Source organism: Pseudomonas sp. GLN_2 (genome assembly GCF_043106005.1).
Taxonomy (GTDB): Bacteria; Pseudomonadota; Gammaproteobacteria; order Pseudomonadales; family Pseudomonadaceae; genus Aquipseudomonas; species Aquipseudomonas alloputida.
Genome location: NZ_JBICMC010000026.1, coordinates 55,380 through 111,790 on the forward strand (window position 1 = coordinate 55,380; position 56,411 = coordinate 111,790).

The window sequence follows — 56,411 nt, forward strand, 5'->3', positions numbered from 1 at the left end:
CCCAGATCGGCCGCTGGCGTTTGCGATCGATAATCGGCTCTGGAATACGGAAGCGGTTGGGCTTGAGCTTCTCACCCTGCTCAAAACGCTGGAACACCATGCGCGTGCGCGGCCAGGCGTGCAGCACCGGCAGGTAGGTGCACTTGCCGCGACGCTGGGCTTCGCGCATCAGCAGGCGAGGGTCGATTTCACCGTCGTTGGGCAGGTACAGGGCGATGTGGCGGGCGCGGCGGAACAAGGGGTGTTGCGCCAGTTGGCGGTACAGGCCGAGGGTGGCCTGGCGTTGCTGGGCAGGGGTAAGGGCGCGGCGGGCATTGCGAAGCAGGCGACGAAGCTGTGGGCGGGTGAGCGGCACGTTTTCGGTCATGGCACGGGCAATCCCAGATGTGCTGGCTTGGTACGAACAGTGCCTGCGCGGTGAATCGTCGTACAAAGCTTGAATAAAGTCGGCCAAAACGAATTGCCCGCCTTGGGGGCGGGCAAGAAAATTCAGGCTCCCCGATAAGACCGCTATCGGTGTAGCCCTTGAACCCGAAAGTTCAAGGTGGAGATTGCAGGGGGCGTTAAGGCTTTCCGTCGGGCGGACATGCACACCGGCCCCAGCGTGCAACCCCCGTGGTTGTGCGTATCGGCTCAGGGACATAACCGACTGGCGCATCCCCCAGGGAGTGGCGCCAGTATACCAATCTCAGCCGATTTTGGTATCCGTGTCGTCGGACAAAGCCTTATCTACCCGATCCAGCAGGTCGCGCACCTGTTCGCGGTTTGTGCCGCTGACCGGCGCATCGTTGCGGTCTTCCTGGCGGTGCAGCATTTCGTGGGTAATGTTCAACGCCGCCATCACCGCGATGCGGTCGGCACCGATCACCTTGCCGCTGCTGCGGATCTCGCGCATCTTGCCGTCCAGGTAGCGCGCAGCGCTGACCAGGTTGTTGCGCTCTTCCGGCGGGCAGATGATCGAGTATTCCTTGTCGAGGATCTGCACGGTGACGCTATTGCTTGAACTCATGAGTCTTGCTCCAGAGCCTTGAGGCGTAAAATCATCGACTCGACTTTGCGCTTGGCGATCTCGTTCTTTTCGATAAGGTGGGCGCGCTCTTCGCGCCAGGATTTTTCCTGAGCTACTAGGAGTGCATTTTGCCGTTTTAGTTGCTCGACGCGTTCGATCAGCAACTCGAATCGGCTCATCAGTGCCTGCAGGTCGTTCTCTTGCGTGGGTTGCACTCGATTCGCTCCGTCGTTGAGTCACCTGGCGATGATGCCTCTCCCTGGGCGGCAACGGCCAGTGCCGATGGTCTTGGCGCGCCTGCCGGTGCTAGGATACAAGGTCTTCATTCTAGACATTGCGCCGTCTGGCGCCTAGCTGCCCATGCCCAATACTCAATCGCCCTACAACGCTTTCGCCATGCTGCTCTCGAGCAATGGCCATCCTGTCACCCCGGCCGAACTGCACGGCCTGCTGATTGGCCGCAGCTGCGCCGGCGCCGGCTTCGATGCCGATGCCTGGTTGGCCGATGCCGCCCAACTGCTGGAAATCGAGCCTGGTGACAGTGTCCGCAACGCCTTGGTCGGCTTGCAGGAAATGGTCAAGGGCGAGCTGACCAGCGACGACATGGCGATCGTCCTGCTGCTGCCTACCGATGATGCTGCACTGAGCGACCGCGCCACCGCGCTGGGCCAGTGGTGCCAAGGCTTCGTGACCGGTTTCGGCCTGAACGCTGGCGGTAAGGACTTGTCCGATGAGGCCAAGGAAGTGCTGCAGGACCTGGTGGCCATTTCGCAGGTCCAGGAAGCGCTCGAAGAGTCCGAAGACGGCGAGAGCGACTACATGGAAGTCATGGAATACCTGCGTGTAGCGCCCCTGCTGCTGTTCTCCGAACTGGCCAAGCCGGCCGCACCCGCACCCAAGCCCTCGCTGCACTGATCAACCAGGGGTAGTCTGCCCATGAGCCACATTCCCAAGGCCGAGTATGCCCGTCGGCGCAAGGCGCTGATGGCGCAGATGGTCCCCAACAGCATTGCCATTCTGCCCGCCGCTGCGGTTGCCATCCGCAACCGCGACGTCGAGCACGTGTACCGCCAGGACAGCGACTTCCAGTACCTCAGCGGCTTCCCGGAGCCCGAGGCGGTGATTGCTTTGATTCCAGGGCGCGAGCATGGCGAATACGTGCTGTTCTGCCGTGAACGCAACCCCGAGCGCGAGCTGTGGGACGGCCTGCGGGCCGGCCAGGAAGGGGCGGTGCGCGATTTCGGCGCTGACGATGCCTTTCCCATCACGGATATCGACGAAATCCTGCCTGGCCTGATCGAAGGCCGCGAGCGGGTCTACAGCGCCATGGGCAGCAACCCGGAGTTCGACCGCCGGCTGATGGACTGGATCAACGTGATCCGCTCCAAGGCACGCCTGGGCGCCCAGCCACCGAACGAGTTCGTTGCGCTGGATCATCTGCTGCATGATATGCGCCTGTATAAATCGGCGGCGGAAGTGAAGGTGATGCGTGCTGCTGCAGACATTTCTGCGCGTGCCCATGTGCGGGCCATGCAGGCCTGCCGCGCCGGGCTGCACGAGTACAGCCTGGAAGCCGAGCTGGACTACGAATTCCGCAAGGGCGGGGCGAAGATGCCGGCCTACGGCTCGATCGTTGCGGCCGGGCGCAATGGCTGCATCCTGCACTATCAACAGAACGATGCGCCGCTCAAGGATGGCGACCTGGTGCTGATCGACGCCGGCTGCGAAATCGACTGCTATGCCAGCGACATCACCCGCACCTTCCCGGTCAGTGGGCGGTTTTCGCCCGAGCAGAAGGCCATCTACGAGCTGGTGCTAAAGGCGCAGGCGGCGGCGTTTGCCGAAATAGCCCCCGGCAAGCACTGGAACCACGCCCATGAGGCGACCGTGCGGGTCATCACCACGGGCCTGGTGGAGCTGGGCTTGCTCGAAGGTGATGTGCAGGCGCTGATCGACAGCGAAGCGTATCGCGCCTTCTACATGCACCGCGCCGGGCACTGGCTGGGCATGGATGTGCATGACGTGGGCGAGTACAAGGTGGGCGGCGAGTGGCGGGTACTGGAACCCGGCATGGCGCTGACCGTGGAGCCGGGTATCTACATTGGCGCCGACAATCAGGCCGTGGCCAAAAAGTGGCGCGGCATTGGGGTAAGGATCGAGGACGACGTGGTAGTGACCAGGCAAGGTTGTGAAATCCTGACTTCGGGCGTGCCGCGTACTGTCGCCGAGATCGAGGCGCTGATGCAGGCTGCCCGCAAGGCCGTGGCATGAGCCGGGTAAACCTGGCGATCATCGGCGGTGGCCTGGTTGGCGCAAGCCTGGCGCTGGCCCTGCAGGCCGGCGCCAAGGCACGCGGCTGGAAGATCCTGCTGATCGAGCCGTTCGCCCCCGGCGACAGCTACCAGCCCAGCTACGATGCGCGCTCGTCGGCATTGTCCTTCGGCACCCAGCAGATTTATCAGCAACTGGGCCTGTGGCAGGTCATCGGCCGCCGCGCCGAGCCTATTCGCCAGATTCACGTGTCCGACCGTGGTCGCTTTGGCGCCACCCGCCTGGATGCCCTGGAAGAGGGCGTACCGGCGCTGGGTTACGTGGTGGAAAACGCCTGGCTCGGCCAGTGCCTGTGGCAAGGGCTGGACAGCGAGGTGGTGAGCTGGCGCTGCCCGGCCGAAGTGACCTCGATGCAGGCCATCGAACGCGGTTACCGCCTGCTGCTGAACGACGACACCCAGCTGGAATGTGACCTGGCGGTACTGGCCGATGGTGGCCGCTCTGGCCTGCGCGAGCAGTTGGGTATCCATGTACGCCACACGCCTTACCAGCAGAGCGCGTTGATCGCCAACATTACCCCGGGTGAGGCCCACGGCGGCCAGGCTTTCGAGCGCTTCACCGAAGAGGGCCCCATGGCCTTGCTGCCGTTGCCGGAAAACCGCTGCGCACTGGTGTGGACCCGCCAGGGCATGGATGCGCGGCGCCTGGCCGACATCGACGAGCGCAGCTTCCTGCGCGAACTGCAGGGGGTGTTCGGCTACCGCTTGGGCGCGCTGCGCCAGGTAGGCGCACGGCACCTCTACCCGCTGTCCTTGATCGAGGCCCAGGAGCAGGTGCGGCCGCACCTGGTGGTGCTGGGCAACGCAGCACACAGCCTGCACCCCATCGCGGGCCAGGGTTTCAATCTGTCGTTGCGTGATGTGCAGGCTCTGGCCGAAGCGCTGCTGGCGGGCCCACAGCAGCCTGGCGACCTGACCACGCTGCAGGCCTATCACCAGCGCCAGCGCCTGGACCAGGCGATGACCATCGGCTTCTCCGACCAGGTCACCCGCCTGTTCGGCAGCAATCAGCCGTTGCTGACGGCCGGGCGCAACCTTGGCCTGCTCGGGCTCGACCTGCTGCCACCGGCAAAAAGCTGGTTCGCCCGCCAGGCCATGGGCCTGGGCACCCGTCCTGATCCGCGGGGCCAGGCATGAGCAACCCGCGTAAACTGGCGCGTCGGGCGCGCATGCTGCGCTGGATGCTGAACCTCTACCCACCATACCTGGGTGCCGGTATCCGTGTGCAGCACATCAGCCCGGACCTGCGTAGCGTCAAGGTGGCGATGAAACTGACTCGCTGGAACCGCAATTACGTCGGTACCCAGTTCGGTGGCAGCCTGTATGCCATGGTCGATCCGTTCTACATGCTGCTGTTGATCGAGCAGCTGGGGCGTGACTACATCGTCTGGGACAAGGCCGCCAGCATCGATTTCATCTCGCCGGGCAAAGGCCCTGTGTATGCCGAATTCCACGTCGATGATGCGCTGCTGCAGGAAATCCGCCAGCAGGCCGCCACCGGCAAGAAATGCCTGCCGCGTTTGCAGGTCGATATCCGCGATGGCGCCGGCGAGTTGGTGGCGCGGGTCGATAAAACCCTATACGTGCGGCTCAAGCCGCAAGCGAGGCTGGCGTAAGGCATGGACATGCGCGCAGATCTGTTGATTGTGGGTGCCGGTATGGTCGGCAGCGCCCTGGCCTTGGCGTTGCGCCACAGTGGCCTGCAAATTTTGTTGCTCGACGGTGGCCCGCTGACGGTCGTACCTTTCGATGCCCAGGCCCCGTTCGAGCCGCGTGTCAGCGCGCTATCGGCGGCCAGCCAGCGCATCCTCGAGCGCCTTGGCGCTTGGGACGGCATTGCCCAGCGACGCGCCACGCCGTATTCCGACATGCATGTGTGGGATGGCAGCGGCACCGGTCAGATTCACTTCTCGGCGGCCAGTGTGCATGCCCAGGTGCTCGGCCATATCGTCGAGAACCGGGTGGTGCAGGACGGCCTGCTGGAGCGCCTGCACGACAGCGACATCGGCCTGCTGGCCAATGCGCGGCTGGAGCAATTACGCCGCTCTGGCGATGAGTGGCTGCTGACGTTGGCCGATGGCCGGCAACTGCGTGCACCGTTGGTGATCGCCGCCGACGGTGCCAATTCGGCGGTGCGGCGTCTGGCCGGCTGCGAAACCCGCGAATGGGACTACCTGCACCATGCCATTGTCACCAGCGTGCGTTGCAGCGCCGGGCACCAGGCCACGGCCTGGCAGCGCTTCACTGACGAAGGGCCATTGGCCTTTTTGCCCTTGAGCCGCGATGGCCAGCAAGACTGGTGCTCAATCGTATGGTCGACCACTCCGGAGCATGCCGAGCAGCTGATGGCGATGGATGAAGCGGCCTTCCTGCAAGCCCTCGGGCGTGCCTTCGAGGGCCGCCTGGGCGACGTGTTGCAGGCCGACCCAAGGGTATGCGTGCCGCTGCGTCAGCGCCACGCCAAGCGCTATGTGGGTGAAGGCCTGGCATTGATTGGCGATGCCGCGCACACCATCCACCCGCTGGCCGGGCAGGGTGTGAACCTCGGCTTCCTCGACGCGGCGGTGCTGGCCGAGGTGCTGGTCAATGCTTGCGAGCGCGGCGAGAGACTGGCCGATGTGAAGGTGCTGAGCCGTTACGAGCGCCGGCGCATGCCACACAACCTGGCGTTGATGGCGGCGATGGAGGGCTTCGAGAGGTTGTTCCAGGCCGATCCGCTGCCGTTGCGCTGGTTGCGCAACAGCGGGTTGAAACTGGTGGAGCAGATGCCGGAGGCCAAGGCGCTGTTTGTGCGCCAGGCGTTGGGTTTGAGTGGTGACCTGCCGGATCTGGCCAAGGCTTGAGAGTGGCGGGGCCGCTTTGCGGCCCTTTCGCGACACAAGGCCCACACAGTGTGGCGCAATCACCTGTGGCAGTCCTTTGCAACATCCGGTAACGGCTAGGTAGGTGAGCCAGAAAATGGGATTCACTACCATTCGCACCTCTCATACGATCGAGGAGTGCATTTCATGTTGCCACGCAAGCCCCTACTGGCCGCCTTGGCCCTGACCCTGTTCGGCGGCACTGCCCAGGCAGCGGACGAAGTGGTGGTGTACTCCTCGCGCATCGACGAGCTGATCAAGCCGGTGTTCGATGCCTATACCGCCAAGACCGGGGTCAAGATCAAGTTCATCACCGACAAGGAAGCCCCGCTGATGCAGCGCATCAAGGCCGAGGGCGACAACGGCGTGGCCGACCTGCTGCTGACCGTCGATGCAGGCAACCTGTGGCAGGCCGAGCAGATGGGCATCCTGCAGCCGATCGAGTCCGACGTCATCGACCAGAACATCCCGTCGCAGTACCGCGCCTCGTCCCATGACTGGACCGGCCTGAGCCTGCGTGCCCGCACCATCATCTACTCCACCGAGCGGGTCAAGCCCGAGGAGTTGAGCACTTACGAAGCCCTGGCTGACAAACAGTGGGAAGGCCGTCTGTGCCTGCGTACGGCCAAGAAGGTGTACAACCAGTCGCTGACCGCCACCCTGATCGAAACCCACGGTGAGGCCAAGACCGAGCAAATCGTCAAAGGGTGGGTCAACAACCTGTCTACCGATGTGTTCTCCGACGACAACGCAGTGATCCAGGCCATCGAGGCCGGGCAGTGTGATGTGGGCGTGGTCAACACCTACTACTACGGCCGTCTGCACAAGCAGAACCCGAACTTGCCGGTGAAGATCTTCTGGCCCAACCAGGGCGACCGTGGTGTGCACGTGAACCTGTCGGGCATTGGCCTGACCAAGCATGCGCCACACCCGGAGGCCGCGAAGAAACTGGTGGAATGGATGACCGGCGAAGAAGCGCAAAAGCTGTTTGCTGATATCAACCAGGAGTTCCCGGCCAACCCGAAGGTGAAGCCATCGGAGGAAGTGGCGGCGTGGGGCAGCTTCAAGGCCGACAGCATTCCGGTGGAAATTGCCGGCAAGCGCCAGGCTGAAGCCATTCGCTTGATGGATCGGGCTGGCTACAACTAAGCGCCAGGCCTTATCCTCTTTGGGCCCGTTAGGGCCCTTTCGCGGGTAAACCCGCTCCTACGGGATCTGCACTGCCTTGCGCGGTCCCCGTAGGAGCGGGTTTACCCGCGAACGACCGCAAAGCGGTCGCAAATCAGCCACAGAGACATTCAATTTGCCCCACACCCCTCAACGCCGCTGGTACCTCCCGGTCTCCCTGATCGCCGCCTTGGTGCTGCTGCCCCTGAGCGTGCTGCTGTTGTCCTGGCAATCCATCGACCTGCAGATCTGGTCCCACCTGCTCGACACCCAGATGGGGCGCCTGCTCGGCAATACCCTGACCCTGGTGGTGGGCGTGGGCATTGGTGTCACCGTGCTGGGTGTCAGCCTGGCCTGGCTCACCAGCCTCTGCGACTTCCCCGGTCGACGCTGGCTGGACTGGGCGCTGATGCTACCGTTCGCCATCCCGGCCTACGTGCTGGCGTTCGTCTTCGTCGGCCTGCTGGACTTTGCCGGCCCGGTGCAAAGCGCCCTGCGCGAGGTGTTCGGGCCAATGCGCCTGCCTCGTGTGCGTTCCACTGGTGGGGTAATCACCGTCCTGGTGCTGGTCTTCTATCCCTATGTCTACTTGTTGGCGCGCACGGCTTTCCTGGCTCAGGGCAAGGGCCTGATGGAGGCGGCGCGGGTACTTGGGTTATCGCCCCTGCAGGCTTTCTGGCGGGTGGCCTTACCCATGGCTCGGCCGGCGATCGGTGCCGGTATCGCCCTGGCGCTGATGGAAACGCTGGCCGACTTCGGTGCAGTGGCCGTATTCAACTTCGACACTTTCACCACGGCTATCTACAAGACCTGGTACGGCTTCTTCAGCTTGTCCAGTGCGGCCCAGCTGGCCAGCCTGCTGCTGCTGGCGGTGATGCTGGTGCTGTACGGTGAGCGCCGCGCCCGCGGTGCCAGCCGGAGCGGCAACGAACGGCCGCGCGCGCAGGCGCTGTATCACCTGCGCGGCCTCAAGGCGCTGTTGGCCAGTGGCTGGTGCCTGCTGGTGTTTGCCTGCGCTTTCGTCATCCCGCTGCTGCAGTTGGTGGTGTGGTTCTGGCAGCGCGGTCGGCATGACCTGGATGAGCGTTATGTCGGCCTGGTGCTGCACACCCTGTACCTGGGCAGCATGGCGGCGCTGGTCACGGTGTGCGTGGCGCTGCTGCTGGCCTTCGCCCGGCGCCAGGCACCGACGGGCGGAATCCGCGCCGGGGTTGGCCTGGCCAATCTGGGGTATGCCCTGCCCGGTTCGGTGTTGGCGGTATCGATCATGCTGGCCTTCAGTTACCTCGACAACCACCTGGTCATCCCGCTGTCCAGCTGGATGGGCGGCGCCGGCAAGCCGCTGCTGCTAGGCAGCCTCTCGGCGTTACTGCTGGCCTACCTGGTGCGCTTCATCGCGGTGGCCTACGGGCCGCTGGAGAGCAGCCTGGAGCGCATCCGCCCGTCACTCCCTGAAGCCTCGCGCAGCCTGGGTGTTGGCGGCGCAAGATTGTTTTTCAAGGTGTATCTGCCGCTGCTGGTACCGGGGGCACTTAGCGCCGCGCTGCTGGTGTTCGTCGATGTGCTCAAGGAAATGCCCGCCACCTTGCTGATGCGGCCGTTCGGCTGGGACACCCTCGCCGTGCGGGTGTTCGAGATGACCAGCGAAGGCGAGTGGGCACGCGCCTCGCTGCCGGCACTGACCTTGGTATTGGTGGGGCTGCTGCCGGTCATCGGCCTGATTCGCCGTTCGGCACGTCGACCCGGTCACAGTCACTGAGGATGTCAGTTTGCGACCTTGCGGCTACAATGCGCGGCATTCGCGCGGCGGGTGTGAGTAACAAGAAAAGCTGACGACCCAACGTCATCGACCGCCGCCGCTTCGCCACGCCCGGAAGGAGAAACCCATGGGACAGCGCACGCTTTTGTATGACCTGCACCTGGCGCTAGGCGCCAAGACGGTCGATTTCGGTGGCTGGGACATGCCCCTGCACTATGGCTCGCAGGTCGAGGAGCACCACCAGGTGCGCAGCGATTGCGGCGTCTTCGATGTCTCCCATATGACCGTGATCGATGTCGACGGCACTGATGCCACTGTTTGGCTGCAGCGCTTGCTGGCCAACGATGTGGCCCGCCTCGACGACACCGGCAAGGCGCTGTATAGCCCACTGCTGAACGAACAGGGCGGTGTAATCGATGATCTGATCGTCTACCGCACGGAAACCGGCTATCGCCTGGTCAACAACGCCGCCACCCGTGCCAAGGTGCTCGATTGGCTGCAATCGCAGCGTGCCGGGTTTTCCGTGGACTTCCAGGTCCGCCCTGATCTGGCCATCCTTGCCATCCAGGGGCCGCGGGCCCGCGAAAAGGTCGCGGCCCTGCTCAGCCCCGCGCGCGCTGCACTCATCCGCGAACTGCGCCCGTTCGAGGGCGTTGCTGACGGCGACTGGTTCATTGCCCGCACCGGCTATACCGGTGAGGACGGCTTGGAGATCATCTTCCCGGGCGATCAGGCGGTGGCCTTCTTCAACGACCTGGTCGGCGCCGGTATCGCCCCAAGCGGCCTGGGCGCCCGCGATACCCTGCGCCTGGAAGCCGGCATGAACCTGTACGGCCAGGACATCGACGAAAACCACACCCCGCTCACCTCCAACCTGGGCTGGAGCATCGCCTGGGAACCGGCCGAGCGCGACTTCATCGGCCGTGTCGGCCTGCTTGCTGAAATCGAGCACGGCGTGCAGGAAAAACTGGTGGGTCTGGTGCTGGAAGAGCGCGGTGTACTGCGCGCCCATCAGGTCGTGCGTGTAGCCGGCATTGGCGAAGGGGAGATCACCAGTGGTAGTTTCTCGCCTACGCTGAGCAAGTCCATTGCGTTGGCGCGCGTGCCTATGGCTACCGGTGATCGGGCCGAGGTGGAAATTCGCGGCAAGTGGTACCCGGTGCGGGTGGTCAAACCGACCTTCGTGCGCCACGGCAAGATCCTGATCTGAACAATTTATAACCGGCGGGCGTACCGCTGAGCCAATCGAGGAATTCAAGACATGAGCAATATCCCCGCCGACCTGCGTTTTGCCGAAAGCCATGAGTGGGCTCGCCTGGAAGCCGACGGCAGTGTGACCGTGGGTATCAGCGATCACGCCCAGCAAGCCTTGGGTGATGTGGTGTTCGTCGAGCTGGCTGAAGTCGGCAAGGTGTTTGGCGCTGGCGACGCTGCGGGTGTGGTGGAGTCGGTCAAGGCCGCTTCGGACATCTATGCCCCGGTCGGTGGCGAAGTGATTGCGGTCAACGAAGAGCTGGCCGATAGCCCGGAGCAGCTCAACGAAGAGCCTTACAGTTCGTGGATCTTCAAATTGAAGCCAAGCAACCCGGACGAGCTGGACACGTTGCTGGATGCTGATGGCTACAAGGCCCTGATTGGCGAGTAAGACCGCGTCGCTTGCTTCGCGGCTAAAGCCGCTCCTACACAGGTACAGCGCTGCATTCGAGACGGGTGCAGCCCCTGCAGGAGCGGCTTTAGCCGCGTAGAGGCCGGGCCTGCAAACAAGTTTCCCCGCACAATCGGCAATCCCTTCCTAGACTTGTAAGTCTCCATGAGGCCTGGTCTAGGAAGAGAGCGTCGTCATGTCCCAGTCGCCATCCCTGCATCAACTGCAAGAGCTCAACCCATTTCTGCGCCGTCACCTGGGCCCCGATGCCACAGAGCAGCAGGCCATGCTCAACGCGCTGGGTATCGCCAGCCGCAACGAGCTGATCGAGCAGACCGTTCCCCCCGACATCCGCCTCAATCGCCCCCTCGACCTCCCAGCGGCACTGGACGAGCAAGCCGCCCTGGCCAAGCTGGCCGGTTATGCCGAACAGAACCAGGTCTGGACCAGCCTCATCGGCATGGGCTACCACGGCACCATCACCCCCACGGTCATCCTGCGCAACGTGCTGGAAAACCCCGGTTGGTACACCGCCTACACACCCTACCAACCCGAAATTGCCCAAGGCCGGCTGGAGGCGCTGCTGAACTTCCAGCAAATGGTCATCGACCTCACCGGCCTGCCTCTGGCCAATGCCTCGCTGCTTGATGAAGCCACCGCTGCCGCCGAAGCCATGGCCCTGGCCAAGCGGGTGGCACGCAACAAGAGCAACGCCTTCTTCGCCGACGAGCACTGCCACCCGCAGACCCTTTCGGTACTCAAGACCCGCGCCGAGGGGTTCGGCTTCGAGCTGATCGTCGATACTGTGGATAACCTTGCCAAACACTCGGTGTTCGGCGCTTTGCTGCAGTACCCCGACACCCACGGCGAAGTGCGCGATTTGCGCCCGCTGATCGACCAGTTGCACGGCCAACAGGCCTTGGCCTGCGTAGCCGCTGACCTGCTGAGCCTGGTGGTGCTGGCACCGCCCGGAGAGCTGGGCGCCGATGTGGTGCTGGGTTCGACCCAGCGCTTTGGTGTGCCGATGGGCTACGGCGGGCCTCACGCGGCCTATTTCGCCTGTCGCGACGACTACAAGCGGGCCATGCCGGGGCGCATCATCGGCGTATCGCGCGATGCCCGTGGCAACACTGCATTACGGATGGCCCTGCAAACCCGCGAGCAGCATATTCGCCGCGAAAAGGCCAACTCCAACATCTGCACGGCCCAGGTGCTGTTGGCCAACATTGCCGGCTTCTACGCGGTGTACCACGGCCCGGAAGGCCTGCAACGCATCGCGCAGCGTGTGCACCGGCTGACCTTCATCCTGGCTGCCGGCCTTGAGGCCAAAGGCATCAAACGCATCAATCAGCACTTCTTCGACACCCTTACCCTGAATGTTGGTGGTGCCCAGGCTGCCATCATTGAAAGCGCCGAGGCCGCGCACATCAATTTGCGCATTCTCGGTCGCGGGCACCTGGGCGTGAGCCTGGACGAAACCTGCAACGAACAGACGGTGCTGCGCCTGCTCGACATCTTCCTGGGGGTGGATCATGGCCTGGAAATCACCGCCCTCGACCAGCTGGCCCTGCCTGAAGGCATCCCCGCCAGCCTGGTGCGACGCACGCCATTCCTCGCCCACCCCGTGTTCAACCTGCATCACAGCGAAACAGAGATGCTGCGCTACCTCAAGCAGCTAGAGAACAAGGACCTGGCGCTGAACCAGTCGATGATTCCGCTGGGCTCGTGCACCATGAAGCTCAACGCCACCAGTGAGATGATCCCCATCACCTGGCCCGGTTTTGCCCAGCTGCACCCGTTCGCTCCGGCGGCCCAGGCGGCAGGCTACAAGGCGATGATCGACGAACTGGAAAGCTGGCTGTGCGCGATCACCGGTTTCGATGCGATCTGCATGCAGCCCAACTCCGGTGCTCAGGGTGAATACGCCGGCCTGATGGCCATTACGCGCTATCACCGCAGCCGCCATCAGCCGATGCGCACCTTGTGCCTGATCCCTTCGTCGGCCCACGGCACCAACCCGGCGTCGGCACAGATGGCCGGCATGGACGTGGTGATCGTCGATTGCGACAACGATGGCAACGTCGACCTGGCTGACCTCAAAGCCAAGGCACACGCGGCCGGGGAGCGTCTGTCGTGCCTGATGATCACCTACCCCTCGACCCACGGTGTGTACGAAGAGGGGATACGCGAGATTTGCGATGTGGTGCACCAGCACGGCGGCCAGGTTTACATGGACGGTGCCAACCTCAATGCCCAGGTGGGCCTGGCGCGCCCCGCAGACATTGGTGCCGATGTTTCACACATGAACCTGCACAAGACGTTCTGCATTCCCCACGGCGGTGGCGGCCCGGGTATGGGGCCGATCGGTATCCGCGCGCACCTCAAGCCGTTCGTCGCCAGCCACCCGGTGGTGCCGGTGCCTGGGCTGGACCCGAACAACAGCGCGGTCAGCGCCGCGCCCTGGGGCAGCGCAAGCATCTTGCCGATCAGCTGGATGTATATCGCCATGATGGGCCCGCAGCTGGCCGACGCCAGCGAGGTGGCCATCCTTTCGGCCAACTATCTGGCCAGCCAGTTGGGCGCGGCGTTCCCGGTGCTCTACCGCGGCCGCAACCAGCGCGTGGCGCATGAATGCATCCTCGACCTGCGGCCGTTGAAAGCGCTGACAGGCATCAGCGAAGAGGATGTGGCCAAGCGCCTGATGGACTATGGCTTCCACGCACCGACCATGTCGTTCCCGGTGCCGGGCACGCTGATGGTTGAGCCGACCGAGAGTGAGTCGAAGGCCGAGCTGGACCGGTTCGTCGAGGCGATGCTGGCGATTCGGGCGGAAATTGACGAAGTACAGCAGGGCAACTGGCCTGCGGAGAACAACCCGCTGAAGCATGCACCGCATACCTTGGCTGATGTGCTGGGGGGGTGGGACAGGCCGTATAGCCTGGAGCAGGCCGTGGCCCCCAGTGCTCACGTGCGCCAGCACAAATACTGGCCGGCGGTGAACCGGGTAGACAACGTGTATGGGGACAGGAACCTGTTCTGTGCGTGTGTGCCGGTGGAGGCTTATCGCTGAGGTTGGTGTTGGATGCTTCGCGGGTGCCTGTAGGAGCGGGTTTACCCGCGAAGCAGGCGACGCGGTTACTCGGCTACTGCATTTTTGGCCAGGATGGCATTGGCCAACTCCATGTCGGAAGCCTGCATCCCTGGGTTCTCTGCCCGTGCCTCGCGCATGGCCGCTTCCAGGAACGGCCCGCGGATCGCGCCTTCGCTGGCGACGAAGCTGCTGGCGTCATCCTGCGCGGCCACTACCAGCTTGTGATCCCGCGAGGTCAGGTAGCTCGATGCCGTGGTCGCACCGGAAGTCATCACGTTACGCCAGAAGGTATCGGCCATGGCCGAGCCAATAGGCAGCGAAAGCAAGGTAGCGGCGGCAATGGCGGTTTTGAGACGCATGTTGAAACACCTCGAAGGGTGATGGTTGAAGATGCGCGCTTGGATCTTTTCGGGCGAGGCAAGTTCCTTGAATACAAAGGACTTTTCGTCAGTTGCAGACACGCAGCACTTCCTCGGCACGGGTCTGCCCAGCGGCCACCTTGGCCTCGCCGCAACGGCGCAGGTCAACCAGGCCATCGGCCAGTGCCTGGCGCCGCAAACGGGTCAGGTCGGCATCAGGGCCGATCAATGCGCGCAAGGTGTCGCTGGGCTCGAGCAGTTCGAACAATCCCGTGCGCCCCTGAAAACCGGTGCCGCGGCAGGCTCGGCAGGTGGCTGATGAACCTGCCTGGCAGTCGGTGCAGACGGTTCGCACCAGGCGCTGGGCCATCACCCCGATAAGCGTCGCCTTGATCAGGTAGTCGGCCACACCCAGCTCTTGCAAGCGGGTAATTGCTGCACAGGCGTCGTTGGTATGCAGGGTCGACAGTACCAGGTGCCCGGTCAGCGCTGCCTGAACTGCCACCAGGGCGGTTTCGCGGTCGCGAATTTCGCCGATCATGATGATATCGGGATCTTGGCGCAGCATGGCCCTGACCGCGTTGGCAAACCCTAGGTCCAGCGCGGGCTGTACCTGCAGCTGGTTGAAGGCTGGCTCCAGGCGCTCGATCGGGTCTTCGATGGTGCACAGGTTGACCTGTGGGGTGGCCAACAGTTTGAGGCTGGTGTACAGCGTGCTGGTTTTGCCGGAGCCGGTGGGGCCGGTGACCAGGATGATGCCTTGGCGCTGACGTAGCAGGCGCTGCCATTGGGCCAGTTGCTGGCCGTGCAGGCCAAGGCGTTCGAAGCCCTCTTGCAACTGGTGCGGGTCGAACAGGCGCAGCACCAGTTTCTCGCCAAACGGGGTGGGCAGGGTCGAAAGCCGCAGCTCCACCTCGCCACCACCGGGCAGGCGGCTTTGCAGCCGGCCGTCCTGCGGCCGGCGCTTCTCGGCAACGTCCATGCGGCCCAGGTGTTTCAGGCGGCTGACGAGGGCCAGGGTGACCCCGGCGGGGAAGGCATAGACGGTGTGCAGCAGGCCATCGATGCGGTAGCGCAACTGGCCCTGTTCGCGGCGTGGTTCCAGGTGGATATCGCTGGCGCGTTGCTCAATGGCGTACTGCAGCAGCCAGTCGACGATATGCACAATGTGTGCGTCGTCTGCGCTGGCCTCGGCCTGGCGTTTACCCAGCTCCAGCAATTGCTCAAGTTCCCCCAGGCTGGCCGACTGCTGGTATTGCGCGCCTTTTACCGACTGGGCCAGGCGGTGAAACGACTGCGCTGACTGACGGATCTGCTGCGGGCTGGCCAGTACGCGACGGATCGATCGGCCGAGGCTACGGGCCAGGTCGGCCTGCCAGTCATCCTGGAAAGGCTGGGCACTGGCGACGGTGACGCTTGCGGCATCGGCCGCGACGATGAGAATGCCGTGGCGCTGGGCGAAGGCTGGGGAGATCAGGCCGGTGACCTGGGGCAGGTCGAGTTGCATAGGGTCGATGCGCAGGTAGGGTTGGCCGACCTTGTCGGCCAGCCATTGGCAAAGGTACTCCAGGTCCAGAGGCTGGCCAGGGTGCTGGCGGCTTTCCAGGCTGCTGGCGGCGATGTGTTCCAGCGGGTGGCTAGCGGGGTGGGCGGCGGCGTGTTCGAGTACTTGCAGGGTATCGCTGGCGTGCAGGTGCTGGTCAGCGAGCAGGGCCTGGAGCACGCGCTTGAGGTCGAGTGCCAGGTTGTCGGGGGTGTGCATGGTTGGCGTCCGTGCCTGATCGGATAGTGTTGATCAAGGCTAGCCGGGCGGCGGGTGGCTATTGGAGGTGAAAGGTTTCGGGATTTTGCTGCGCCTGTTCCGGACGCTTCGCGGGTGAACCCGCTCCTACAGGGATCGCACGGGCCTTGAGTGCTATGCGGTACAGGCCCGCCAGAGAGGGGGTTCAGACCACTGCCAACGCCACTCGCTGCAAGTTGGTCAGGCTCACCTCACCCACACACACCAGGTTACGCAGTTTCTGTGCAATGACCTCGGCCCGGTGCCAGCTCAACCCGCCAATGCCGATTTCGATATCCAGCCAGTCATCCTGCTGGCTGACCTGCACGCTATGCGGGGTCAGGAACTGCAAGGCGAACAGGTTGAGCACCCGGCACAGGCTATCGGGCTCGGCCTCGGTCTGCAGGCGATAGTGCACGGTGCTGTGGGCGTTGGTGGCGGCCCAGGCGTCGGTACGGGGCTGTGCGTTCATGCTGGTCTCCGCAAATGAGGGAGAAATTCTTGCACGTTGGTGGCGGTATTTTTTCGCTATGATTGGGTGATTTCGCCTTATTGGTGAATTCTTTTATTCAATAAAATCTGATGTGGAGAATAAACAATGCACAGCGAGCTGGACGCCTACGACCGTCGCATTCTCGAACTGCTGCAGGAGGACGCTTCGCTGTCCAGTGCACAGATCGCCGAGCGCGTCGGGCTGTCGCAATCGCCGTGCTGGCGGCGCATTCAGCGCTTGAAGGAAGAGGGGGTGATTCGTGGGCAGGTGACTTTGCTGGACCGCAAGAAGGTCGGCCTGAACACGCAGATTTTCGCCGAAGTGAAGCTGAACGCCCACGGGCGCTCTAATTTCACCGAGTTCACCGAGGCGATCCGCGGGTTCCCTGAGGTGCTGGAGTGTTATGTGCTGATGGGGGCTGTGGACTTTCTGCTGCGAATCGTCACGTCGGACATCGAGGCCTACGAGCGGTTCTTCTTCGAAAAACTGTCGAACGTGCCGGGGATTCAGGAGGTGAATTCGATTGTGGCGCTTTCCGAGATCAAGTCCACTACTAGCCTGCCGCTATCGCGTTGAGGCCATTCGCGGGTAAACCCGCTCCTACGACTGGCCCCACGCCTGGCGCGGATCCTACGTAGGAGCGGGTTTACCCGCGAAGCAGGCGACGCGGTATCACGCCTTGAGCAGGTGCTTCCAGCCGCGGCTCTGGTCCACCGCCCGAGCCTGTTCGATACGCGCTTCCAGCACTTCATCGCTGATAGGCTGCTCGGCCAGCTCGTGCAGCTTTTTCAGGTCGCCGTACAAGCGGTCCATTTGCGGCGCTTCCAGCACCTGGCGGGCGTGGTGCAGCCAGGCCAGAAGTTGCTCGATACGTGGCAGCTGCTCAGCCAGGTCTTCCGGGCGCTGGGTGTACAGCGGCAGCTTCAGCGCGCGGCCTTCCTCGCCCAGCAGGTGACCCAGCCAACTGGCCAACTGCGCCTTGCCCTGGCGTTCGCCGCGGCCCTTGCGCTCTGCGGTCCAGGTCCGGGCCATCAGCCAGCGTGAGGTTTCCAGCGAGAACTGGCCCCAGCGTACGTCTTCCAGTTCTTCGGCGAACTGCTCGGGCGCGGCGCGACGGATGTCTTCGTCATCGTTGCCGGCCTGAACCAGCGGGCGCCAGTCTTCAAGCAAGGCATCAAGGCTGGCGCGCAGGTCGCGGGTGGTGGCACGCGGTGCTGCCTGGCCCAGGCTGGCGGTGAGCGCGCGCAGCTCGCTCAGGCACTCGACCCAGTCCTGGAGCAGGCGCCAGTGGCCGTTGTGGCGGTACTGCTCGGCCAGGCGCTGGCTGCTGCCCAGCAGTTGCCAGGCCAGGGCGGCATAGGCGTCGTCCAAGGCCATTTCGGCTTCCAGCGCGGTGTGCGGCAGGTCCAGCTCGTAGCTGTCCGGCTCCAACAAGCGGTAACCGCGCTCAGCCTTGCTGATGTCGCACGGCATCAGTGGCAGGCTGGCGGCCAGTTCTGCAGCCAGTTCCAGCAGTGCTTGCGGTTCACCTTCACGCAGCTCCAGCTCCAGCTCGCAGATCTCTTCCTTGCGCTTGCCGGCGATCACGAAGCCTTGGTCCAGCGCGGCCTCGATCACCACCTTGCTCTTGCCACGGCCCCAGGCGATTTCAGCGTATTCACGGCTGAAGTCGGTGGTGAACAGCGGCTTGATGGTTTTCTTGTCCAGGTTGGCCAGTTGCTCTGGCCAGCAGGTGGCGTCCAGCTTCTTCAGGTCGAGCTTGACCTTGTCCAGGTTCCATTCGTACTCGTTGCGCTCGGACAGGCCAGCCACGCTCTGACCGCGGCACTTGAGAGTTTGGATGACAGCGTCGCCATCGCGGCGCAGGCGCAGGGCGACACGGGCGGCGGACAGCTCACGCTCGGGGGTGTCGAAGTACTGGTTGAGCAGTTCACGGGTCTGCCAGCCGGACTTGTTGCGCTTTTTCAGCAGAGGGTGCTCGCGCAGTGCGGCAAGGGTCTCGCGGCTGGCGCGGAGCTTCAGTTCGGTTTCTTTGTGCATCACAGACTCGAAAGAGGGGGGCGTGGTTGGCAGAGAGTCTACAGCAGTCAGCCCTCAACGGTTTATTCCAGACAGCGGATAGTCCTATGATGGGCAACGTTTCCGAGGAGTACGCGCATGCCGTTGCCGACGCTGAAAGACCAGTTTGCCGCCTTGATCGCCGCGCCTTCGGTCAGCTGTACCCAACCTGCGCTGGACCAGTCCAACCGCCAGGTTATCGACCTGTTGGCCGGTTGGCTCGGCGACCTGGGTTTCAAGTGCGATATCCAGCAGGTCAGCCCCGGCAAGTTCAACCTGCTGGCCAGCCGTGGCACCGGCCCGGGAGGGCTGGTGCTGGCCGGGCACAGCGATACCGTGCCCTATGACGAACAGCTGTGGGCCAGCGACCCGCTGAAGCTGACCGAGACCGATGGCCGTTGGGTCGGCCTGGGCAGCTGCGACATGAAGGGCTTCTTCGCCCTGGTCATCGAAGCGGTCATCCCGCTGCTGGAGCACGACTTCAAGGAGCCGCTGCTGATCCTTGCCACCTGCGATGAAGAAAGCTCCATGTCCGGCGCCCGTGCCCTGGCCGAGGCCGGCCAGCCACTGGGGCGTGCAGCGGTCATCGGTGAGCCTACCGGGCTGCGGCCGATCCGCATGCACAAGGGCATCCTCATGGACCGCATCGACATCCTCGGGCGCAGTGGCCATTCGTCGGATCCAAGCCTGGGCCGCAGCGCCATGGAAGCCATGCATGCGGTCATGGGCGAGCTGATGGGCCTGCGCCAGCACTGGCAAAACACCTATAGCAACCCCCAATTCACCGTGCCGACCCCGACCATGAACTTCGGCTGCATCCACGGCGGTGACAATCCCAACCGCATCTGCGGCGAGTGCGCCCTGGAGTTCGACCTGCGGCCGCTGCCGGGCATGGACGTGGACCAGCTGCGCGCGGCCATTCGCGAAAAGCTGGTACCCGTGGCCGAGCGCCATGAGGTGCGCATCGACTATGCACCGCTGTTCCCGGAGGTGCCGCCGTTCGAGCAGGCTGCCGATGTCGAACTGGTACAGGTCGCGGAGCGCCTGACCGGCCATCGCGCTGAAGCGGTGGCGTTCGGCACCGAAGCACCTTATCTTCAGCAACTGGGCTGCCAGACCATCGTGCTGGGCCCTGGCGACATTGCCTGCGCCCACCAGCCCGGCGAATACCTTGAAATGTCACGAATCGAGCCTACCGTGCGTCTATTGCGTGACCTGATCCGGCACTATTGCCTGCACTAAACGTCAATCGAACTGATTCGTTCCTGCCTAGAGGAGACCGCGCGTGACCGCAAGCCTGTTCCGACGATGATCCTGAACGCCCCCTGCATCGCCGTTCTCCGTCCACTTATCCACAGGCCCTGTCATGCCCGATTACGTCAACTGGCTGCGTCATGCATCCCCTTATATCAATGCCCATCGCGACTGCACCTTTGTGGTCATGCTCCCTGGCGATGGGGTGGAACACCCTAATTTCGGCAACATCGTCCACGACCTGGTGCTGCTGCACAGCCTGGGCGTGCGCCTGGTGCTGGTGCATGGCTCGCGCCCGCAGATCGAAAGCCGGCTGGCCGATCGCGGCCTGACGCCGCACTATCACCGGGGCATGCGTATTACTGATGCGGCCACCCTGGACTGCGTGATCGATGCCGTCGGCGCCCTGCGCCTGGCCATTGAAGCGCGGCTGTCGATGGACATCGCCGCTTCGCCGATGCAGGGCTCGCGCCTGCGCGTGGCCTCCGGCAACCTGGTCACTGCGCGGCCGATCGGCGTGCTTGAAGGCGTGGACTACCACCACACTGGCGAAGTGCGCCGCGTCGACCGCAAGGGCATCAGCCGCCTGCTCGACGAGCGTTCCATCGTGCTGTTGTCGCCCTTGGGCTACTCGCCTACCGGGGAAATCTTCAACCTGGCCTGCGAAGACGTGGCTACCCGTGCGGCCATCGAACTGGGCGCCGACAAGTTGCTGCTGTTCGGCGCCGAGCCGGGCCTGTTGGACGCTGACGGTAGGCTGGTGCGCGAACTGCGCCCGCAGCAGGTTGCTCCGCATCTGCAGCGTCTAGGCAGCGATTACCAGGGCGAACTGCTGGATGCTGCGGCCGAGGCTTGCAAAGGCGGTGTGGCGCGCAGCCATATCGTCAGCTATGCCGAGGACGGCGCGCTGCTCACCGAGCTGTTCACCCGGGGCGGTGGCGGTACGCTGGTGTCGCAGGAGCAGTTCGAAGTGGTACGCGAGGCGACCATCGAGGACGTCGGTGGCCTGCTGGAGTTGATCAGCCCGCTGGAAGAGCAGGGCATCCTGGTGCGCCGCTCGCGCGAAGTGCTGGAGCGAGAGATCGAGCAGTTCAGCGTGGTCGAGCGCGAGGGCATGATCATCGCCTGTGCGGCGCTGTACCCGATTGCCGATTCCGAGGCCGGGGAGCTGGCTTGCCTGGCGGTGAACCCGGAGTACCGCCATGGCGGACGTGGCGATGAGCTGCTGGAACGCATCGAGAGCCGGGCACGGCAGATGGGCTTGAGTACTTTGTTCGTGCTGACTACGCGCACTGCGCACTGGTTTCGCGAGCGCGGCTTTGCGCCCAGTGGCGTGGAGCGGCTGCCGGCGGCGCGGGCTTCGCTGTACAACTACCAGCGCAATTCGAAGATTTTCGAGAAGCCCCTGTAAGCCTGTACCGCAGCCCATGTGGGAGCGGCCTTGCGTCGCGAAAGGGCCGCAAAGCGGCCCCGACAATATCAGCTTGATGCGCAAATACTGGGGGCACTTCGCCCCTATCGCGACGCCGCTCCCACAATGGGGGCGGCGTTTTCGTTTACACGGTATGCAGGTACCAGTTGTACTCGAGGTCGGAGATCGAGTGCTCGAACTCTTCCAGCTCGCTTTCCTTGCACGCGACAAAGATGTCGATGTACTTCGGATCGATGTACTTGTTCAGGATTTCGCTGTCGTCCAGCTCGCGCAGGGCATCGCGCAGGTTGTTCGGCAGGCTCTGCTCCAGCTGCTCGTACGAGTTGCCTTCGATCGGCTCGCCCGGTTCGATCTTGTTGGTCAGGCCGTGGTGCACGCCCGCCAGCACCGCAGCCATCATCAGGTACGGGTTGGCGTCGGCACCGGCCACGCGGTGCTCGATGCGCACGGCGTCCGGCGAGCCGGTCGGTACGCGCAGGGCCACGGTGCGGTTGTCCAGGCCCCAGCTTGGCGCGTTCGGTACGTAGAACTGCGCGCCGAAGCGGCGGTACGAGTTGACGTTCGGGCAGAGGAACGCCATGGACGCGGGCAGGGTCTCGAGCACACCGCCGACAGCGTGACGTAGCGCGGCGTTCTGCTCGGGATCCTCGCTGGTGAAGATGTTGTTGCCATCTTTGTCCAGCACGGAAATGTGTACATGCAGGCCGTTACCTGCCTGCCCCGGGTAGGGCTTGGCCATGAAAGTGGTATCCATTTCATGGTCGTAGGCGATGTTTTTGATCAACCGCTTGAGCAGTACTGCGTAATCGCAGGCCTTTAGCGGGTCGGGCACGTGGTGCAGGTTGACTTCGAACTGCGCCGGGGCGCTTTCCTTGACGATGGCGTCGGCCGGGATGCCTTGCTCCTTCGCGCCTTCGAGGATGTCCTGCAGGCAGTCGGCATACTCGTCGAGGTCGTCGATCAGGTACACCTGGGTCGACTGCGGGCGCTTGCCCGAGATTGGCGAGCGCGGCGGCTGCGGGCGGCCATTCACGTTCTCCTGGTCGATCAGGTAGAACTCCAGCTCGAATGCGGCGCAGATGGTCAGGCCCATATCGGTGAACTTGCTCACCACCTGACGCAGCACTTCACGCGGGTCGGCGAAGAACGGCTCGCCTTCCAGCTCGTGCATGGTCATCAGCAGCTGGGCGGTAGGGCGTTTTTGCCACGGCTCATTACAGAGCGTGTCGGGGATTGGATAGCAGATGCGGTCAGCATCGCCGATGTCCAGGCCCAGCCCGGTGCTTTCGACGGTGGAACCGTTGATGTCCAGGGCAAAGAGGGAGGCCGGCAGATTGATGCCTTTCTCGTAAACCTTGTGGAGGCTGGTGCGCTCTATGCGCTTGCCACGCACCACACCATTCATATCTGCAATCAGAAGGTCAACGTAGAGAACCTCAGGATGTTCCTTAAGGAACGCGTTCGCTTCGTTAAGCTGAACGGCACGCGGGGGTACCGACATGATGCAACACCTTTGTTGTTAAAAATATCAATCAAGGGGGGCTTGCTGGACCAGTCAACCGAAAAGCCATACTGATGTCAAGCCAACCCCATGACGCCCTGAAATGGCACATCTACGGCAGATTTGCTGCATATCGGGGCAGGCCATTATCCGCTATTTCTGCCTGAAAGGGTGATCTCAAACGTGCCGTGTTTTATTTTTTACGGAAGTGTTGTGTAAAAAAATGAACAAGGCTAAGCTCGGTCACAACCCAGAACACAATAATACGAGGGTCACATGGTCCGCTTGCCGCGACCTGAAAGTACTGCGTGCGCAGTGCAATCGGGTACTTCCGTCGTTTTTGCAAGCTTCGTCAATGGCGTGGTCGCCCTGGCCGCAATAATTGACGTTTGGCGTTCCCGGACCCGTCCTCGTAGCGGCTTGCCGCCCTTCGCTTCGTCTTCCTGCCTTTTGAACTCATTACGGACACAGCTGATTTCAGTGTATCCACTGTGGCTCTGCGCGTGGGTTTTTGCTTTAGCAATCGACTCCATCCAGAATCAAGTCGCGGACCACCTTACCTCCTGAGGTATTTATGAGTAACAACCTCGACCAGCTCACCGATTGGTTGAAAGAGCACAAGATCACCGAAGTCGAATGCATGATCAGCGACCTCACCGGCATCACGCGCGGCAAGATTTCGCCAACCAACAAATTCATCGCTGAAAAAGGCATGCGGCTGCCCGAAAGCGTGCTGCTGCAGACCGTGACCGGCGATTACGTCGACGACGACATCTATTACGAACTGCTCGACCCTGCAGACATCGACATGATCTGCCGCCCTGACGAGAACGCCGTGTTCCTCGTGCCGTGGGCCATCGAGCCAACCGCACAGGTCATCCACGACACCTACGACAAGAAGGGCAACCCGGTCGAACTGTCGCCGCGCAACGTGCTGAAGAAAGTGCTCAAGCTATACGCTGACAAGGGCTGGCAGCCGATCGTCGCACCGGAGATGGAGTTCTACCTGACCAAGCGCAGCGAAGACCCGGACTTCCCGCTGCAGCCCCCGGTAGGCCGTTCCGGTCGCCCGGAAACCGGCCGTCAGTCGTTCTCGATCGAAGCTGCCAACGAATTCGACCCGCTGTTCGAAGACGTCTACGACTGGTGCGAGCTGCAGCAGCTGGACCTCGACACGCTGATCCACGAAGACGGCACGGCGCAGATGGAAATCAACTTCCGTCACGGCGACGCTCTGCACCTGGCCGACCAGATCCTGGTGTTCAAGCGCACCATGCGCGAGGCGGCGCTCAAGCACAACGTGGCTGCCACTTTCATGGCCAAACCGATGACCGGCGAGCCGGGCAGTGCCATGCACCTGCACCAGAGTGTGGTCGACGTGGCCACCGGCAAGAACATCTTCAGCAATGAAGACGGCAGCATGAGCGAGCTGTTCCTCAACCACATTGGTGGCCTGCAGAAGTTCATCCCCGAGGCGCTGCCGCTGTTCGCGCCCAACGTCAACTCGTTCCGCCGCTTCCTGCCCGACACTTCGGCGCCGGTGAACGTGGAGTGGGGCGAAGAAAACCGCACCGTCGGCCTGCGTGTACCGGATGCCGGCCCGCAAAGCCGGCGCGTCGAAAACCGCCTGCCGGGCGCCGACGCCAACCCATACCTGGCCATCGCCGCCAGCCTGCTGTGTGGCTACATCGGCATGGTCGAAGGCATCGAGGCCAGCGCGCCAGTGCAGGGCCGTGGTTACGAACGCCGCAACCTGCGCCTGCCCCTGACCATCGAAGATGCCTTGGAACGCATGGAAAACAGCCGTGCGCTGGTGCAGTACCTGGGCAAGAAATTCATTACCGGGTATGTCGCGACCAAGCGCGCCGAGCACGAAAACTTCAAACGTGTCATCAGTTCGTGGGAGCGTGAGTTCCTGCTGTTCGCTGTCTGATCAACCCTGGTGCCGCAGGAGCGCGGCGGTCCAATAACGGAGAAGCACATGAGCGTCAACAACCCGCAAACCCGTGAATGGCAAACCCTGAGCGGGGAGCATCACCTCGCACCTTTCAGTGACTACAAGCAACTGAAGGAGAAGGGGCCGCGCATCATCACCAAGGCCCAGGGTGTGCATTTGTGGGATAGCGAGGGGCACAAGATTCTCGACGGCATGGCCGGTCTGTGGTGTGTGGCGGTCGGCTACGGCCGTGAAGAGCTGGTGCAGGCGGCGGAAAAACAGATGCGCGAGCTGCCGTACTACAACCTGTTCTTCCAGACCGCTCACCCGCCTGCGCTCGAGCTGGCCAAGGCGATCACCGACGTGGCGCCGAAAGGTATGACCCATGTGTTCTTCACCGGCTCCGGCTCCGAAGGCAACGACACTGTGCTGCGCATGGTGCGCCACTACTGGGCGCTGAAGGGCAAACCGCACAAGCAGACCATCATCGGCCGCATCAACGGTTACCACGGCTCCACCTTCGCCGGTGCATGCCTGGGCGGCATGAGCGGCATGCACGAGCAGGGTGGCCTGCCGATCCCGGGCATCGTGCACATCCCTCAGCCGTACTGGTTCGGCGAGGGTGGCGACATGACCCCTGACGAATTCGGTGTCTGGGCCGCCGAGCAGTTGGAGAAGAAGATCCTCGAAGTCGGCGAAGACAACGTCGCTGCCTTCATCGCCGAGCCGATCCAGGGCGCAGGTGGCGTGATCATTCCGCCGCAAACCTACTGGCCGAAGGTGAAGGAGATCCTCGCCAGGTACGACATTCTGTTCGTCGCCGACGAGGTGATCTGCGGCTTCGGCCGTACCGGCGAGTGGTTTGGCTCTGATTACTACGACCTCAAGCCTGACCTGATGACCATCGCGAAAGGCCTGACCTCCGGTTACATCCCCATGGGCGGTGTGATTGTGCGTGACACCGTGGCCAAGGTGATCAGCGAAGGCGGCGACTTCAACCACGGTTTCACCTACTCCGGTCACCCGGTGGCGGCCGCGGTGGGCCTGGAAAACCTGCGCATCCTGCGTGACGAGAAAATTGTCGAGAAGGCGCGCACGGAAGCGGCACCGTATTTGCAAAAGCGTTTGCGTGAGCTGCAGGACCATCCACTGGTGGGTGAAGTGCGCGGCCTGGGCATGCTGGGTGCGATCGAGCTGGTCAAGGACAAGGCCACCCGCAGCCGTTACGAGGGCAAGGGCGTGGGCATGATCTGTCGCACCTTCTGCTTCGAGAACGGCCTGATCATGCGTGCGGTGGGTGACACCATGATCATCGCGCCGCCGCTGGTAATCAGCCATGCGGAGATCGACGAACTGGTGGAAAAGGCGCGCAAGTGCCTGGACCTGACCCTTGAGGCGATTCGATAAGCGTTTGCTAGGCTAGCGTTGTGACATTAAGTCGTTACATGGCCCTGCTTTCCTTGATACAGGGCCTTGTAACTTGCCAGACTAGCGACTGTTTCAGTCGCCGCGCGCTCTGCACCGTGGGTTCTGGCTGCTGGACAGTTGCTAAATAAAAATTCTGGAGCATTACGCATGAATAAAATGGGCAAGACGTTGCTGGCCGCCGCCCTGATGGGTGCCATGGCCTCCGCTGTTCAGGCTGAAGACAAAGTGTTGAACGTCTATAACTGGTCGGACTACATCGCTCCGGACACCATCGCCAAGTTCGAGAAGCAGACGGGGATCAAGGTCAAGTACGACGTCTTCGACAGCAACGAAACCCTGGAAGCCAAGCTGCTGGCAGGCAAGTCGGGCTACGACATCGTCGTGCCTTCGAACAATTTCCTGGCCAAGCAGATCAAGGCGGGTGTGTACGAGGAGCTGGACCGGTCCAAGCTGCCGAACTGGAAGAACCTCGACCCCGACCTGCTCAAGGCCGTTGGCGATGCCAGCGACAAGGACAACAAGCATGCCTTCCCTTATATGTGGGGCTCGATCGGCATCGGCTACAACCCGGAGAAGGTCAAGGCTGCGCTGGGCGTGGACAAGATCGATTCGTGGGACGTGGTGTTCAAGCCTGAGAATATCGCCAAGCTCAAGAGCTGCGGCGTGAGCTTCCTCGACGCCCCGACCGAAATGCTCCCGGCTGCGCTGCACTACCTCGGCAAGCCGACCGACAGCACCAAGAAAGAAGACCTGAAGGCCGCCGAGGACCTGTTCCTCAAGATCCGTCCTTCGATCACCTATTTCCACTCGTCCAAGTACATCGGCGACATGGCCAACGGCAACATCTGTGTAGCCGTCGGTTACTCGGGTGACCTGGAGCAGTCCAAGGCCCGTGCCCATGAAGCGGGCGACAAGGTCAAAGTGGACTACGTCATTCCGAAGGAAGGTGCCGGTACGTTCTACGACATGGTCGCCATCCCGAAAGATGCCGAGCATAAAGACGCGGCCTACGAGTTCATGAACTTCCTGATGCAGCCGGAAATCATGGCTGAAATCACCAACGCCGTGCGCTTCCCGAACGGTAACGCTGCTGCCACCCCGTTCGTGGACAAAGACATCACCAGCGACCCAAGCATCTACCCGCCTGCCGAAGTGAAGAAGCAGCTGTACGCGATCGCTGCGCCTGACGCTTCTGTGCAGCGAGTGATCACCCGCAGCTGGACGAAGATCAAGTCGGGCAAGTAAGCCCGATGCGACACCTCTGGGCCGGGTTTGCCGGCCCAGAGCCATTGAAAGGTAATTGATGATTGCGGCATCGAAGCTGCGAAGTTAAGTTGCGCGCCGGTTTTGCGTGTGCGGCAGCATTGTCGCTACCCAGGCACTGATTGTGAGGACCCCCACTTGTCTATTTCTGTATTCCGCAAGGCCTTGATGGCCGGCGCGGGCCTGACGCTGGCATGCAGCGTCCAAGCGGCGCCGACGGTGCACTTCTATAACTGGTCCGACTACATCGGCCCCACCACACTCGCGGACTTCGAGAAAGCTACGGGCATCAAGCCTGTGCAAGACGTGTTCGACTCCAACGAAACCCTGGAAGGCAAGCTGCTGGCCGGTAACACCGGCTATGACGTGGTGGTGCCGTCCAACCATTTCCTGGGCAAGCAGATCAAGGCGGGCGCCTTCCAGAAGCTCGACAAGAACCTGCTGCCCAACTATGCCAACCTCGACCCGGCGTTGATGAAGCGCCTGGAAAAGAACGACCCGGGCAACCAGTACGCGGTGCCTTACCTGTGGGGCACCAACGGCATCGGTTACAACGTCGACAAGGTCAAGGCCGCGCTGGGCGTGGACACCATCGACTCCTGGGCCGTGCTGTTCGAGCCCGAAAACATGAAGAAGCTCTCCAAGTGCGGTGTGGCCTTCCTCGACTCGGCGGATGAAATGCTGCCTGCGGTGCTCAACTACATGGGCCTCAACCCCAACAGCACCGACCCCAAGGATTACGCCAAGGCCGAGCAGAAGCTGCTGGCGGTGCGCCCGTACGTGACCTACTTCCACTCGTCCAAGTACATCACCGACCTGGCCAACGGCGACATCTGCGTCGCGGCAGGTTTTTCGGGTGATGTGTTCCAGGCCAAGGCCCGCGCTGAAGAAGCGAAGAAGGGCGTGAACCTGGCCTACGCCATTCCCAAGGAAGGCGGCAACCTCTGGTTCGACGTGCTGGCGATCCCCAAGGACGCCAAGAACGTCAAAGAGGCGCATGCCTTCATCAACTATTTGCTGAAACCTGAGGTTATCGCCCAGGTCAGTGATTACGTCGGTTACGCCAACCCGAACCCCAAGGCTGGCGCCCTGATGGACCAGGCCGTAAGGACTGACGCCGCGGTTTACCCACCGCAGGAAGTGCTGGACAAGATGTTCGTGAACTCAGAGTTGCCACCCAAGGTGCAACGGCTGATGACCCGCAGCTGGACCAAGGTCAAGTCGGGCAAGTAAAAATCCAGACCCGCGACGGCACCGTAGAACAGGCCACGCGGGCACAAAAATCTTGTTGGGAGTTTCACTCATGGCAGTTGCCTCCGGTGCCTATAAAAAAGCCCTCGAGGGTGGCCAGCAACCCAAGCAGGTGCTGGTCAAGATCGACCGGGTCACGAAAAAGTTCGACGAAACGGTAGCCGTGGACGATGTGTCCCTGGAAATCCGCAAGGGCGAGATCTTCGCCCTGCTGGGCGGCTCCGGTTCCGGCAAGTCCACCTTGCTGCGCATGCTGGCCGGCTTCGAGCGCCCGTCCGAAGGGCGGATCTTCCTCGATGGCGTCGACATCACCGACATGCCGCCGTACGAGCGGCCGATCAACATGATGTTCCAGTCCTACGCGCTGTTCCCGCACATGACCGTGGCGCAGAACATCGCCTTCGGCCTGCAGCAGGACAAGATGCCCAAGGCCGAGATCGATGCCCGCGTGGCCGAGATGCTCAAGCTGGTGCACATGACCCAGTACGCCAAGCGCAAGCCGCACCAGTTGTCGGGCGGCCAGCGTCAGCGTGTGGCGTTGGCCCGCTCACTGGCCAAGCGCCCCAAACTGCTGCTGCTCGACGAGCCGATGGGTGCGCTGGACAAGAAACTGCGTTCGCAGATGCAGCTGGAGCTGGTCGAGATCATCGAGCGCGTGGGTGTAACCTGCGTGATGGTGACCCACGATCAGGAAGAGGCCATGACCATGGCCCAGCGCATCGCCATCATGCACCTGGGCTGGATCGCCCAGATCGGCTCGCCAGTGGACATCTACGAGACACCTACCAGCCGCCTGGTGTGCGAGTTCATCGGTAACGTCAACCTGTTCGAAGGTGACGTGGTCGACGACGCCGAAGGCTACGCGATCATTGCCAGCCCCGAGCTGGAGCGCAAGATCTACGTGGGCCACGGCATCACCACCTCGGTGGAAGACAAGCACATCACCTACGCCCTGCGCCCGGAAAAGATGCTGGTCACCACCCAGCAGCCAACCTGCGAGCACAACTGGTCGCGCGGCAAGATCCACGACATCGCCTACCTCGGGGGCCACTCGGTGTTCTATGTGGAGCTGCCGAGCGGCAAGGTCGTGCAGTCGTTCGTCGCCAACGCCGAGCGCCAAGGTACCCGTCCGACCTGGGGCGATGAAGTGTACGTATGGTGGGAAGACGACAGCGGCGTGGTACTGCGGTCATGAAACTGCGCAAGCTCAAGCGAGCCTTCCAGCGTCTGGTCCCGGAGGGGCGGCACTTGGTGATCGGCGTGCCGTTCATCTGGCTGTTCCTGTTCTTCATGCTGCCGTTCTTCATCGTCCTGAAGATCAGTTTTGCCGAAGCTGACGTGGCAATCCCGCCGTATACCGAGATCTATACCTACGTCGAAGACAAGATCCAGCTGGTCCTCAACCTGGCCAACTACGGGCTGTTGACCGAGGATGAGCTGTACCTCTCGGCCTACCTGGGTTCGTTGAAGATGGCGTTCTTCAGCACCCTGCTGTGCCTGCTGATCGGCTTCCCGATGGCCTACGCCATTGCCAACGCCAAGAAGGAGACCCAGACGGTCCTGCTGTTGCTGATCATGATGCCAACCTGGACCGCGATCCTGATCCGCGTCTATGCCTGGATGGGTATCCTCAGCAACAACGGCCTGCTCAACGGTTTCCTCCTGTGGACCGGGTTGATCGACCAGCCGTTGCAGATCCTCAACACCAACCTGGCGGTCTACATCGGCGTGGTCTATTCGTACCTGCCGTTCATGATCCTGCCGCTGTTCGCCAACCTGGTGAAGCATGATCCGAGCCTGCTCGAAGCTGCATCCGACCTGGGTTCGAGCACCTTCAACAGCTTCTGGAAGATCACGGTACCGCTGTCGAAAAACGGCATCATCGCCGGCTGCATGCTGGTGTTCATCCCGGTGGTGGGCGAGTTCGTGATCCCGGAACTGCTGGGTGGCCCGGAAACCCTGATGATCGGTAAAGTGCTGTGGCAGGAGTTCTTCAACAACCGTGACTGGCCGGTGGCATCCGCCCTGGCAGTGGTGATGCTGGCGATCCTGATCGTGCCGATCCTGCTGTTCAACCGTAGCCAGGCCAAAGAGATGGAGGGCCGCGCATGAAACGCTTCAGTTTCTCCAAGCTGATGCTGGTGCTCGGCTTGCTGTTCATCTACCTGCCGATGTTGATCCTGGTGATCTACTCGTTCAACGCCTCCAAGCTGGTGACGGTGTGGGGCGGCTGGTCGATCAAATGGTACGTCGGCCTGCTCGACAACACCCAGCTGATGGGTTCGGTGATGCGCTCGCTGGAAATCGCCTGCTACACGGCGGTGGCGGCAGTGGCGCTGGGTACCCTGGCGGCCTTCGTGCTGACCCGCGTCACCCGCTTCAAGGGCCGCACGCTGTTCGGTGGCCTGGTCACCGCGCCGCTGGTAATGCCCGAAGTGATCACCGGTCTGTCGCTGTTGCTGCTGTTCGTGGCCATGGCGCAGATGATCGGCTGGCCGCAGGAGCGGGGTATCGTCACCATCTGGATCGCCCATACAACGTTCTGTGCGGCGTATGTGGCGGTGGTGGTGTCGGCTCGCCTGCGTGAGCTGGACCTGTCGATCGAGGAAGCGGCGATGGACCTGGGTGCCAAGCCGTGGAAGGTGTTCTTCCTGATCACCATCCCGATGATCGCGCCATCGCTGGCGGCGGGCGGCATGATGTCGTTTGCCCTGTCGCTGGACGACCTGGTACTGGCCAGCTTCGTCTCCGGGCCTGGCTCGACCACCTTGCCGATGGAAGTGTTCTCGGCGGTGCGCCTGGGTGTGAAACCGGAGATCAACGCCGTGGCCAGCCTGATCTTGCTGTCGGTATCGCTGGTGACCTTCTTCGTCTGGTACTTCAGCCGCCAGGCCGAAGAGCGTCGTCGCAAGGCGATTCAGCAGGCGATCGAAGAGGGTGCTGCAGCCAACGCTTCGCAGCCGCAAGTCAAGCGCCCGGCGCCGGTGGCTGCGTCGGCCTGACCTGGCCCTTTCGCGGGCACGCCCGCTCCCACAGTAGTAGTGCACAACCTTCACAATGTGCACGATCGCTGTGGAAGCGGGTCCACTCACGAATGCCCTCAGCACACATTCAAAGCCAGACTGCATCCCAGTGTGGATAGTCCCTGACACTTCTTGCCAAGCCGGCCCGCAACGGGTTGGCAACTATGTATCTGGCGACATGCACCATGCTTTCCTCCCTTCTCAGTGCCCGGTCCTGATATCCAGGCTGCCATACCGGATGATGCTCAACCCCTGCCTGATGTAACGCGAGACTGGACCTGGACTTGAACCTGCGCATCAAGGTATCCAGCGTTGCTCCTTTCAATTCGATCAGCAATGCAGATGGTCGGGCATCAACACCCAGGCCAGTGAACGGCAGGCTTGGTCGTGATCGGATTGCCGCAATTGATGAATGACCAAGCGGGCATGGTGGAATTCATCGAATAGCGGCTTGCGCTGATGGGTAACGGTGGTCAGCAGATAGAGTCTGCCGATCTCTGAATAGCGACCACGACGAAGCAGATGGGATTGAGCCCTGGGCATCAGGTTCTTCCTCGCGAACAGATGACCTCCCAAAGGTAGTAACTGTGATGCCTGCGCAATGAAGTGGATGGTTTCTGGATATGGCAGAGGTTATATGTACCTGTACCGGCCCATTCGCGGGTGAACCCGCTCCCACAGGTACTGCACAGAATTCAGCATAGGCACGATCTCTGTGGGAGCGGGTTCACCCGCGAAGAGGCCCGCACCGGCTGTGAAAATGCCGGAATGATCCCCGTCAGTGATGTTTATCGAACCCTGAACTACGCTCACAGTCGCATCCCACAAATCATCTGTGCACAAGCAAGGAGCCAGCATGGCGTTGATGCGTCCGCTGTCGGTCATCTGTCTGGGGTTGTTGTACATGCTCACCGGCTGTAGCAAGGAAGAGGTGCCCAAGACGCTGCCTCGGGTGGGGGTGCAGCAGGTACAACCCACCGATTTCGCTGCCAGGGTCACCCTGACCGGCGACGTACAGGCACGGGTGCAGACCGATTTGTCATTCCGCGTCGGCGGCAAGATCATTTCGCGTAGCGTCGACGTAGGCGATCACGTCAAGGCCAACCAGGTGCTGGCCCGGCTGGACCCGAAAGACCTGCAGAACAATGTCGACTCGGCCAAGGCCGAAGTATTCGCCGCGCAGGCGCGCGTTACCCAGACCAGTGCGGCCTTCGTGCGCCAGCAAAAACTGCTGCCCAAGGGCTACACCAGCCAGAGCGAATACGATGCTGCCGAAGCCGCGCTGCGCAGCAACCAGAGCGCACTCAAGGCCGCCCAGGCGCAACTGGCCAATGCCAACGAGCAACTCAGCTACACCGCACTGGTCTCCGAGGCCGCCGGGGTCATCACCGAGCGCCAGGCCGAGGTTGGCCAAGTGGTCCAGGCGACCATGCCGATCTTCAGCCTGGCCGTCGATGGCGACCGCGATGCGGTGTTCAACGTCTACGAATCGCTGCTGGTGGCGCCGCCCAGCGATGCCGGGGTAGTCGTGAGCCTGCTGGACGATCCCAAGGTCCAGGCCCGTGGCTTCGTGCGTGAAATCACCCCCACCGTGTCGGCGCAAAGCGGCACCGTGCAGGTCAAGGTGGGGCTCAAGGACGTGCCGCCCGGGATGCAATTGGGGGCACCGGTTACTGCCACCACCAACGCCCAGGGCCGGCCCAGCATCGAGCTGCCATGGTCGGCGCTGACCAAGGCCTTGCATGAGCCTGCCGTGTGGGTGGTGGGCGAGGGCGACAAGGTGGAACTGCGCAAGGTCGAAATCCGCCGTTACCTCACCGGCAAGATCGTGGTCGCCAGCGGCCTGAAAGGCGGCGAGACCGTAGTGGTCAACGGCGGCCAGTTGCTGCACCCCGGCATGCAGGTACAGAAGGTCGACGCCAAGGGCCCAGGGGGTGAGCTATGAAGCGTCTGTTGCTGATGCTCTCGGCCGCTGTGCTGCTGGTCGGTTGCAGTAGCGAAGAAGAGGCACCAGAGGCGATCCGGCCTGTGCTGTCGGTCAAGGTCGAACCCCAGGTGCAGTCGCAGCTGGGCCGCTTCGCCGGCAGTATCCAGGCGCGCTTCGAAAGCACCTTGGGCTTCCGGGTTTCCGGGCGCATTGCCCGGCGCTGGCTGGACGTGGGCGCCCAGGTGAAGCCGGGCGACACCTTGGCCACCCTGGACCCGACCGACCAGCAGAACCAGCTGCGCGCCGCCGAAGGCGATCTGGCCAAGGTGCAGGCACAGTGGATCAACGCCCAGGCCGATGCCCGTCGCCAGCAGCAGTTGTATGACCGTGGGGTAGGCGCCCAGGCGCAGCTGGATATTGCCCAGACCAACCTGAAAACCACCAGTGCGGCATTGGAGCAGGCACGCTCCGCCGTCAGCCAGGCCCGTGACCAGCTCGGCTACAGCACCCTGCGTGCAGACCACGCTGCCGTGATTACCGCGTGGCAGGCCGAAGCCGGGCAAACCGTTACCGCCGGGCAGGCCGTGGTGACCCTGGCCCGGCCGGACGTGAAGGAGGCGGTAATCGACCTGCCGATCGGCCTGGCCGAGCAGTTGAGCAAAGGCCTGACCTTCACCGTCGCCTCGCAACTGGACCCGACCATCAACACCACGGCCAGCCTGCGTGAACTGGAGCCCCAGGCCGATGCCACCACCCGGACCCGCCGTGCTCGCCTGACCCTGGCCAGCACACCGGCGGCCTTTCACCTTGGCACCGCCATCAGTGTGACCCTTAGCTCGGAAGTGTCCCCGCGCAGCGAACTGCCCTTGAGTGCCTTGCTCGAGCGCGACGGCAAGACCCAGGTGTGGGTGATCGATACGCAGCACAAGACCGTGGCCACCCGTGACGTGGCGCTGATCGACCGCACCGCTGACAGCATCGTACTGAGCACCGGCGTGCAGCCCGGTGAGCGTGTGGTCACTGCCGGCGTCAACAGCCTCAAGCCTGGCCAGAAGGTCACCTTCGACGAGGATGCGCAATGAAAGGAAGCTTCAACCTGTCCGACTGGGCGCTCAAGCATCAATCGTTCGTCTGGTACCTGATGTTCGTAGGCCTGTTGATGGGGATTTTCTCCTACTTCAACCTGGGCCGTGAGGAAGACCCGTCGTTTACCATCAAAACCATGGTCATCCAGACCCGCTGGCCCGGTGCGACCCAGGACGAAACCCTGTACCAGGTCACCGACCGCATCGAGAAGAAGCTCGAGGAACTCGACTCGCTCGACTACACCAAAAGCTACACCCGCCCGGGCGAGTCCACGGTCTACGTGTACCTTCGCGACACCACCAAGGCCAAGGACATCCCGGAAATCTGGTATCAGGTGCGCAAGAAGATCCAGGACATTCGTGGCGAATTTCCCGCCGGTATCCAGGGGCCGGGCTTCAACGACGAATTCGGTGATGTATTCGGTTCGATTTATGCCTTTACCGCCGACGGCCTGACGCTTCGCCAACTGCGGGACTACGTGGAACAGGCGAGGGCCGAGGTCCGCGATGTACCCAACATCGGCAAGATCGAGCTGGTCGGCACCCAGGACGAAGTGCTGTACCTGAACTTCTCCACCCGCAAGCTGGCTGCCCTGGGCATTGACCAGCGCCAGGTAATGCAGGCACTTCAAGCACAGAATGCGGTGACGCCGGCCGGCATGATCGAGGCCGGCCCGGAGCGCATCTCGGTGCGCACGTCCGGGCAGTTTGCCTCGGAAAAAGACCTGCAATCCGTCAACTTGAGGATCAACGACCGCTTCTTCCGCCTGGCTGATATCGCCGACATCGAGCGCGGCTACGTCGACCCGCCTTCGCCAATGTTCCGTTACAACGGCCAGACAGCCATTGGCCTCGCCATCGGCATGAAGGCCGGCGGCAACATCCAGGTGTTCGGTGCGGCGTTGAAAAAGCGCATGGACCAGGTGGTCCAGGACCTGCCGGTGGGTGTTGGTGTACACACCGTTTCTGACCAGGCCGTGGTGGTCAAGCAGGCGGTCGGCGGTTTCACCAGCGCGCTGTTCGAGGCGGTGGTGATCGTGCTGGCCGTGAGCTTTGTCAGTCTTGGCGTGCGCGCCGGGCTGGTGGTGGCCTGCTCGATCCCACTGGTGCTGGCCATGGTGTTCGTATTCATGGAGTACAGCGGCATCACCATGCAGCGGATTTCGCTGGGTGCGCTGATCATTGCACTTGGCCTGCTGGTGGACGATGCGATGATTACCGTGGAGGTGATGGTCACGCGGCTGGAAATGGGTGAAAGCAAGGAGCAGGCAGCGACGTTCGCCTACACCTCCACAGCCTTCCCCATGCTTACCGGCACCTTGGTGACCGTGGCCGGGTTCGTGCCTATCGGCCTCAACGCCAGCTCTGCGGGTGAATACACCTTCACCCTGTTCGCGGTGATTGCCGTGGCCCTGATCGTGTCGTGGGTGGTGGCTGTGTTCTTCGCGCCGGTGCTTGGCGTGCATATTCTCAAAGGCGACAAGCTCAAGGCTCACGAGGCTGAGCCTGGCCGGGTCGGGCGGGCATTTGAAGGCGGGTTGCTGTGGTGCATGCGCAACCGCTGGTTGACCATCATCGGCACCGTGGTGCTGTTTGCCCTGTCGATCTTCTGCATGCGTTTTGTGCAGAACCAGTTTTTCCCGTCCTCGGACCGCCCGGAAATTCTCGTCGACCTCAACCTGCCGCAGAACGCCTCGATCGAGGAGACGCGCAAGGTGGTCGACCGCTTTGAGGCACGGATCAAGGACGATCCGGACCTGGTGCACTGGAGTACCTACATCGGCCAGGGCGCGATCCGCTTCTACCTGCCCCTCGATCAGCAGTTGCAGAACCCTTACTACGCGCAGTTGGTGATTGTCAGCAAGGGCTTCGAAGAGCGTCAGGCCATGATGGACCGCCTGCAGAAGATCCTGCACGAAGAGTTCGTCGGCGTCGGCACCAACGTGCAATCGCTGGAGATGGGCCCGCCTGTGGGCCGGCCGATTCAGTACCGGGTGAGCGGTGCCAACATCGACCAGGTGCGCAAACACGCCATTGAGCTGGCCACCTTGCTCGACCAGAACGAGCACATCGGCGAGATGATCTACGACTGGAACGAGCCGGGTAAGGTGCTGCGCGTGGAAATTGCCCAGGACAAGGCACGCCAGCTGGGGTTGTCGTCCGAAGATGTTGCCAATGTGATGAACAGCATCGTCAGTGGCGTGCAGATCACCCAGGTCAACGACAACATCTACCTGGTCGATGTGGTCGCGCGCGCCGAAGACAGCGAGCGTGGCTCGCCTGATACCCTGCAGAACCTGCAAATTCTCACCCCTAACGGCACGTCGATCCCGCTGCTGTCGTTCGCCACCGTGCGCTACGAACTGGAACAGCCGCTGGTGTGGCGCCGCGACCGCAAGCCGACCATCACCATCAAGGCCTCGGTCAATGGCGAGATCCAGCCCACTGACCTGGTGGCCCAGCTGAAGCCGAAGATCGACGAATTCGCCAGCAAGCTGCCAGTGGGCTTCGAAGTGGCTACCGGCGGTACGGTGGAGGAGAGTGCCAAGGCACAAGGGCCGATCCGCAAGGTCATCCCGCTGATGCTGTTCCTGATGGCGACCTTCCTGATGATCCAGCTGCACAGCGTGCAGAAGCTGTTCCTGGTGGTCAGCGTGGCGCCGCTGGGGCTGATCGGGGTGGTGCTGGCGCTGGTGCCTACGGGTACGCCGATGGGCTTCGTGGCGATACTCGGCATTCTGGCGCTGGCGGGCATCATCATTCGTAACTCGGTGATCCTGGTGACCCAGATCGACGAGTTCGAAGCCCAGGGCCTGTCGCCATGGGACGCGGTGGTGGAGGCCACCAACCATCGTCGCCGGCCGATCCTGCTGACCGCGGCGGCGGCGAGCCTGGGCATGATTCCGATTGCACGCGAGGTGTTCTGGGGCCCCATGGCCTACGCCATGATTGGCGGGATCATCGTGGCGACCTTGCTGACGCTGCTGTTCCTGCCGGCGCTGTACGTGGCCTGGTACAAGATCCGCGAGCCGCAGAAACACGCCTGAAGGCCTGTATGGCCCCTTGTAGGAGCGGGTTTACCCGCGAATGCGATGGTGCATCCACCACCGTATTCGCGGGTAAACCCGCTCCTACAAGGGGCGTGTGCTTTTAAAAGGTTATATAAAAATTCTTAAACAGTATTTTTAAGAATAATCCCGCCTCACTACTATTGCCCTCAAGCCAGGCGCAAACCCCCTTCAAACCTCTGCCCGGCGCCCTCACTCCAAGGAGAACGAGCATGAGTGCATCTCTGCGTAGCATCGACGGTCAGGACGAAGCCACCATCTTGCGTGAAATCCAGAGCGCCTTGCGCGACCTGCGTTTCGGTGCGGTGGAGATCACCGTGCACAACGCTCAGGTCGTACAGATCGAGCGCAAGGAGAAGTTCCGCCTGCAACAGCCCGGCAACAAGCCCGGCTGATCGGCGCCACAACATTCAAAACTAGAAAAATGCCAATCGGGAGCTTCACCATGTCCATCCGCCGTTATGCGCTCGCCGCCCTGGCCAGTGCTGTTTTTGCCGGTTCCGCCATCGCCAAGGACTACGAACTGCTCAACGTGTCCTACGACCCGACCCGTGAGCTGTACCAGCAGTACAACGCTGAGTTCATCAAACACTGGCAGCAGGCCCATCCGGGTGACAAGGTGAAAATCCAGCAATCCCATGGGGGGTCGGGCAAGCAGGCCCGTGCGGTGATCGACGGCCTGCGTGCTGATGTGGTGACCCTGGCCCTGGCCGGTGACATCGACGAAGTGGCCAAGCTTGGCAAGACCCTGCCCGAGAACTGGCAGACCCGCCTGCCTGACGCCAGCACTCCGTACACCTCGACCATCGTGTTCCTGGTGCGCAAGGGCAACCCGAAAGGCATCAAGGACTGGGGCGACCTGATCAAGAAGGACGTGTCGGTCATCACCCCGAACCCGAAAACCTCCGGCGGTGCGCGCTGGAACTTCCTCGCAGCATGGGCGTACGGCCTGAAGGCCGGCGGTAGCGAAGAGAAGGCCAAGGCCTATGTGCAGGAGCTGTTCAAGCATGTACCGGTGCTGGATACCGGCGCCCGTGGTTCGACCATCACCTTCGTCAACAATGGCCAGGGCGACGTGTTGCTGGCCTGGGAAAACGAGGCCTTCCTGGCCCTGAAGGAAGACGGGGGGGCCGACAAGTTCGACATCGTCGTGCCGTCGCTGTCGATCCTGGCCGAGCCGCCAGTGGCCGTGGTCGACAAGAACGCCGAGAAGAAGGGCAATACCGAGATCGCCACCGAATACCTCAAGCACCTGTACAGCCCGGCCGGGCAGAAGATTGCCGCCGAGAACTTCTACCGCCCGCGTGACGAGAAAGTCGCTGCGCAGTTCGGCAAGCAGTTCCCGAAACTGGACCTGGTGACCATCGACAAGGACTTTGGTGGGTGGAAGACTGCACAACCGAAATTCTTCAATGATGGCGGTGTGTTCGACCAGATCTATCAGGCACAGTAAGGGCCAAAGGAAATCGGGGCAGCGTTACGGCCCATTCGCGGCACAAGGCCTCCCCCACAAGGAACCATAGTCCCCTGTGGGAGCGGCCTTGTGTCGCGAATGGGCTGCCAAGCAGCCCCAGGATAGAAAAGCTTGCACCGGCCCGGGATTGTTTCCGGGCTGAGTGCGTTCAACCAGGGATATTTATGTCGCGTCGTATCTCCCCCGTCATACCCGGCTTCGGGCTGACGCTGGGCTACACCTTGGTGTACCTCAGCCTGATCGTGCTGATACCGCTGGCGGCCATGTTCATCCATGCCTCGCAGCTGACCTTCGAGCAGTTCTGGACCATTATCAGTGCGCCGCGGGTGATCGCTGCGCTCAAGCTGAGCTTCGGCACCGCCCTGTTCGCCGCCATCATCAACGGTGTGATCGGTACCCTGCTGGCCTGGGTGCTGGTGCGTTACACCTTCCCTGGGCGCAAGATCATCGATGCGATGATCGACCTGCCGTTCGCCTTGCCGACCGCGGTTGCCGGTATCGCCCTGACTGCCCTGTACGCGCCGCAGGGCTGGGTCGGCCAGTTCGCCACCGACCTGGGCTTCAAGATCGCCTACACCCCGCTGGGCATCACCCTGGCACTGACCTTCGTGACCCTGCCGTTCGTGGTGCGCACGGTGCAGCCGGTACTGGCCGACATCCCGCGTGAAGTGGAAGAGGCCGCAGCCTGCCTGGGGGCCAAGCCATTGCAGGTGTTCCGCCACATCCTGGCGCCGGCCCTGCTGCCGGCATGGCTCACCGGCTTTGCCCTGGCCTTCGCCCGTGGCGTGGGCGAGTATGGTTCGGTGATCTTCATTGCCGGCAACATGCCGATGAAGACCGAGATCCTGCCGCTGCTGATCATGGTCAAGCTCGACCAGTACGACTACACCGGCGCGACCGCCATCGGCGTGTTGATGCTGGTGGTTTCCTTCATCCTGCTGCTGCTGATCAACCTGCTGCAGCGCCGCATCGAAACCCCTTGAAGGAGGCCGGCATGTCCAGTTCATCCCTGAGTGCAAGTGCCGCAGCCAACGCCGCCCGCCGTGGCAGCGCCACGTCACGGCGTATCCTGATCGGCCTTGGCTGGCTGGTGTTCGCCCTGTTCCTGCTGCTGCCGCTGGTGATCGTGGTATCGCAGGCACTGAAGAACGGTTTTGGCACTTTCTTCGAGGCGATCTTCGAACCCGATGCGTTGTCGGCGCTGAAACTGACCCTGCTCGCCGTGGTTATCTCGGTGCCGCTGAACCTGGTATTTGGCGTAAGCGCTGCCTGGTGCGTGAGCAAGTACACCTTCCGCGGCAAGAGCATCCTGGTCACCCTGATCGACCTGCCGTTCTCGGTGTCGCCCGTGATCGCCGGCCTGGTCTACGTGCTGATGTTCGGCGCGCAAGGCCTGTTCGGGCCGTGGCTGCAGGACCACGATATCCAGATCGTGTTCGCCCTGCCGGGCATTGTCCTGGCGACCATTTTCGTTACCGTACCGTTCGTGGCCCGTGAGCTGATCCCGCTGATGCAGGAGCAAGGCACGCAGGAGGAGGAGGCTGCACGGCTGCTCGGTGCCAACGGCTGGCAGATGTTCTGGCACGTGACCCTGCCGAACATCAAATGGGGGCTGATCTACGGCGTGGTGCTGTGTACCGCGCGGGCCATGGGCGAGTTCGGTGCGGTGTCGGTGGTGTCGGGCCACATCCGTGGCGTGACCAACACCTTGCCGCTGCATGTGGAGATTCTCTACAACGAGTACAACCACGTCGCAGCCTTCAGCGTGGCCAGCCTGTTGCTGATCCTGGCGCTCTTCATCCTGCTGCTCAAGCAGTGGAGCGAGAACCGTATTAACCGCCTGCGCCATAGCGCCGCGGAGGAATGATTCATGTCGATCGAAGTTCGTAACGTCAGCAAGCGCTTCAACAGCTTCCAGGCCCTGAACGCAATCAACCTGGACATCAACAGCGGCGAGCTGGTGGCTCTGCTCGGCCCGTCCGGCTGTGGCAAGACCACCCTGCTGCGCATCATTGCCGGCCTGGAAACCCCGGACCAGGGCAACATCGTGTTCCATGGCGAGGACGTTTCCGGCCATGACGTGCGTGATCGTAATGTCGGGTTCGTGTTCCAGCACTACGCGCTGTTCCGCCACATGAGCGTGTTCGACAACGTTGCGTTCGGCCTGCGCATGAAGCCCAAGGGTGAGCGCCCGAGCGAGAGCAAGATTGCCGAGAAGGTGCATGAGCTGCTGAACATGGTGCAACTGGACTGGCTGTCCGACCGCTACCCCGAGCAGCTTTCCGGTGGCCAGCGTCAGCGTATCGCCCTGGCCCGCGCCCTGGCGGTGGAGCCGAAGGTGCTGCTGCTGGACGAGCCGTTCGGTGCGCTGGATGCCAAGGTGCGCAAGGAGCTGCGTCGCTGGCTGGCGCGGCTGCACGAGGATATCAACCTGACGTCGGTGTTCGTTACCCACGACCAGGAAGAAGCCATGGAAGTAGCCGACCGCATCGTGGTGATGAACAAGGGCGTGATCGAGCAGATCGGCTCGCCGGGTGAGGTGTACGATCAGCCGGCCAACGATTTCGTCTACCACTTCCTCGGTGACTCCAACCGCCTGGCCTTGAGCGAAGGGCATCACGTGCTGTTTCGCCCGCACGAGGTGTCGCTGTCGCGGCATGAGACCGAAGGGCACCATGCGGCCGAGGTGCGCGACATTCGGCCGTTGGGCGCGACCACGCGGGTGACCTTGAAGGTGGAAGGGCAGAGCGAGCTGATCGAGGCCGAGGTGGTGAAAGACCATGACAGCCTGACCGGGCTGGCGCGGGGAGAGACGTTGTTCTTCCGGCCGAAGGTATGGCAGAAGGTGGCGGATATCTGAGTCGCACAAGGAAAAGAGAGCCCGGGCATGGTCCCGGGTTTTTCTTGCCTGAACGTTTGACAGGGCAGCTTTACAGCCTTTTACAAGCGAGTGGCGGTAGCGCACTTGTTATGCCCTATGGGTATTAATAAATATCTTCTTATTCCTTTACGAATATTTCGCCCTCCCTATACTTGTCTCCAAGCACGCAAACTTACTGGAGGCGTCCCCATGCGCAATGAGTCGATTCGCTACCTGATTGTGCCGGGTTGGCAAGGATCGCCAGACAACCATTGGCAGAGTCACTGGCAGCGCACCCTGCCCAACAGTGCACGGGTTGAACAGCAAGACTGGCTCACCCCGCAGCGGCAGGACTGGGTGCACGCGCTGGAGCAGGCGATTGCCGCCGAGCGCTCGCCGGTGATCCTGATTGCCCACAGCCTTGGTTGCATCACTGTCGCCCATTGGGCAGCGCAGGCAAGCCCAGCCTTGCTGCGGCAGGTGCGTGGTGCACTGCTGGTGGCGCCGGCAGATGTCGAACGGCCCACGTGCGCACCCGTGCTGCGCAACTTTGCGCCGATCCCTACCGAGGTGCTGCCGTTCCCTAGCCAGGTCGTCAGCTCGGACAACGACCCGGCCGTGAACGTGCCACGGGCGCTGTACCTGGCCCAGGCATGGGGCGCCGAAGCGGGTTTGCTGAGCAATGCCGGGCACATCAACGTCAAGTCCGGTCATGAGCGCTGGGAACAAGGCTTCGCCTACCTGTATCGCTTGCAGAGCCGGATCGAGCAGCGTGCACTGCGCCGCGCCTGATCGCCCTTACTGTTCACCCTTTGCCTGACGCCTGGCCATTACGGGCCTGGGGCGGGAGTTCGTCATGACGTTTCAAAACCCGTTCGGCCAGCCGCTGCTGACCTTCCCCGAGCTGGACAAGAGCCCGCTGAGCATTCGTGCCAAGGCGCTGGTGTTCATCGACCCGCGCTCGCAGCAGCTGCGCGAGGACCTTGAGCGCCTGGCGCCACAACCTTTGCCGGTGCTGATCCGTGGCGAAACCGGCACCGGCAAGGAGCTGCTGGCTCGGCAGATCCACCGTACCAGCGACCGTGGAGGGTTGTTCGTGTCGGTCAACTGCGCGGCCATCAGCCCCACCTACGCCGATGCCGAGCTGTTTGGCTATAGCGCGGGCACCCATGGCGGTACGGCCAGCAGCCGCGCCGGCTGGTTCGGTTCGGCCAGCGGCGGCACCTTGTACCTGGACGAGATTGCCGACTTGCCGTTGGCCATCCAGGGCAAGCTGCTGGCGGCCCTGGAAAACCGCGAGGTCACTCGGGTGGGCGCGCAGCTGCCACAGCCGGTGGATGTGCGTCTGGTAGCCGCCACCAGCATCGACCTGGCCCGTGTAGTACGTGCAGGGCGCTTCAACGAGCGCCTGTACCAGTATCTGCGCGAGGGCGCGCTGGAACTGCCGCCGCTGCGCGAGCGGCCGGGCGATATCCTGCCGCTGGCCGAGTACTTCGTGGGCATCTACAGCGTGCGCCTGCAACGGCCTGTGCCCTTGGTGAGCGAGGCGGCGCAGCGGGTGCTGGAGGCGCATTTCTGGCCGGGCAATACCCGCGAACTGGAGAACGTCATCCACTTTGCCTTGCTGGTCAATGACGGCGAAGAGATCCTGCCAGAAGACCTCGAACTGCCTGACCCCGCGCGTTAGACATCGCTCATGGGTAAAGAGGCTGATGGTATTGTGTTTTTGGAATAAGCAGCTAAGTAAAAGATATTGTTGCGGAATAAAAAATTTGGGTATCGTCCGCCTCACGCCCACTGGTGAACCGGTTGGGCACCCGATTTGCCATCGTCGATGGCCCAGATTCAGAACAAGGACCACCATGAAGAAGACCCTGCTGACCACTGCCCTGGCTGCTGCCCTGGCGTTCTCCGGCCTGGCCGCTGCTGCCGAGAAACTGGTGGTTGCCGCTACCCCGGTACCGCACGCCGAAATTCTCGAACTGATCAAGCCGACCCTGGCAAAAGAAGGCGTGGACCTTCAGATCAAGGTCTTCACCGATTACGTGCAACCGAACGTGCAGGTGGACCAGAAGCGCCTGGACGCCAACTACTTCCAGACCCTGCCGTACTTGAAGAGCTTCAACGAAGGCAAGGGCACCCACCTGGAAACCGTGATCGGTGTGCACGTCGAGCCGTTCGGTGGTTACTCGAAGAAGATCAAGAACCTGTCCGAGCTGAAGGAGGGCGCCACCGTTGCCATCCCTAACGAAGGCAGCAACAGCGGCCGCGCCCTGATCCTGCTGCAGAAGGCTGGCCTGATCACTCTGAAAGACCCGAAAAACGCCCTGGCCACGCCAAAGGACATTGCCGAGAACCCGAAGAAGCTGAAGTTCCGCGAGCTTGAATCGGCCATGCTGCCGCGTGTGCTGGACCAGGTCGACCTGGACATGATTAACACCAACTACGCCCTGGAAGCCGGCCTGAACCCGGCCAAGGACGCGCTGGTGATCGAAGGTGCCGACTCGCCGTACGTGAACTTCCTGGTTGCCCGCCCGGACAACAAGGACAGCAAAGCCATCCAGAAACTGGCCAAGGCCCTGACCAGCCCTGAAGTGAAGGAATTCATTGCCAAGAAGTACCAGGGTGCGGTGCTGCCGGCGTTCTGATGCGCTTGCTTCACCTTGCATGACCCAACGCCGACACCTTTGTGTCGGCGTTTTCATTGCTGGGATCTCTGAAAGCTGGCGCGATCCCTGTGGAGCGGGTTTACCCGCGAAGAATCCAACGCGGTGCATGGCACCGGCTGCGCCGGTTTCGCGGCTAAATCCCCACAGTGCTCGCGCAAACTTTTGGGCCTTGAGCAAGGCAGCCCCTTACGGCCCTGGCACCAATCGCAAGGTACTCTGCGCCGGTATTACCCCCATCTGTGCCTTCTGATACTGCCCCTGCACATACCCTTCGGCCTGGTCCGCGTAATGCCGGTCGAACGGCACGCCACTCTGCCCGACCGGGTTGATGGTCAGCGCCTGCCCGGCATCGGCAAAGTCGATCAGCCGCCGCGTCGACGGCCCATAGGTCACCGGCCATGGCGCGGAGCTGATCTTCGCCGAGAGGTTGTTCGGCACTTCATGGGTACCAGGTGCGGCGAACGGCCCAACGTTGAACAGCAGGTTCAGCGGCTTTTTCACCCCCAGCGGATGGTTGTGGGTCAGGGTATGGGCCTTGCCCCATTGCCAGCTGGCTGGGTCCTTGCCGAGGGTGTCGCGCAAGTGGCCAAGGCTCTTTTGCCAGGCTTCGCGCACGATCGAGCTGCGGTCAGTGCGCTGGTTGGCGCCGCGGGTGTTCCACCAGGGCGACTCGGCATCGGCGGCAAGACGCGGCAGCGCGGCATCGATGGCACGGGTGCTGATCAGCACCGGGAACCAGGTATCGCCCAATTCGTCATGCAACGCGGCATAGGCCAGCGCGTAGAGGAACTGGTTGAACAGCGTGGCACTGGTTGAGTCCAGTGGATAGTCGCCGCGCCAGGCAGCCAACTGCTCGACCAGTTCCTTTTCCTCGTCACCCTGGGCGATCTGACGCAACGTCGCCAGCAGCGGTGCCAAGGTGCGCGGGCCGTAATCGCTGGCCGTATCGAGTTGCAGCGCCTGGCTGTTCTGCATGTCCCATTTCACCTCCGGGTTGGCCAGCTGGCGATCGAGCTGGCGGCCGCGGTCGGCGAGGTTATAGTAGCCGGGTATCGGCACCACAGCGGGTGGCTGGTAGTTGGCCGAGACGATATAACCGCTGGCCGGATTCTCCTGTTGCGGGTTGACGCTGAAGGGGTAAAAGCCGGGTTTGTCGGCCTGGCTGCTGGCGCCGTCGAGGATGAACGCCGGGTTCACACCGTCCGGGCGAATCGGCAGTTTTGCCGCCGCCCACCAGCCGATATCGCCACGGGCATTGGCCCAGACGAAGTTCAGCCCCGGCGCCTGCACCTTGGCAGCCGCTTCGCGCATCTTGCCCAGGGTGTCGGCGCGATTGAGCTGGTAGAAGCCTTCGAGGATCGGGTTCTCGGTTTCGAGGAACGCCCACCACATGGCAATCGGCGTGGCCCCTGCCGTGGCGCCGAGGACTTCGTTGACGATTGGCCCGTGGGGTGAGCGGCGCAGGTTGATGGTGACCGGTTGCTCGCCTTTGATTGCAATCTGCTGCTCGGTCTTTTCCAGTGTGCGCCACTGGCCATCGACCATCACCTGATCGGCGTTGGCGGGGTTGGTCTTTTCGGCGATCAGGTCCACGTCATCGTTCTGAAACATGGTCAGGCTCCAGCCAAAATCACGGTTGTGGCCGAGCAGAGCGAACGGGTTGAGTGCCTGGAAATAGCCGTAGAGATTGAAACCGGGCGCTGACAGCTCGGCCTCGTACCACACCGCAGGTACGGCGAAGCTGATGTGCGGGTCGCCAGCCAGCAACGGCTTGCCACTGCGGGTGCGGCTACCCGCGACCGCCCAGGCGTTGCTGCCTTCGAACTGCGGGATGCCGGCGTCGCCCAGTGCGTCATTGCTTAAGCGCGCAAGTGCTTCCAGGCTTTGCCAGTCGGCAGCGGCCAGTGGCGTGCCCAATGCGCCCTCGGGTTGCCAGCCAAGGTCGAATATTTTCAGGTAGTCAGGCCCCAGCTGGTCGCGGATGTAGGTCAGCGCTGGCTCGGTGCGGAACGCGGCGGCAAAACTGTAGGCCAGGTAGCCGGCGATGCTCAGCGTGTCCTCGGCGGTGAACGGGCGCGGGGTGATGCCGAGCAGGTCGAATTCCGTGGGCTTGGGGTGGCTGGCCTGCCAACTGTTGACCCCCTCGAGGTAGGCTTGCAGGGCCTTCCATGCCGGCGCCTGCGGATCCTGTCGCTTGGCCATCAGCGCGGCCTGCTCGCGTATGCGCAGGCTGCGGAACAGGGTGTCGGTGGGCAGCAGCTTGTCGCCGAGCACCTCAGCCAGTTCGCCACGGGCCAGGCGGCGCAAAATCTCCATCTGGAACAGCCGGTCCTGGGCATGCACGTAGCCCAGTGCACGGTAAAGGTCCGGCTCGCTCTGTGCCTGCAGGTGTGGCACGCCGCGGGCGTCGTAGCGCACGCTGACCGGCGCTTGCAGGCCGGTAATGGCGACCTCGCCCTCGCGCTGCGGCAGCTTCCCCTGCACGTACCAGTAACCGGCGGCGCCAGCGGAAACGGTGACTACCACCGCCAGCAGGGTCAGGCTGCGCTTCATTCAGACTCCTTGTGCATTCAAACGAAAAATGTGGTCCGATCATCGGCGCATTCGCGAACAGAGCATAGCCCCAGGAAGGAGTTTCCATGTCCCTCAGCGAAAAACACAAAATGCTCACCGGCCAGCTCTACCACGCTGGCTGCCCTGAACTGCAGGCCGAGCAGATCGCCAACAAACACTGGATGCACCGCTACAACAACAGTGTCGAACTGCTCAACGACGCACGCCACGGGCTGCTTGTGGCGCATTTTGGCCAGGTTGGCGAAGGCGCGGTGATTCGCCCGCCGTTCTATTGCGATTACGGCTACAACATCAGCGTTGGCCGTAATACTTTCATGAACTTCAACTGCGTGATCCTCGACGTGGTGCCGGTGCGTATCGGCGACGACTGTCAGATCGGCCCCAACGCGCAGATCTACACCGCCGACCATCCGCTCGATCCTGAAGTGCGGCGCAGCGGGCTGGAGAGTGGGCGGACGGTGACCATCGGCGACAACGTGTGGATCGGCGGTGCGGCGATCATCCTGCCGGGGGTGACCATCGGTGATAACGCCATCGTCGGCGCCGGCAGTGTGGTGACCCGGGATGTGCCCGCGGGCGCGACGGTGGTGGGTAACCCGGCGAGGGTCCGTCAGCCCGACCAAGGGCAGTAGCAGCCTACCGCCAGGGTATTGGAGGCGTTGACCTGGCGGCCGTCGAGCAAAGCCTTGAGGATTGGCTCGATGAAGCTGTTGCTGGCGTTGCACACAGCACCTTCGCTGTAGGGGCCAAAATAAGCCAGGCGGCCTTGCCGGTCCCAGATGGCCACGGCCGGGGACGCAGGCAGGTGCTCGCTGCCGGGCAGGTGGGTGATGGGTTGCAAGCTACCGACATTGGCCGGTAGCTGGCCGTGGCTGCCGGGCTTTTGCAGCACATGGAAGGTAACATCGTGGCCAGCGAACTGGCTGATAAGGTCGCCCAGGTGCTGTTGGTTGCCAACGTTGCATGGGCAGGCCGGGTCCCAGAAATGCACGACGCGGATCGGGCCAGCACCGGCCAGCTCGGCAGGTAGCTGTAACTGGCTGCCGTCGAACAGCGTGGCCTGGTTGTCGAACGGGCGCAGGTAGCGAGCCTGAAAGGCGCTGTAGGCCTGCCAGAGAATTACGGCGCCGACCAACAAGGCGATGACCGTGCACAGCGGTTTGATGATTCGGCTATTCATGAAGAGTCGGTGGCCCTTGTGGGAGCAACTGTCTTGCTCAATTTCTAAAAGCTGGTGCGATCCCTGTGGGAGCGGCCTTGCGTCGCGAAAGGGCCGCGCAGCGGCCCCAGGATCTCGGCATCATGCATAGATCGCTGGGGCCGCTTTGCGGCCCGTTCGCGACACAAGGCCGCTCCCACAATTAGTTCGGTGCTGGTTGTTGGAGGTAAGCAAGCTTGCCATGGCGCCGGCCAGAGCTGAAGATTCCAGATCAATACTTGCATCAATGTGGATGTACCCGATGCCCCCTGCCTTTCACCCCAACTGCCTGCGCACCAGCCTGGCGCCGTTCACCACTCGCCAGCCACTGTCGGCACAAGCGCAGGACTACCAGCGCTTCTATGGCCTGGACCTGCCGGCACACAGCTGGCTGGGCGGCTTCCAGGCGGCGGGGTTCGACCTGGTCGGGCAGGCCTGGCTACCCGAGCAGCCCAGCGCGACGTTGTTCCTGCTGCACGGCTATTACGACCACATGGGCCTCTACCAGCATGTGATTGCGTGGGCACTCAAGCAAGGTTTTGCGGTGATCAGTTGCGACCTGCCCGGCCACGGCCTGTCCAGCGGCGAGCGGGCCAGCATCACTGACTTCGCGGTGTACCAGCAGGTGCTGGAGGCCTTGTTCGAACAGTCGCACACGCTGCAACTGCCGCACCCGTGGCACCTTTGTGGGCAGAGCACGGGGGGGGCGATTGCCGTGGACCATCTGCTGCACCAGGGCGCACGCAGCCCCGTCGATGGCCAGGTCATCCTGCTGGCCCCGCTGGTGCGGCCATGTTCCTGGCGCTGGTCGAAGTTCAGTTATTGCGTGCTGCGCCACTTCGTCAATGGCATCGAACGGCGCTTCAGTGAGAACACCAACGACCCGGCCTTCCTGCCGTTCCTGGAGGCCGACCCGCTGCAACCGCGTCGCCTGCCAACGGCCTGGGTGGGCGCACTGATCGCCTGGGTCAAACGCATCGAGGCCGCGCCGCGCAGTGCGCGTCGGCCATTGATCGTGCAGGGGGAGGCGGATGGCACGGTGGACTGGCCCCACAACCTCGAAGTGCTCAAGGCCAAGTTTGCCGAGCCACAGATCCTGATGCTGCCCGAGGCCCGTCACCACCTGGCCAACGAGTTGCCGGGCATCCGCCAGCGCTACTTCGACTTCATCGACCAGCGCCTGGGCTGATCACTTCAGGTCGTTGGTGCTTTGGCCAACCGCCAGGCCGGCGCGTACAGCGGCCAGGGCCGCCTGGTAGTAAGCCTTGCCCTCTGGCGACTCGGCAAAGGTGGCGAACGCTTCCAGCTCGGCATCGGACAGGTCGCGGTAGACGTACAGCAGGGTGTTGTTCAGGTCTTCGCCAATCTGCCCCATCAACCGCTGGCGCTGGCCATCCAGCAGGCTCTGGGCCTGGCCACCGCCGAACAGGCCGGGGATCATCGAGCTGAGGCTGTCGGCGGCTACACCGGCGATGGCAAGGCTGACTTCGGCGCCGGCTTCACGCGCAGGCAGGGCTTGGGCCAGGTGGCCGATGACCAGCAGGCGATCGTCGCTGGCCTGGATCTTGGGCAGGCCTTTGGCGTTCTTGGCCAGTTCGTCCTTTCGGGTGGCCTTGAGCTCGGCCGCCACCACTTTGCGCCCTAGCGGTGACTGGAAGAAGGCCAGGGCCGGTGCCGGGTTGGCCAGGGTGGCGCGCAGCTTTGCCTGGGCGCGACGGTCCACCGCCTGGGCCTGGAAGCGCTGGTTGCTGTTGTTGACCAGCGCCTGGTAGACGGCGGGTGGCAAACTGTTGCGGTAGCGCTCCTGGGCAGCGGTCAGGGCATCGTTGAAGTGGGCGCGCTGGTCGGGCCAGCCGGCGGCCTTGTACAGTTGATCCAGGTTGTCTGCCCAGACAGGCATGGTGCAGATCATCAGCAGAATCAGGGAAAACAGACGGCGCATTCAGGACTCCTGTCGGCAGGTGGCTATTGTCCTTGGCCCGGCGCCGGTTTGTCGAGATACCCGCGTGTTTCTCGGCCAAGTGGCGCTGTGCGGCGACAGGGCGAATGGATATGATGCGCGCCATGCACATATCCCCTGAACACCCGATGCTTGCGGCCGTCGTCGACGATCTGGCCACCCATGGCTGGTCCCAGCAGGCGCACTTTCTGCCTGCCGACCTGGTGCGCGCGCTGGCGGCCGAGTGCCGGCGCCGTGATGCCGAAGGCGAACTGAACCCCGCAGGGGTTGGGCGGGGTGCTACCCAGGAGGTGCGCGAAACCATTCGCGGTGACCAGATCCAGTGGATCGACCCGGGGCAGGCCGAGGCCTGCGACCTGTACCTGGCGGCGATGGATCAGCTGCGCCTGGCAATCAACCAAGGCCTTTTCCTGGGCCTGGAAGACTTTGAATGCCACTTTGCCCTGTACCCACCGGGGGCGTTCTATCGCCGGCACCTGGACCGCTTCCGCGACGATGACCGGCGCATGGTCTCGGCGGTGCTTTACCTCAATGAAGGCTGGCAACCGCATGACGGTGGCCAGTTGCGTATGTTCCTGGCCGACGGTGTCGAGCACGATGTCGAGCCAGTGGCCGGTTGCCTGGTGGTATTCCTGTCGGGCGAAGTGCCTCACGAAGTCCTGCCGGCCGGGCGTGAGCGGCTGTCATTGACCGGCTGGTTCAGGCGGCGTGGCAATGACCCGTTCTGAGAGGCCCAAGGTGCTGGTGAGCGCCTGCCTTTTGGGGCAGCCAGTACGCTATGACGGCCGGGCAAGCGGTCATCCCGATTTGATGCAGCAGTGGCAGGCCGAAGGGCGCGTGGTGGCGTTGTGCCCGGAGGTAGCCGGCGGCTTGCCGACACCGCGGCCGCCAGCAGAGATCCCGGGAGGGCAGGGCAGCGCAGTGCTCGATGGCGACACGCAGGTGCTGACGGTGACGGGTGAAGATGTCAGTGCCGCGTTTCTGGCGGGTGCGCAATTGGCGCTGGAGCTAGTGCGGCGGCATGGCATTCGCGTAGCGGTGCTGAAGTCTGGCAGCCCTTCGTGTGGCAACCGGTTGACCTATGATGGCACCTTCAGGGGTGTGAAAGTGGCGGGGGAAGGGGTAACCACGGCGCTGCTACGGCGGGCGGGCGTGCAGGTGTTCAGCGAGCTGGAGCTGGACCAGGCGCAGCGGGCTTTGGCTGATAGATCTGCTTGAACCTGCGCCGGCCCTTTTGCGGGTGAACCCGTTCCTACCACGGTGGTGGACACCCATCGGGGGTTGGACACAGTCCGTCGTGTAGGAGCGGGTTCACCCGCGAAGAGGCCGGCCCTGCTGGCCAATCTCCCCCGCCGATCACCGTTGCCGCCGCCACTGTATTAGCGGGTACAGGTTGCAAAGAAGACCTCACTGCCCGCCTGCAGTCTCCTGCACACCCTTGAACCACTTCTGCTCAAGCTCGGCAGTCCGGCCATTGTCTTTCAAGCGCTGCAACGCATTGTTTACGGCGCTTTCAAAAGCCGGGTTGTCCTTCTGAAACGGGATCACCAGCTTCTTCTCGCCAATCGGCAGGCTCACATCGAGCGGGCCGTCGTCTGTGAGCGATTCACTCGACGGGGCGAACGCGATGTCGTACTTGCCACTCTCGACACCCGCCAGCACTTCGGCAGACGGGGCTTCGACGAACTCGGCGCGCAAGTCCAGTTCCTTGGCCAGGGCCTGGCCAAATTCGATGTCGAAACCTGTCAGGTGGTCGTCTTGTTTGAAGGCGTATGGTGAGTTCTCGGCCTGTACGGCAATGCGCAGTTCGCCCCGGTCGGCGATTTCGTCGATCAGCTCTGCCTGAGCCAATGGACTGATCAGTACTGCCAGCAGTACCCCTATGGTCGAACGCATGTATGCCCCTTTTCTTTTAGCAGTTTGAAATCGATCGCCACGGCTTTCTTCCTCGCCGTGATCGAGCGCAGCCTATGACCTTCAAGCCTCGGCATTGTTTAACCCTGACTGAAATATTTCTGCCAGGCAATGTGAACACCTTGGCGCATATTTCAACTAAGGTGAACTACCGCCGCGTTTGGATTACAGGCTGCGGTCAATAAGTGAATCACAGGAGAAGTGAATGAACAGCCTATTTTCGCGTGCTGCCGTTGCCGGTCTGCTGATGGGAGCGTCGGTGTTCGCCAGTGCCGCAGACGCCCTGAAGAGCCAGGAGCCGCCCAAGGAGGCGAAGGTCTTCATCGTTTCCCCCGCCGATGGTGCCACGGTCGACAAGACCTTCACCGTCAAGTTCGGTATCGAGGGTATGGGCCTCAAGCCTGCGGGTGACCAAACCCCGCACACCGGGCACCACCATCTGCTGGTGGATGTCGACAAAGAGCCGGTGGCTGACATGCCGCTGCCGACCAGCCTGATGCCAGAGGCCGGCGTCGCACTGCCGAAGGGGCCGCAAGTGCTGCACTTTGGCAAGGCACAGACCGAAACCAGCATTACCCTGACCCCGGGCAAGCACACCCTGCAACTGATTCTGGGTGACCAGTATCATGTGCCGTTCAAGCCTAGCGTCGAGTCGAAGAAGATCACGGTTGAAGTGAAATAAAAAAAAGGGAGGCCTTCAGGGCCTCCCTTTTTCATGCTGCACCGAGACTTAGAACAGGACGCGGGAACGGATGGTGCCCTTGACCTGTTGCAGTTTCTCTTGCGCAAGGTCCGAGTACTCGGCGTCAACGTCGATTACCACGTAACCGACTTTCTCGTTGGTCTGCAGGAACTGACCGGAGATGTTGATACCGTTCTCGGCGAAGACCTTGTTGATCTCGCTGAGCACGCCCGGGATGTTTTCGTGGATGTGCAGCAGACGGTGCTTGCCTGGGTGAGCCGGCAGGGCCACTTCCGGGAAGTTGACCGAGGACACCGAAGTACCGTTGTCGCTGTACTTGACCAGCTTCTCGGCCACTTCCAGGCCGATGTTGGCCTGGGCTTCGGCGGTGGAACCACCAATGTGCGGCGTCAGGATCACGTTGTCGAGGCCGCGCAGCGGGCTTTCGAACTCTTCGTCGTTGGAGCGTGGCTCGACCGGGAACACGTCGATGGCGGCGCCGATCAGGTGCTTGTCCTTGATGGCAGCGGCCAGGTGGTCCAGTTCGACCACGGTGCCACGGGCGGCGTTGATCAGGATCGCGCCCTTCTTCATCGAGCGGATTTCCTTCTCGCCGATCATCCACTGAGTGGAGGGCAGCTCAGGCACGTGCAGCGAGACGATGTCAGCCAGACCCAGCAGCTCGTTCAGGCTGGTGACCTGCACGGCGTTGCCCAGTGGCAGCTTGGTCAGCGGGTCGAAGAAGTACACCTGCATGCCCATGTTCTCAGCCAGTACCGAAAGCTGGGTACCAATCGAGCCATAGCCGACGATGCCCAGTTTCTTGCCGCGGATTTCAAACGAGTTGGCCGCGCTCTTGATCCAGCCACCACGGTGGCAGGAGGCGTTCTTCTCAGGGATGCCGCGCAGCAGCAGGATGGCTTCGGCCAGCACCAGCTCGGCCACCGAACGGGTGTTGGAGTACGGTGCGTTGAACACGGCGATACCGCGCGCGCGGGCAGCTTCCAGGTCAACCTGGTTGGTGCCGATGCAGAAGCAGCCAACAGCGACCAGTTTCTTGGCGCAGTCGAAGATCTCTTCAGTGAGCTGGGTACGCGAACGGATGCCGATGAAGTGGGCATCAGCGATCTTTTCCTTCAGCTCGGCTTCCGGCAACGAACCAGTGAGGTATTCGATGTTGGTGTAGCCGGCGGCCTTGAGAGTATCGACCGCGTTCTGGTGCACACCTTCAAGAAGAAGGAACCGGATCTTGCTCTTGTCGAGAGAAGTCTTGCTCATCTGCGTAAACCTGTATCCCGGAGATAAATTGGCGAGGGGTGATGCCAGGCGCGAGGGCAGCCTTAGCATGAACAGCGGGAGGGCTATGCTAGCATACGCGACACAATCTGAGCTTATCCCGACAGGTGAAGAGTGCTCAGGGTGACCATGAATAAGTCGAGAGTTCCAGCGATGACCCACCCCGCTGTTATTGAAGAACTGATGACCCTTGTCGACCCTGGCAAGGTCCTGACTGACCCGGTTTCCCTCGAAGCGTATGGCAAGGACTGGACCAAGCATTACCCGCCAGCGCCCAGCGCCATCGTCTTCCCCAAAACGATAGAACAGGTGCAAGCCATTGTGCACTGGGCCAATGCGCACAAGGTGGCGCTGGTGCCCTCTGGCGGGCGCACCGGGCTTTCTGCCGGCGCCGTGGCGGCCAATGGCGAGGTTGTCGTCGCCTTCGACTACATGAACCAGATCCTTGGCTTCAATGCTTTCGACCGTACTGTGGTTTGCCAGCCAGGGGTCGTCACCCGCCAGCTGCAAACCTACGCCGAAGAGCAAGGTCTGTATTACCCGGTGGACTTCGCTTCCAGCGGCTCCAGCCAGATTGGCGGCAATATCGGCACCAATGCCGGCGGGATCAAGGTGATTCGTTACGGTATGACCCGCAACTGGGTGGCCGGGCTGAAAGTGGTCACCGGCAAGGGCGAGTTGCTGGAGCTGAACAAAGACCTGATCAAGAACGCCACCGGCTACGACCTGCGCCAGCTGTTCATTGGTGCCGAGGGTACGCTGGGCTTCGTGGTCGAGGCCACCATGCGCCTGGACCGCGCACCGCGCAACCTCACCGCCATGGTGCTGGGCACACCGGACTTCGACGCTATCATGCCGGTGCTGCACGCCTTCCAGGGCAAGCTGGACCTGACCGCTTTCGAGTTCTTCTCCGACAAGGGGTTGGCCAAGATCCTCTCCCGCGGCGATGTGCCTGCGCCCTTCGCGACGGATTGCCCGTTCTATGCGCTGCTGGAGTTCGAGGCCAGCACTGAAGAGGTTGCCAATGAAGCATTGGCTACCTTCGAGCACTGCGTCGAGCAGGGTTGGGTGCTGGACGGGGTGATGAGCCAGAGCGAAAGCCAGCTGAAAAACCTGTGGAAGCTGCGCGAGTACCTGTCGGAAACCATCTCGCACTGGACACCGTACAAGAACGACATTTCCGTCACCGTATCGAAAGTGCCTGCGTTCCTGCGCGATATCGACGCCATCGTCTCAGCGCATTACCCGGACTATGAAGTGGTGTGGTACGGCCATATTGGTGATGGCAACCTGCACTTGAACATCCTCAAGCCTGAGCATATGAGCAAGGACGACTTCTTCGCTTCGTGTGCCAAGGTCAACAAGTGGGTGTTTGAGATCGTCGAGCGTTACAACGGGTCGATTTCTGCCGAGCATGGCGTGGGCATGACCAAGCGTGACTACCTGGGCTACAGCCGCTCCCCCGAAGAAATCGCCTGCATGAAGGCAATAAAGGCCGTGTTCGACCCTAACGGCATCATGAATCCGGGTAAGATCTTCGCACCTGAATAAAAAGCAGTATCCAGAAGGAGTCGGCCATGAGTTACCAGCACCAGTACGTAGACGGCACGCGCATTCACTTCCCCCTGGGCAAGGTGGTGTGTATCGGCCGTAACTATGCCGAGCATGCCAAGGAACTGGACAACCCGATCCCCACCGAGCCGCTGCTGTTCATCAAACCAGGCAGCTGCGTGGTGCCGGCCGAAGGTGGCTTCAAGATCCCGGCCGAGCGTGGGTCGGTGCACTATGAGGTTGAAATTGCCGTGCTGCTGGGCAAGCCGCTGTCGACCCACCCGAGCGAGGAAGAGGTGCTGGACGCCATTTCCGGTTACGCACCGGCGCTGGACCTGACCCTGCGCGACGTGCAGGCCAAACTGAAGGAAAAGGGCCTGCCTTGGGAGCTGGCCAAGTGCTTTGACGGCGCTTGCGTGCTGCCACCGTTCGTCTCGGCCGCCAGCTTTGAGGACGTGACAGACATCCCGGTGCGCCTGACCGTGAACGGCGAAGTGCGCCAGGAGGGTAGCA

Annotated in this window: 51 protein-coding genes, 1 other RNA gene and 1 pseudogene (2 of these 53 cut by a window edge); 38 read left to right on the forward strand and 15 right to left on the reverse strand. The window is 62.5% G+C overall.

Annotation, left to right across the window (positions count from 1 at the left end; translation table 11 throughout):
- The 4 genes from ACF8Q6_RS07355 to ACF8Q6_RS07370 form a co-directional block, all read right to left on the reverse strand.
- Positions 1–367: the 5' portion of a 5-formyltetrahydrofolate cyclo-ligase gene (locus ACF8Q6_RS07355; protein ID WP_392491987.1), read on the reverse strand. It extends 242 nt beyond the left edge of the window; the window shows 367 of its 609 coding nt (coding positions 1–367); the start codon lies at positions 365–367; its stop codon lies off the left edge, out of view.
- 124 nt (positions 368–491) lie between these two features.
- Positions 492–671: non-coding RNA, 6S RNA (ssrS, locus tag ACF8Q6_RS07360), on the reverse strand.
- Between the two features lie 17 nt (positions 672–688).
- Positions 689–1,009, reverse strand: a complete 321-nt coding sequence (locus ACF8Q6_RS07365) for a cell division protein ZapA (protein WP_003253687.1) — start codon at positions 1,007–1,009, stop codon at positions 689–691.
- Positions 1,006–1,188, reverse strand: a complete 183-nt coding sequence (locus ACF8Q6_RS07370; protein ID WP_029886233.1) for a TIGR02449 family protein — start codon at positions 1,186–1,188, stop codon at positions 1,006–1,008. The genes ACF8Q6_RS07365 and ACF8Q6_RS07370 overlap by 4 nt, the downstream gene beginning before the upstream one ends.
- Before the next feature lie 181 nt (positions 1,189–1,369).
- Between ACF8Q6_RS07370 and ACF8Q6_RS07375 the strand changes: the two genes are divergently transcribed.
- From ACF8Q6_RS07375 to gcvP, 10 genes are all read left to right on the forward strand, one after another.
- A complete protein-coding gene (locus ACF8Q6_RS07375) occupies positions 1,370–1,924 on the forward strand; it encodes a YecA family protein (protein ID WP_010955725.1) in 555 nt (184 codons plus the stop codon).
- A gap of 21 nt (positions 1,925–1,945) precedes the next feature.
- On the forward strand, positions 1,946–3,280 hold the full coding sequence (pepP, locus tag ACF8Q6_RS07380) for a Xaa-Pro aminopeptidase (RefSeq protein WP_392491988.1): 1,335 nt from the start codon (positions 1,946–1,948) through the stop codon (positions 3,278–3,280).
- On the forward strand, positions 3,277–4,476 hold the full coding sequence (ubiH, locus tag ACF8Q6_RS07385; RefSeq protein WP_392491990.1) for a 2-octaprenyl-6-methoxyphenyl hydroxylase: 1,200 nt from the start codon (positions 3,277–3,279) through the stop codon (positions 4,474–4,476). Before pepP ends, ubiH begins: the two co-directional genes overlap by 4 nt.
- A complete protein-coding gene (locus tag ACF8Q6_RS07390) occupies positions 4,473–4,955 on the forward strand; it encodes a DUF4442 domain-containing protein (RefSeq protein ID WP_003253696.1) in 483 nt (160 codons plus the stop codon). Before ubiH ends, ACF8Q6_RS07390 begins: the two co-directional genes overlap by 4 nt.
- Before the next feature lie 9 nt (positions 4,956–4,964).
- Positions 4,965–6,182, forward strand: a complete 1,218-nt coding sequence (locus ACF8Q6_RS07395; protein WP_162996151.1) for a 2-octaprenyl-3-methyl-6-methoxy-1,4-benzoquinol hydroxylase — start codon at positions 4,965–4,967, stop codon at positions 6,180–6,182.
- Positions 6,183–6,347: 165 nt separating this feature from the next.
- A complete protein-coding gene (locus ACF8Q6_RS07400; protein ID WP_012054051.1) occupies positions 6,348–7,349 on the forward strand; it encodes an extracellular solute-binding protein in 1,002 nt (333 codons plus the stop codon).
- Positions 7,350–7,503: 154 nt separating this feature from the next.
- Positions 7,504–9,126, forward strand: coding sequence for an ABC transporter permease (locus ACF8Q6_RS07405; protein WP_392493092.1), 1,623 nt, complete (start codon positions 7,504–7,506; stop codon positions 9,124–9,126).
- Between the two features lie 127 nt (positions 9,127–9,253).
- The gene (gcvT, locus tag ACF8Q6_RS07410; protein WP_003253703.1) at positions 9,254–10,336 is read left to right on the forward strand and encodes a glycine cleavage system aminomethyltransferase GcvT; all 1,083 of its coding nucleotides are present in this window, start codon (positions 9,254–9,256) and stop codon (positions 10,334–10,336) included.
- A 51-nt stretch (positions 10,337–10,387) separates the two neighbouring features.
- Entirely contained in the window at positions 10,388–10,771 is a 384-nt protein-coding gene (gcvH, locus tag ACF8Q6_RS07415) for a glycine cleavage system protein GcvH (protein WP_392493090.1), read from the forward strand.
- 196 nt (positions 10,772–10,967) lie between these two features.
- The gene (gene gcvP / locus ACF8Q6_RS07420; RefSeq protein WP_392493088.1) at positions 10,968–13,841 is read left to right on the forward strand and encodes an aminomethyl-transferring glycine dehydrogenase; all 2,874 of its coding nucleotides are present in this window, start codon (positions 10,968–10,970) and stop codon (positions 13,839–13,841) included.
- A 65-nt stretch (positions 13,842–13,906) separates the two neighbouring features.
- Here the strand turns inward: gcvP and ACF8Q6_RS07425 are convergent, their stop codons facing one another.
- The 3 genes from ACF8Q6_RS07425 to ACF8Q6_RS07435 all read right to left on the reverse strand — a co-directional run bounded on the left by ACF8Q6_RS07425 (position 13,907) and on the right by ACF8Q6_RS07435 (position 16,473).
- On the reverse strand, positions 13,907–14,221 hold the full coding sequence (locus tag ACF8Q6_RS07425; RefSeq protein WP_004575834.1) for a DUF2388 domain-containing protein: 315 nt from the start codon (positions 14,219–14,221) through the stop codon (positions 13,907–13,909).
- 88 nt (positions 14,222–14,309) lie between these two features.
- Entirely contained in the window at positions 14,310–15,983 is a 1,674-nt protein-coding gene (locus ACF8Q6_RS07430) for a GspE/PulE family protein (protein ID WP_392493087.1), read from the reverse strand.
- 184 nt (positions 15,984–16,167) lie between these two features.
- Positions 16,168–16,473, reverse strand: a complete 306-nt coding sequence (locus ACF8Q6_RS07435) for a hypothetical protein (protein WP_392493086.1) — start codon at positions 16,471–16,473, stop codon at positions 16,168–16,170.
- Positions 16,474–16,599: 126 nt separating this feature from the next.
- Here ACF8Q6_RS07435 and ACF8Q6_RS07440 point away from each other — a divergent pair, with 126 nt between their 5' ends.
- Positions 16,600–17,070: an Lrp/AsnC family transcriptional regulator gene (locus tag ACF8Q6_RS07440; RefSeq protein ID WP_003253717.1), complete on the forward strand. Its 471-nt coding sequence runs from the start codon at positions 16,600–16,602 to the stop codon at positions 17,068–17,070.
- 96 nt (positions 17,071–17,166) lie between these two features.
- Here the strand turns inward: ACF8Q6_RS07440 and ACF8Q6_RS07445 are convergent, their stop codons facing one another.
- On the reverse strand, positions 17,167–18,534 hold the full coding sequence (locus ACF8Q6_RS07445; RefSeq protein ID WP_003253720.1) for an inorganic triphosphatase: 1,368 nt from the start codon (positions 18,532–18,534) through the stop codon (positions 17,167–17,169).
- A 117-nt stretch (positions 18,535–18,651) separates the two neighbouring features.
- Here ACF8Q6_RS07445 and argE point away from each other — a divergent pair, with 117 nt between their 5' ends.
- Positions 18,652–19,794, forward strand: coding sequence for an acetylornithine deacetylase (gene argE / locus ACF8Q6_RS07450; protein WP_392493084.1), 1,143 nt, complete (start codon positions 18,652–18,654; stop codon positions 19,792–19,794).
- Between the two features lie 124 nt (positions 19,795–19,918).
- Positions 19,919–21,217: an amino-acid N-acetyltransferase gene (argA, locus tag ACF8Q6_RS07455; RefSeq protein ID WP_003253723.1), complete on the forward strand. Its 1,299-nt coding sequence runs from the start codon at positions 19,919–19,921 to the stop codon at positions 21,215–21,217.
- Between the two features lie 145 nt (positions 21,218–21,362).
- Here argA and ACF8Q6_RS07460 read toward each other — a convergent pair whose 3' ends face one another.
- A complete protein-coding gene (locus ACF8Q6_RS07460) occupies positions 21,363–22,739 on the reverse strand; it encodes a glutamine synthetase family protein (RefSeq protein WP_003253725.1) in 1,377 nt (458 codons plus the stop codon).
- Positions 22,740–23,313: 574 nt separating this feature from the next.
- Here ACF8Q6_RS07460 and ACF8Q6_RS07465 point away from each other — a divergent pair.
- From ACF8Q6_RS07465 to ACF8Q6_RS07495, 7 genes are all read left to right on the forward strand, one after another.
- A complete protein-coding gene (locus ACF8Q6_RS07465; protein WP_003253727.1) occupies positions 23,314–24,672 on the forward strand; it encodes a glutamine synthetase family protein in 1,359 nt (452 codons plus the stop codon).
- Positions 24,673–24,720: 48 nt separating this feature from the next.
- Entirely contained in the window at positions 24,721–26,082 is a 1,362-nt protein-coding gene (locus ACF8Q6_RS07470; protein WP_003253728.1) for an aspartate aminotransferase family protein, read from the forward strand.
- 168 nt (positions 26,083–26,250) lie between these two features.
- Positions 26,251–27,348, forward strand: coding sequence for a polyamine ABC transporter substrate-binding protein (locus tag ACF8Q6_RS07475; RefSeq protein WP_010955708.1), 1,098 nt, complete (start codon positions 26,251–26,253; stop codon positions 27,346–27,348).
- 156 nt (positions 27,349–27,504) lie between these two features.
- The gene (locus tag ACF8Q6_RS07480) at positions 27,505–28,599 is read left to right on the forward strand and encodes a polyamine ABC transporter substrate-binding protein (protein WP_392490203.1); all 1,095 of its coding nucleotides are present in this window, start codon (positions 27,505–27,507) and stop codon (positions 28,597–28,599) included.
- A 70-nt stretch (positions 28,600–28,669) separates the two neighbouring features.
- Positions 28,670–29,812 carry a polyamine ABC transporter ATP-binding protein gene (gene potA, locus ACF8Q6_RS07485; RefSeq protein ID WP_010955706.1) on the forward strand — a complete coding sequence of 381 codons (1,143 nt, stop codon included), beginning with the start codon at positions 28,670–28,672 and terminating at the stop codon, positions 29,810–29,812.
- Entirely contained in the window at positions 29,809–30,729 is a 921-nt protein-coding gene (locus ACF8Q6_RS07490) for an ABC transporter permease subunit (RefSeq protein ID WP_003253736.1), read from the forward strand. The genes potA and ACF8Q6_RS07490 overlap by 4 nt, the downstream gene beginning before the upstream one ends.
- Positions 30,726–31,619 carry an ABC transporter permease subunit gene (locus ACF8Q6_RS07495; RefSeq protein ID WP_012054042.1) on the forward strand — a complete coding sequence of 298 codons (894 nt, stop codon included), beginning with the start codon at positions 30,726–30,728 and terminating at the stop codon, positions 31,617–31,619. The genes ACF8Q6_RS07490 and ACF8Q6_RS07495 overlap by 4 nt, the downstream gene beginning before the upstream one ends.
- Positions 31,620–31,728: 109 nt before the next feature.
- On the opposite strand, the pseudogene ACF8Q6_RS07500 reads toward ACF8Q6_RS07495, so the two are convergent.
- Positions 31,729–32,183: pseudogene (locus ACF8Q6_RS07500) on the reverse strand (transposase).
- Between the two features lie 313 nt (positions 32,184–32,496).
- On the opposite strand from ACF8Q6_RS07500, the gene ACF8Q6_RS07505 reads away from it, so the two are divergent.
- The 11 genes from ACF8Q6_RS07505 to ACF8Q6_RS07555 all read left to right on the forward strand — a co-directional run bounded on the left by ACF8Q6_RS07505 (position 32,497) and on the right by ACF8Q6_RS07555 (position 44,702).
- Positions 32,497–33,585 (forward strand): efflux RND transporter periplasmic adaptor subunit, encoded by a 1,089-nt coding sequence (locus tag ACF8Q6_RS07505; protein ID WP_392491191.1) that lies wholly within the window; start codon positions 32,497–32,499, stop codon positions 33,583–33,585.
- Positions 33,582–34,649, forward strand: coding sequence for an efflux RND transporter periplasmic adaptor subunit (locus ACF8Q6_RS07510; RefSeq protein WP_392491192.1), 1,068 nt, complete (start codon positions 33,582–33,584; stop codon positions 34,647–34,649). The genes ACF8Q6_RS07505 and ACF8Q6_RS07510 overlap by 4 nt, the downstream gene beginning before the upstream one ends.
- A complete protein-coding gene (locus ACF8Q6_RS07515) occupies positions 34,646–37,699 on the forward strand; it encodes an efflux RND transporter permease subunit (RefSeq protein ID WP_392491193.1) in 3,054 nt (1,017 codons plus the stop codon). The genes ACF8Q6_RS07510 and ACF8Q6_RS07515 overlap by 4 nt, the downstream gene beginning before the upstream one ends.
- A 233-nt stretch (positions 37,700–37,932) precedes the next feature.
- Complete coding sequence (oscA, locus tag ACF8Q6_RS07520; protein WP_003248957.1) at positions 37,933–38,115, forward strand: sulfur starvation response protein OscA; 183 nt, start codon at positions 37,933–37,935, stop codon at positions 38,113–38,115.
- Between the two features lie 50 nt (positions 38,116–38,165).
- Complete coding sequence (locus ACF8Q6_RS07525) at positions 38,166–39,173, forward strand: sulfate ABC transporter substrate-binding protein (protein WP_161773854.1); 1,008 nt, start codon at positions 38,166–38,168, stop codon at positions 39,171–39,173.
- A gap of 185 nt (positions 39,174–39,358) precedes the next feature.
- Complete coding sequence (gene cysT, locus ACF8Q6_RS07530) at positions 39,359–40,177, forward strand: sulfate ABC transporter permease subunit CysT (RefSeq protein ID WP_003248961.1); 819 nt, start codon at positions 39,359–39,361, stop codon at positions 40,175–40,177.
- An 11-nt stretch (positions 40,178–40,188) separates the two neighbouring features.
- Positions 40,189–41,061 (forward strand): sulfate ABC transporter permease subunit CysW, encoded by an 873-nt coding sequence (gene cysW, locus ACF8Q6_RS07535; protein WP_004575843.1) that lies wholly within the window; start codon positions 40,189–40,191, stop codon positions 41,059–41,061.
- Between the two features lie 3 nt (positions 41,062–41,064).
- Complete coding sequence (locus ACF8Q6_RS07540; RefSeq protein ID WP_003248965.1) at positions 41,065–42,054, forward strand: sulfate/molybdate ABC transporter ATP-binding protein; 990 nt, start codon at positions 41,065–41,067, stop codon at positions 42,052–42,054.
- Between the two features lie 210 nt (positions 42,055–42,264).
- Positions 42,265–42,846 carry an alpha/beta hydrolase gene (locus ACF8Q6_RS07545; protein ID WP_010955697.1) on the forward strand — a complete coding sequence of 194 codons (582 nt, stop codon included), beginning with the start codon at positions 42,265–42,267 and terminating at the stop codon, positions 42,844–42,846.
- A gap of 64 nt (positions 42,847–42,910) precedes the next feature.
- A complete protein-coding gene (locus ACF8Q6_RS07550; RefSeq protein ID WP_392493134.1) occupies positions 42,911–43,741 on the forward strand; it encodes a sigma 54-interacting transcriptional regulator in 831 nt (276 codons plus the stop codon).
- Between the two features lie 175 nt (positions 43,742–43,916).
- Positions 43,917–44,702, forward strand: coding sequence for a MetQ/NlpA family ABC transporter substrate-binding protein (locus ACF8Q6_RS07555; RefSeq protein WP_392493135.1), 786 nt, complete (start codon positions 43,917–43,919; stop codon positions 44,700–44,702).
- A gap of 207 nt (positions 44,703–44,909) precedes the next feature.
- Here ACF8Q6_RS07555 and ACF8Q6_RS07560 read toward each other — a convergent pair whose 3' ends face one another.
- On the reverse strand, positions 44,910–47,276 hold the full coding sequence (locus tag ACF8Q6_RS07560; RefSeq protein WP_392493136.1) for a penicillin acylase family protein: 2,367 nt from the start codon (positions 47,274–47,276) through the stop codon (positions 44,910–44,912).
- Positions 47,277–47,362: 86 nt separating this feature from the next.
- Between ACF8Q6_RS07560 and ACF8Q6_RS07565 the strand changes: the two genes are divergently transcribed.
- Positions 47,363–47,929 carry a sugar O-acetyltransferase gene (locus ACF8Q6_RS07565; RefSeq protein WP_392493137.1) on the forward strand — a complete coding sequence of 189 codons (567 nt, stop codon included), beginning with the start codon at positions 47,363–47,365 and terminating at the stop codon, positions 47,927–47,929.
- Here ACF8Q6_RS07565 and ACF8Q6_RS07570 read toward each other — a convergent pair.
- Positions 47,908–48,477, reverse strand: coding sequence for a DUF6436 domain-containing protein (locus tag ACF8Q6_RS07570; protein WP_392493139.1), 570 nt, complete (start codon positions 48,475–48,477; stop codon positions 47,908–47,910). The genes ACF8Q6_RS07565 and ACF8Q6_RS07570 overlap by 22 nt on opposite strands.
- Before the next feature lie 280 nt (positions 48,478–48,757).
- Here ACF8Q6_RS07570 and ACF8Q6_RS07575 point away from each other — a divergent pair, with 280 nt between their 5' ends.
- Complete coding sequence (locus ACF8Q6_RS07575; protein ID WP_392492617.1) at positions 48,758–49,684, forward strand: alpha/beta hydrolase; 927 nt, start codon at positions 48,758–48,760, stop codon at positions 49,682–49,684.
- Here the strand turns inward: ACF8Q6_RS07575 and ACF8Q6_RS07580 are convergent, their stop codons facing one another.
- Positions 49,685–50,437 (reverse strand): DUF2059 domain-containing protein, encoded by a 753-nt coding sequence (locus ACF8Q6_RS07580; protein WP_047603666.1) that lies wholly within the window; start codon positions 50,435–50,437, stop codon positions 49,685–49,687.
- Positions 50,438–50,550: 113 nt separating this feature from the next.
- On the opposite strand from ACF8Q6_RS07580, the gene ACF8Q6_RS07585 reads away from it, so the two are divergent.
- Both ACF8Q6_RS07585 and ACF8Q6_RS07590 read left to right on the forward strand, forming a co-directional pair.
- Positions 50,551–51,183, forward strand: coding sequence for a 2OG-Fe(II) oxygenase (locus ACF8Q6_RS07585; protein ID WP_392492625.1), 633 nt, complete (start codon positions 50,551–50,553; stop codon positions 51,181–51,183).
- Positions 51,170–51,673 carry a DUF523 domain-containing protein gene (locus ACF8Q6_RS07590; protein WP_392492619.1) on the forward strand — a complete coding sequence of 168 codons (504 nt, stop codon included), beginning with the start codon at positions 51,170–51,172 and terminating at the stop codon, positions 51,671–51,673. The genes ACF8Q6_RS07585 and ACF8Q6_RS07590 overlap by 14 nt, the downstream gene beginning before the upstream one ends.
- Before the next feature lie 189 nt (positions 51,674–51,862).
- On the opposite strand, the gene ACF8Q6_RS07595 is transcribed toward ACF8Q6_RS07590, so the two are convergent.
- Positions 51,863–52,351: a transporter substrate-binding domain-containing protein gene (locus ACF8Q6_RS07595; RefSeq protein ID WP_012054025.1), complete on the reverse strand. Its 489-nt coding sequence runs from the start codon at positions 52,349–52,351 to the stop codon at positions 51,863–51,865.
- A gap of 223 nt (positions 52,352–52,574) precedes the next feature.
- On the opposite strand from ACF8Q6_RS07595, the gene ACF8Q6_RS07600 reads away from it, so the two are divergent.
- Positions 52,575–53,051: a DUF4399 domain-containing protein gene (locus ACF8Q6_RS07600; RefSeq protein WP_010955687.1), complete on the forward strand. Its 477-nt coding sequence runs from the start codon at positions 52,575–52,577 to the stop codon at positions 53,049–53,051.
- Positions 53,052–53,099: 48 nt separating this feature from the next.
- Here the strand turns inward: ACF8Q6_RS07600 and serA are convergent, their stop codons facing one another.
- A complete protein-coding gene (gene serA, locus ACF8Q6_RS07605) occupies positions 53,100–54,329 on the reverse strand; it encodes a phosphoglycerate dehydrogenase (protein ID WP_003248995.1) in 1,230 nt (409 codons plus the stop codon).
- Positions 54,330–54,500: 171 nt separating this feature from the next.
- Between serA and ACF8Q6_RS07610 the strand changes: the two genes are divergently transcribed.
- Both ACF8Q6_RS07610 and ACF8Q6_RS07615 read left to right on the forward strand, forming a co-directional pair.
- The gene (locus ACF8Q6_RS07610) at positions 54,501–55,898 is read left to right on the forward strand and encodes an FAD-binding oxidoreductase (RefSeq protein ID WP_392492622.1); all 1,398 of its coding nucleotides are present in this window, start codon (positions 54,501–54,503) and stop codon (positions 55,896–55,898) included.
- A gap of 26 nt (positions 55,899–55,924) precedes the next feature.
- Positions 55,925–56,411 carry the 5' portion of a fumarylacetoacetate hydrolase family protein gene (locus ACF8Q6_RS07615; protein WP_003248999.1) on the forward strand. The gene runs 179 nt beyond the window's last position, so only the first 487 of its 666 coding nucleotides appear in the window; the start codon lies at positions 55,925–55,927; its stop codon lies beyond the right edge, outside the window.

Coding starts and splice junctions, on each gene's coding strand:
- ACF8Q6_RS07365 (WP_003253687.1), bottom strand. CDS start 1,009: ATGAGTTCAAGCAATAGCGTCACCGTGCAGATCCTCGACAAGGAATAC.
- ACF8Q6_RS07370 (WP_029886233.1), bottom strand. CDS start 1,188: ATGAGCCGATTCGAGTTGCTGATCGAACGCGTCGAGCAACTAAAACGG.
- ACF8Q6_RS07375 (WP_010955725.1), top strand. CDS start 1,370: ATGCCCAATACTCAATCGCCCTACAACGCTTTCGCCATGCTGCTCTCG.
- pepP (WP_392491988.1), top strand. CDS start 1,946: ATGAGCCACATTCCCAAGGCCGAGTATGCCCGTCGGCGCAAGGCGCTG.
- ubiH (WP_392491990.1), top strand. CDS start 3,277: ATGAGCCGGGTAAACCTGGCGATCATCGGCGGTGGCCTGGTTGGCGCA.
- ACF8Q6_RS07390 (WP_003253696.1), top strand. CDS start 4,473: ATGAGCAACCCGCGTAAACTGGCGCGTCGGGCGCGCATGCTGCGCTGG.
- ACF8Q6_RS07395 (WP_162996151.1), top strand. CDS start 4,965: ATGCGCGCAGATCTGTTGATTGTGGGTGCCGGTATGGTCGGCAGCGCC.
- ACF8Q6_RS07400 (WP_012054051.1), top strand. CDS start 6,348: ATGTTGCCACGCAAGCCCCTACTGGCCGCCTTGGCCCTGACCCTGTTC.
- gcvT (WP_003253703.1), top strand. CDS start 9,254: ATGGGACAGCGCACGCTTTTGTATGACCTGCACCTGGCGCTAGGCGCC.
- gcvH (WP_392493090.1), top strand. CDS start 10,388: ATGAGCAATATCCCCGCCGACCTGCGTTTTGCCGAAAGCCATGAGTGG.
- gcvP (WP_392493088.1), top strand. CDS start 10,968: ATGTCCCAGTCGCCATCCCTGCATCAACTGCAAGAGCTCAACCCATTT.
- ACF8Q6_RS07425 (WP_004575834.1), bottom strand. CDS start 14,221: ATGCGTCTCAAAACCGCCATTGCCGCCGCTACCTTGCTTTCGCTGCCT.
- ACF8Q6_RS07430 (WP_392493087.1), bottom strand. CDS start 15,983: ATGCACACCCCCGACAACCTGGCACTCGACCTCAAGCGCGTGCTCCAG.
- ACF8Q6_RS07435 (WP_392493086.1), bottom strand. CDS start 16,473: ATGAACGCACAGCCCCGTACCGACGCCTGGGCCGCCACCAACGCCCAC.
- ACF8Q6_RS07440 (WP_003253717.1), top strand. CDS start 16,600: ATGCACAGCGAGCTGGACGCCTACGACCGTCGCATTCTCGAACTGCTG.
- ACF8Q6_RS07445 (WP_003253720.1), bottom strand. CDS start 18,534: ATGCACAAAGAAACCGAACTGAAGCTCCGCGCCAGCCGCGAGACCCTT.
- argE (WP_392493084.1), top strand. CDS start 18,652: ATGCCGTTGCCGACGCTGAAAGACCAGTTTGCCGCCTTGATCGCCGCG.
- argA (WP_003253723.1), top strand. CDS start 19,919: ATGCCCGATTACGTCAACTGGCTGCGTCATGCATCCCCTTATATCAAT.
- ACF8Q6_RS07460 (WP_003253725.1), bottom strand. CDS start 22,739: ATGTCGGTACCCCCGCGTGCCGTTCAGCTTAACGAAGCGAACGCGTTC.
- ACF8Q6_RS07465 (WP_003253727.1), top strand. CDS start 23,314: ATGAGTAACAACCTCGACCAGCTCACCGATTGGTTGAAAGAGCACAAG.
- ACF8Q6_RS07470 (WP_003253728.1), top strand. CDS start 24,721: ATGAGCGTCAACAACCCGCAAACCCGTGAATGGCAAACCCTGAGCGGG.
- ACF8Q6_RS07475 (WP_010955708.1), top strand. CDS start 26,251: ATGAATAAAATGGGCAAGACGTTGCTGGCCGCCGCCCTGATGGGTGCC.
- potA (WP_010955706.1), top strand. CDS start 28,670: ATGGCAGTTGCCTCCGGTGCCTATAAAAAAGCCCTCGAGGGTGGCCAG.
- ACF8Q6_RS07490 (WP_003253736.1), top strand. CDS start 29,809: ATGAAACTGCGCAAGCTCAAGCGAGCCTTCCAGCGTCTGGTCCCGGAG.
- ACF8Q6_RS07495 (WP_012054042.1), top strand. CDS start 30,726: ATGAAACGCTTCAGTTTCTCCAAGCTGATGCTGGTGCTCGGCTTGCTG.
- ACF8Q6_RS07505 (WP_392491191.1), top strand. CDS start 32,497: ATGGCGTTGATGCGTCCGCTGTCGGTCATCTGTCTGGGGTTGTTGTAC.
- ACF8Q6_RS07510 (WP_392491192.1), top strand. CDS start 33,582: ATGAAGCGTCTGTTGCTGATGCTCTCGGCCGCTGTGCTGCTGGTCGGT.
- ACF8Q6_RS07515 (WP_392491193.1), top strand. CDS start 34,646: ATGAAAGGAAGCTTCAACCTGTCCGACTGGGCGCTCAAGCATCAATCG.
- oscA (WP_003248957.1), top strand. CDS start 37,933: ATGAGTGCATCTCTGCGTAGCATCGACGGTCAGGACGAAGCCACCATC.
- ACF8Q6_RS07525 (WP_161773854.1), top strand. CDS start 38,166: ATGTCCATCCGCCGTTATGCGCTCGCCGCCCTGGCCAGTGCTGTTTTT.
- cysT (WP_003248961.1), top strand. CDS start 39,359: ATGTCGCGTCGTATCTCCCCCGTCATACCCGGCTTCGGGCTGACGCTG.
- cysW (WP_004575843.1), top strand. CDS start 40,189: ATGTCCAGTTCATCCCTGAGTGCAAGTGCCGCAGCCAACGCCGCCCGC.
- ACF8Q6_RS07540 (WP_003248965.1), top strand. CDS start 41,065: ATGTCGATCGAAGTTCGTAACGTCAGCAAGCGCTTCAACAGCTTCCAG.
- ACF8Q6_RS07545 (WP_010955697.1), top strand. CDS start 42,265: ATGCGCAATGAGTCGATTCGCTACCTGATTGTGCCGGGTTGGCAAGGA.
- ACF8Q6_RS07550 (WP_392493134.1), top strand. CDS start 42,911: ATGACGTTTCAAAACCCGTTCGGCCAGCCGCTGCTGACCTTCCCCGAG.
- ACF8Q6_RS07555 (WP_392493135.1), top strand. CDS start 43,917: ATGAAGAAGACCCTGCTGACCACTGCCCTGGCTGCTGCCCTGGCGTTC.
- ACF8Q6_RS07560 (WP_392493136.1), bottom strand. CDS start 47,276: ATGAAGCGCAGCCTGACCCTGCTGGCGGTGGTAGTCACCGTTTCCGCT.
- ACF8Q6_RS07565 (WP_392493137.1), top strand. CDS start 47,363: ATGTCCCTCAGCGAAAAACACAAAATGCTCACCGGCCAGCTCTACCAC.
- ACF8Q6_RS07570 (WP_392493139.1), bottom strand. CDS start 48,477: ATGAATAGCCGAATCATCAAACCGCTGTGCACGGTCATCGCCTTGTTG.
- ACF8Q6_RS07575 (WP_392492617.1), top strand. CDS start 48,758: ATGCCCCCTGCCTTTCACCCCAACTGCCTGCGCACCAGCCTGGCGCCG.
- ACF8Q6_RS07580 (WP_047603666.1), bottom strand. CDS start 50,437: ATGCGCCGTCTGTTTTCCCTGATTCTGCTGATGATCTGCACCATGCCT.
- ACF8Q6_RS07585 (WP_392492625.1), top strand. CDS start 50,551: ATGCGCGCCATGCACATATCCCCTGAACACCCGATGCTTGCGGCCGTC.
- ACF8Q6_RS07590 (WP_392492619.1), top strand. CDS start 51,170: ATGACCCGTTCTGAGAGGCCCAAGGTGCTGGTGAGCGCCTGCCTTTTG.
- ACF8Q6_RS07595 (WP_012054025.1), bottom strand. CDS start 52,351: ATGCGTTCGACCATAGGGGTACTGCTGGCAGTACTGATCAGTCCATTG.
- ACF8Q6_RS07600 (WP_010955687.1), top strand. CDS start 52,575: ATGAACAGCCTATTTTCGCGTGCTGCCGTTGCCGGTCTGCTGATGGGA.
- serA (WP_003248995.1), bottom strand. CDS start 54,329: ATGAGCAAGACTTCTCTCGACAAGAGCAAGATCCGGTTCCTTCTTCTT.
- ACF8Q6_RS07610 (WP_392492622.1), top strand. CDS start 54,501: ATGACCCACCCCGCTGTTATTGAAGAACTGATGACCCTTGTCGACCCT.